This is a genomic window from Nocardia sp. NPDC005746, assembly GCF_040630785.1.
Taxonomy (GTDB): Bacteria; Actinomycetota; Actinomycetes; order Mycobacteriales; family Mycobacteriaceae; genus Nocardia.
The window spans coordinates 229,856-287,526 of the sequence record NZ_JBEXYE010000004.1; the positions used below are offsets into that span (position 1 = coordinate 229,856).

A 57,671-nucleotide genomic window follows, 5' to 3' on the forward strand; every position below is an offset into this window, starting at 1 on the left:
CCCACATCGGCCGCGGTTCCGCCGCCGGCACCTGCGCCAGCCACAGCAGATCCCGCCGCATCGACGGCCGGACGAACGGGCAAACCGGCCCGTCACGGCCCAGTTCGTCACTGGGTTGGGTCAGCATGGAATCCGCCCAGGACCGGAACGCCGCCACCGTCGGCCGGGCGGCCGGGCAGGTTGATCCGATGTCCCCCAAAGGGACCCACTGTAGCCCCGAGCGGGGGCCTATAACACGCTCGCTCATGACTCACCTCGGCTGATCGAGCTTCGGCAGGAGAAGGCGCCGTTGCCCACATACTCAAATAGTGGCCCGGTCTTGGACCGTTAACATGAGTAGCGGGTTACCCAATTTCTCTATGACACTCCGAATTTCGCCGACGAGAAAATAAAGAAAAGACCGGTCAGGCATTGACCGGTCTTTTCAGTGGGACTGGGCTCAGGCGCCGATGAGGCGCGCGGCCAGGTAGCCCTCCACCTGATCCAGGGCCACCCGCTCCTGGGCCATCGAGTCGCGTTCACGCACCGTGACGGCGTGGTCCTCGAGCGTGTCGAAGTCGACCGTGATGCAGAACGGGGTGCCGATCTCGTCCTGGCGACGGTAGCGGCGGCCGATGGCGCCGGCATCGTCGAAGTCCACGTTCCAGTTCCGGCGCAGCTGCGCGGCCAGGTCCTTGGCCTTCGGCGACAGATCCGCGTTGCGCGACAGGGGCAGCACCGCCGCCTTGACAGGAGCGAGCCGCGGATCCAGGCGCAGCGTGGTGCGATCCTCCACGCCGCCCTTGGCGGTCGGCACCTGCTCCACGTGGTACGCGTCGACCAGGAACGCCATCAGCGAACGGGTCAGACCGGCCGCGGGCTCGATGACGAACGGGGTGTAGCGCTCACCGGTCTGCTGGTCGAAGTAGACCAGCTCCTTGCCCGAGTGCTCCGAGTGCGTCTTCAGGTCGAAGTCGGTGCGGTTGGCGACACCCTCGAGCTCGCCCCACTCGCTGCCCGCGAAGCGGAAGCGGTACTCGATGTCCACCGTGCGGGTGGAGTAGTGGGACAGCTTCTCCTTCGGGTGCTCGTACAGCCGCAGGTTCTCCGGGTCGATACCGAGGTCGGTGTACCAGGCCATGCGGGTGTCGATCCAGTACTGATGCCACTGCTCGTCCTCGCCCGGCTTGACGAAGAACTCCATCTCCATCTGCTCGAACTCGCGGGTGCGGAAGATGAAGTTGCCCGGGGTGATCTCGTTGCGGAACGACTTGCCGATCTGCGCGATGCCGAACGGCGGCTTCTTGCGCGCGGTGGTGGCGACATTGTCGTAGTTGACGAAGATGCCCTGCGCGGTCTCCGGACGCAGGTAGTGCATGCCCTCTTCGGACTCGACCGGGCCCAGGTAGGTCTTCAGCATCATGTTGAAGTCCTTGGGCTCGGTCCACTTGCCCACGGTGCCGCAATCCGGGCACACGATGAGCTCCATGGACACCGAGTCCGGGTCGTCGAGCTTGTTCTTCTCGGCGTACGCCTCCTGCAGGTGGTCCTGCCGGTGCCGCTTGTGGCAGTTGAGGCACTCCACCAGCGGGTCGTTGAACACCGCGACGTGACCGGAGGCCACCCACACCTGACGCGGCAGGATGATCGACGAGTCCAGACCGACCACGTCGTCGCGGCTGGTCACCATGGACCGCCACCACTGCCGCTTGATGTTCTCCTTGAGCTCCACGCCCAGCGGACCGTAATCCCAGGCCGACCTCGTTCCGCCGTAGATCTCACCGCTCGGGTACACGAGACCCCGACGCTTGGCGAGATTGGCGACGGTGTCCACCTTCGACTTGGGTGCCACTGAACAGTTCTCCATCCGTGTCCGGAAGATTGCAAAGGATTAGGTCCAGACTATCTGCCGTGAGCAACCGACTTTGCACCCACTGCCCCCACAAGCAGGGGATGCAGCCCTGATCACAACGGGCCATATTGGAACGAGGACACCGGTCGGCACACGGGGGTGCGCGATCCACAACAGCACAGGGGTGGGGCCATGCGAACGTATGGGAGCAAGTACACGGTGGCACTCGCGATCGTGGCGGTGACGCTGCTCGGCGGCGCCGTTCTGCTCAATCGTCTCCAGGCCCGCCCGACGGAGGATCCGAGTTCGACGATCGCCACGACCGCGCCGGTGGACCTGGGCCACCCGTTCGCCAACACCCCGACCGCCTCCTGGCCCGAAGGCGCGGCCGGAATCCAGCCGCCCGTCGCCGCGCCGGCCGGGCGCTACTCGGCCGCGACCGTGACCGCGGCCACCGATCGCGTCAAACAGCTGATCGTCGCCGCCCGGCTCGACCCGCACGTGCTCGAAACCCAGGACGCCGAACCGGTGCTGACATTGCTGGCCACGCACCAGGTCGAGGACATCCGGCCGAAACTGAAGTCCGGGAACGCGGCCGACACCTGGTGGCTGACCGAGAAGCTGGCGCCCGGGTATCGGCTGCTGCCGGTCTCGCCGCGGGTCGAAGGGACCATGACGGTGGGGCTGAACGACAAGGGCGAGTTGGCGATTCGCACCGATTACTCGGTGGCGTACGCGTTCACGCCGCCGGACCGCACCGGGTACGGGGCATTCGACATCGTCGCGATGGTGCGGCGGGTGGTCGAGTACGACTGGGTCGAGGACCCGGCCTACGACGGCGGATCGCAGGGGATGTGGATCGGCAACGTCCAGGGCTTCGCGTATCCGGTCAACTGCTTCCTGGGGAAGAAGGGCTATCTGGCCCCCAACTACGGCAATCCGCCGTCGTTCGGCGGCGCGCGGGACAAGCATCGGCCCGAGTACTACTTCGATCGGTCGATGCCGATGCCTCAGGACGGCAACTGCTGAGGCGACGCGCCGACTTCATGTTTGACATGCGTACCCGTGCATATAAGAATGGCATCGGTTTCCAATAAGGAGTTGGTTCGATGACCACGGACAGCGGCGCGCCCCTGCGGCGCTCGCACGTCGCGACCGAGGCTCCGGCCGCGATCCCCCACGACGAGTATCCGTACCGGTCGCCGCAGCCGCCGGTGGTGCCGTCACGCACCATTCTCGACTCCGCCGGGGAACTGCTGCGCGCCCTCGCGGCGCCGGTGCGCATCGCCATCGTGCTGCAACTGCGGGAGTCGCCGCGCTGTGTGCACGAGCTCGTCGATACCCTCGGAGTGACCCAGCCGCTGATCAGTCAGCACCTGCGGATCCTGAAGTCCGCGGGGGTGGTGCGCGGTGAGCGCACCGGGCGCGAGGTCATCTACGAACTGGTCGACGAGCATCTCGCGCACATCGTCATCGACGCGGTCGCGCACGCCGAGGAAGGGTGACCCGTGGGAACAACCGAGAAGACGGTCGGGGTTCGCAGCACCCGCCAGCGCAGCGCCATCTCCGCGCTGCTGGCCGACATCGACGAATTCCGCTCCGCGCAGGAACTGCACGACGAACTCCGCAAACGCGGTGAGGGCATCGGCCTGACCACGGTCTACCGAACCCTGCAATCCCTCGCCGACGCCGGCATGGTCGACGTGCTGCGCACCGACACCGGCGAATCGGTGTACCGGCAGTGCTCGAGCGGACACCACCACCACCTGGTCTGCCGCCGCTGCGGCCGCACCGTCGAGGTGGAGGGACCGACCGTGGAGGCATGGGCCGACTCCATCGCCGCCGAGCACGGATTCACCGATATCAGCCACACCATGGAAATCTTCGGCACCTGCCGCGAATGCTGCGCCGCGAAGGGCTGACCAGCCGGAATCCCGCCTGGCCCACGCAAATTCGCAATGGATGGGACAAGGCTGACATGGCATTGTCAGCTTGTTGAGAACGGATATTCGTTTTAATTTGGTCGCATGCCCAGAGTCAGCGATGCACACCTGGAACGCCGCAGACAACAGATTCTCGACGCCGCACAGACCTGCTTCGCCCGCAAAGGCCTGCACGCCACCACCATGCAGGACGTCTTCGCCGAATCCGGGCTCTCCGCCGGAGCGGTCTACCGCTACTTCAAATCCAAGAACGACATCATCGAGCCCCTCGCCACCGAAGCCACCGTCGACCTGCGCGCCACCCTCGGCGAAGCCGTCTACAGCGACCCGCTACCCACGCCGCCCGCGCTGATCCGGCTGATGAGCGAGGACATCGTCAAGCTCAGCGCCCCCGGCGGGCCCGTGCGGGTCATCCCCCAGGCCTGGGCGCTGGCCCTCACCGACGCCAATATCGCCGATTACGTGCGCACCGATATTCTCGGCTTCCGCCGCCTGTGGTTCGACTACGCCAACCGCATGCGTGACGCGGGCTGGTTCCCCCCGGACGCCGACACCGACGCCATCGCCAAGATCTTCCTCGGGCTGCTGCCCGGGATCATCCTGCAGCACCTCATTCTCGGCGACGCCGATCCCGACACCTTCGCGCGCGGCATCACCGAGATCCTGCCCGGCTATCGCGACGCCGCCGGGGAACCCGAAACCGCCCGGGCCTGAACCGATCCCGGGCGGCGAGCCCCGTCAGGGCAGCAGGCCCTGGCGGGCGCGACCCGCACCGGAGAGCGTCAACAGCAGCAGGGTGGCCAGCGGCTCGTCCTCCAGCCCGGCGGCCGGGAAGGTGTAGCGCAGGATTACGTCGGCCAGCTTGTCGCGCGACACCACCGTCAGCGTGCCGAACTGGAGCGCGGCATTGCGCTCGGCGACCCGCTTGTGCAGCTGCGGCTTCACCGGGCGGTCCCAGGCCAGAATGCACATGAGCGCCAGCACATCCAGGCCCGGCGACAGGTTCACCCCGCGCAGCGAGCACAGCGCGCCCTCGTATTCGAAACCGAGGGCGCCCTCCTCCTCGCGAACTTCCACGCCGTAACGCAGCAGCAGGGCGCGGGCGCGGTCCTGCAGCGCCTCGGCGGGAGTGAGCTGATCGGTCACTTCACACCTCCGAAACGGCGGTCGCGCTTGGCGTACTCCAGGCAGGCTTCCCAGAGATTACGGCGGTCGAAATCGGGGAAAAGCGTTTCCTGGAACACGAATTCGGCGTACGCGGCCTGCCAGATCAGGAAGTTGGAGCTGCGCAGCTCACCCGACGGGCGCAGGAACAGGTCCACGTCCGGCATATCGGGCTCGTCGAGGTACTGGGCGACGGTGGCCTCGGTGACCTTCTCCGGATCCAGCTCCCCCGCGGCCACCCGGCGCGCGATTTCCCGTGCGGCGTCGGCGATCTCGGCGCGGCCGCCGTAATTGACGCACATGGTCAGGGTCATCACCGTATTGTCCTTGGTGAGCTCCTGCGCGACTTCCAATTCCTTGATCACGCTGCGCCACAGGCGCGGTCGCCGCCCGGCCCACCGCACCCGCACACCCATCTCGTGCATCTCGTCGCGGCGGCGGCGGATCACATCGCGGTTGAAGCCCATCAGGAAGCGGACCTCGTCCGGGCTGCGCCGCCAGTTCTCGGTGGAGAACGCGTACGCCGACAGCCACTTCACGCCCATCTCGATGCAGCCCTCGACGGTGTCCATGAGCACCGCCTCGCCGCGTTCGTGTCCCGCGGTGCGCGGCAGCCCGCGCTCCTGCGCCCACCGCCCGTTCCCGTCCATCACCAGCGCCACATGCCTGGGCACGAACTCCGCCGGAATCGCCGGCGGCTTCGCCCCCGACGGATGCGGCGACGGCGGCCGCACAACACGCTGCTCAGTCGATGACTTCCGGTTCCCGATCACGCCCCCATCCTGCCCGACGCGCCAGAGCGCCGGACGCCGCCCACTGGATTCACACCGGACCTCCACACCACCGACACTCGTTCCGCGAATTCCGGCACCGGACCGGCGGGTGTTCGGCCGGTCAGCCGATGGCGGCTTCGGTGCGGTCGACGGCCTCGTGGGGGCGGGTGCGCTCGATGAGCGGGAGGGTGCGGAGCTGGCGCTCCAGATGCCATTGCAGGTGGGCGGCGATGAGACCGCTGGCCTGGCGGCGCATGGCGTCGGTGACGGCGTCGACGCCGGACCAGTCGCCGCGCTCGAGGGCGCTCATGTGGTCGAGGACGCCGAGCATCGGGGTGGCCGCGCCGGGCGGGCGGCAGTGCACGCAGACCGCGCCGCCGGCGGCCACGTGGAAGGCCCGGTGCGGGCCGGGGGTGGCGCAGCGGGCGCAGTCGTCGAGCGCGGGGGCCCAGCCCGCGAAACCCATGGCGCGCAACAGGAACGCGTCGAGGATCAGTTCGTGCGGGCGGTGGCCCAGGGCGATGGCGCGCAGGGCGCCCGCGGTGAGGGTGTGCAGGCGGGCGGCGGGTGCGCCCTCCTCGCCCGCGAGGCGTTCGGCGGTTTCGAGGACCGCGCACGCGGTGGTGTAGCGGCCGTAGTCGGCGACGATGTCGGCGGCGAAGGTCTCGACCGTGTGCACCTGGGTGACGGTGTCGAGATTGCGGCCGGGATGGAGCTGGATGTCGACGTAGGCGAACGGTTCCAGGCGGGCGCCGAACTTGGAGCGCGTGCGCCGCACACCCCGGGCTACCGCGCGCACCAGACCGTGCTGGCGGGTCAGGAGCGTGACGATACGGTCCGCCTCGCCCAGCTTGTGCTGGCGCAACACCACCGCATGATCCCGATACAACCGCACCGCACCAGTCTCGCACGCGGGACCGACCGGGCGGTGACGAGTCGCGGCGTGTATCGCGGCGGGGCGCGGTTAGAAGTTCGTTGGCCCGCGATTGGCGACTGAAACCAGGCTGAAACCCGCAAGGCAGAGCATTCGGACGCACCCATCGGAGGACTCCATGACGCGCCAGACTCCCGCCGCCGGATCTCGCTGGGCGGCCGTGCCGTCCGCGCCCCGATCGCTGCGCGCCACCCGGCGGATGGTCGCGGCGACCCATATCTGTACTGCCGTCCGGCCCTGGAGGGGTGGGCCGGACGGCAGTGCGCCCTCGACCGATCGGCGCGGGGATCGGTAAGGCCGGAGGTCGTCTTTCACAACCGCCACCTGTTGGACGTGTGACCAAAGTCGCGCTATGTTACTCCCGAGTACAAACGAGACGGGATTCACATGACTTTGGCGTCTGTCGGCGAACTGGGCCTGACGGAACTCGCGGCGGCCCTGGCGGCGGGCACGATCACATCGGTCGAGGCGACCACGGCCGTACTGGATCGCATCGAGGCCAGCCAGGGGGCATTGAACGCCTTCCGGATCGTGCGCCGGGCCGAGGCCCTCGCCGAGGCCGCCGAGGCGGACCGGCAACTCGCCGCCGGACAACGGGAACCGCTGCTCGGGGTGCCGCTCGCCATCAAGGACGACACCGACCTGACCGGCACGCCAACGGCTTTCGGCTGCGGCGGCGACTTCCCCGCCGCGACCGTGGACGCCGAAGCGGTGCGCCGATTGCGCGCGGCGGGCGCGGTGATCGTCGGCAAGACCAATACCTGTGAGCTCGGCCAGCTGCCGTTCACCAGCGGAGACGCCTTCGGCCACACCACGAATCCGTGGAGCGCGGACCACACCCCCGGCGGTTCGTCGGGTGGTTCCGCGGCGGCGGTCGCGGCCGGATTGGTCCCCGCCGCACTGGGTTCCGACGGCGCCGGCTCGGTGCGGATCCCCGCCGCCTGGAACAACCTGTTCGGCATCAAGCCCCAGCGCGGTCGCATCTCGACCTGGCCACTGCCCGAAGCCTTCCACGGGCTCACCGTGAACGGTCCGCTCGCCCGCACCGTCGCCGACGCCGCGCTGCTGCTCGACGCCACCGCCGGACCGCATCCCGGCGACCTGCACACCCCGCCCGCGCTGCGCGTCTCCGACGCGGTCGGCCGGGATCCGGGCCGCCTGCGCATCGCGCTCTCGCTGCGAATCCCGTTCACCGCCACCAAGACCGCGCTCGATCGCGAGGTCGAGGCCCGCGTGCGCGCCACCGCCGCGACCCTGCGCCGACTCGGCCACCAGGTCACCGTCGCCGACGTGCACTACGGCGTGCTGATGGGCGCGACCTTCCTGCCACGGTCCATGGTCGGCATCCGCGAAGCCCTCGACCGGCTGCCCGGCGCGCAGGTCGACCCGCGCACCCACCACAACGCCACCGTCGGCCGCCTGCTGTCCCCGCTGCTGTTCGCCGCCCGCGCGGCGGAACCGTTGCTGCGCAAGCAGACCGGCCGCATCTTCGACGACTTCGACCTGGTGCTGGCCCCCACCACGGCCACCCCGCCCCCGGGTGTCCGCGAGATCGACGGCATCGGCTCCTGGGCCACCGACGAACTCATCACCGCCGCCTGCCCCTACACCTGGCCGTGGAACGTGCTGGGCTGGCCGGCGGTGAACATCCCCTCCGGTTTCACCGCGGACGGGCTCCCGGTCGGCTCCCAGCTGATGGGCCCCGCCCACTCCGAGGAACTACTGGTTTCGGTCGCGGCCCAACTGGAATCGGAACTCCAGTGGTACAAGGCCCGCCCGACCCCGTGGTGGCCGCAGTCCTAGAAACGACGAATGGCACACCGGAGAGGGAACATTCCCTCGATGGTGTGCCATTCGCATGACGCGGGTCAGAAGCCGAGCTTGCCCAGCTGCTTCGGGTCGCGCTGCCAGTCCTTGGCCACCTTCACGTGCAGGTGCAGGTAGATGCGGGTGCCGAGGATGTGTTCGATCTGCTTGCGGGCGTTGGTGCCGACCTCCTTGAGGCGGGCGCCGCCCTTGCCGATGATGATGGCCTTCTGGCTGGGGCGCTCCACGTACAGCAGGGCGTGCACATCGAGCATGCCCTCGGCGGAGCGACGGCCGTCGGTCTCGGTGTCGTCGTTCTCCTCGCGTTCGAGGACCTCCTCGATGACCACCGCGAGCGAGTGCGGAAGCTCGTCGCGCACGCCCTCCAGCGCGGCCTCGCGAATGAGCTCGGCCATCAGGACTTCCTCGGGCTCGTCGGTGAGCTCGCCGTCCGGGTAGAAGGCCGGGCCCTCGGGCATCTGCGAGGCGATGACGTCGATGAGCACCTCGACCTGCTCACCCTTGACCGCGGACACCGGAACCACCTCGGCCTCGGGACCCAGCAGCTGGGAGACCGCCATCAACTGGTGCGCGACCTGGTCGCGGCTCACCTTGTCGATCTTGGTGACCACGCCCAGCAGGGTGGTCTTGGGCGCCATGGTCTTGATCTGCTCGACGATCCAGCGGTCGCCGGGACCGATCTTCTCGTCCGCCGGAATGCAGACCGCGATCACGTCGACTTCCGAATACGTATCGCGCACCAGGTCGTTGAGCCGCTGCCCGAGCAGGGTGCGCGGCCGGTGCAGACCGGGGGTGTCCACCAGGATCAGCTGCGCGTGGTCGCGGTGCACGATGCCACGGATGGTGTGCCGGGTGGTCTGCGGCCGCGAGGAGGTGATGGCGATCTTCTGCCCCACCATGGCATTGGTCAGCGTGGACTTGCCGGTGTTCGGCCGCCCCACGAAACATACGAAACCGGAACGGAATTCACCGTCGGTGCCGCCCTGGCCGCTCATTCGAAGACCTCCGATTCACTGTCCAGATCGAAGCCCGCCGGGACCTCGCGCGATCCCGCGATATTGTCCGCGGGCCGCCTCGCCGCGATGGGATTCTCGACGCCGTAGTCGTCGTCCCCTTCGAGCACGTCGAATACCGCGCCCTTCACGTCGCTGAAAATGATGCGGGCGGAAGACGACACCTCACGCACGGCCGCCACGCCCGGATCCGACAGCTTGCCCGCCACCACCACGGCCGCCTCGAAACCGGTCGCGCCACTGGAGATCGCGGCCGCCACCGCGGCCTGCAACGCGGTCAGCGGGAGCGCTGTCAGCTCCACCGTCCCGGCCGCATAGGTGCGGCCGTCGGTGTCGCGCACCGCCGCGCCGCCACGGCCGCCGGTGCGGCCCATCGCGCCGCGGGCGAGCACCCGCAGCTTGCCGTCCTCGGCGTCGAGTTCAATCATCGGCGTTCATCTCGGTCATCGGCCTCTCCATCGTCGTGTGCGCCGCCCGGTTCCTGTTCCGCCGGTTCGGTTCTCGTCTTCTCCTGGGCCCTGCGCACCACCACCGTGTGGATCCGCATGCGGCCGCGCGCGTCGGCCCCGCCCTCCCCCTTCAATTGCAGGCCCTGGACGACAGCCTTGGAGCCGGGCAGCGGGACACGGCCCAGGGCGTGCGCGAGCAGGCCGCCGACGGTGTCGACGTCCTCCTCCTCGATCTCGATGTCGAACAGCTCGCCCAGGTCGTCGACGGGCAGCCGGGCCGAGACCCGGAACTTGCCGGCGCCGATCTGCTCGATCGGCGCGATCTCGTCCTTGTCGTACTCGTCGGCGATCTCGCCCACGATCTCCTCGAGAATGTCCTCGATGGTGACCAGACCCGCGATGCCGCCGTACTCGTCGACCAGCACCGCCATGTGGTTGCGGCGACGCTGCATCTCGTCGAGCAGCGCGTCGAGTGGCTTGGAGTCGGGGATGAAGACGGCGGGCCGCATGACCTGGCGCACCTTCACCTTCCGGCTCCGATCCGCGTACGGGACAAGGTCTTTCAGGTAGACGACGCCCAGAATGTCGTCGACGTTCTCCCCGATCACCGGAATCCGCGAATGCCCCGACCGCACCGCCAGCGACATGGCCTGCGCCGCGGTCTTGTCCGCCTCGATCCACACCATCTCGGTGCGCGGCACCATGACCTCGCGCGCCGGGGTGGAGTCGAGTTCGAACACCGACTGGATCATGCGCGCCTCGTCGGCGTCCACCACGCCGCGCTCGCCGGCCAGATCCACCACTTCGCGCAGTTCGATCTCGGAGGCGAAGGGGCCGTTGCGGAATCCCTTACCGGGGGTGATCGCATTACCGATCAGGATGAGCAGGCGGCTGATCGGGCCGAGCAGCGAGCCGATGGCCTGCAACGGCAGCGACGCGCCCAGCGCCAGCGAGTAGGCGTGCTGACGGCCCAGCGTGCGCGGGCCGACACCGATCACCACATAGTCGACCAGCACCATGACCGCCGCGGTGATCAGCAGGGCGGGCGCCTCGCCCAGCCAGTCCAGGAGCACGGCCGCCAGCAACACCGTTGCCGTGATCTCGCACGTAAGGCGCAGCAGCACCATGAGATTCACATAGCGCGGCCGATCCGCGATGATGCGCGCCAGCCGCGCCGCCCCGGTCCGCTCCGCGCGCACCAGATCCTCCACGCGCGCGGGCGAAATGGTGTTCAGCGCCGAGTCCAGCGCCGCGAACACCCCGCCGGCCGGGACCAGGACGATCGCCAGCAGCAGCAGAACGAATGAATTCACGCCGGGCCCAGCGGATCACCGGTGGTGTCGGTGAATCCGGTCTTGCCCAGCAGCCGCTGGTCGCGCTCGGCGAGCTCGGCGCGGCGCATCTCCTGGCGCACGTTCTCGTACCAGCCCTCCAGCAGGGAGGCCTGCAACGCGAACATCTCCTTCTCCTCCTCCGGCTCGGCGTGGTCGTAGCCGAGGAGGTGCAGGACGCCGTGCACGGTCAGCAGCGCCAGCTCGTGATCCATGGAGTGCCCGGCCTTCTCGGCCTGCTGGGCCGCGAACTCCGGGCAGAGCACGATGTCGCCGAGCATGGAGGGGCCGGGCTCGGCGGCATCGGGCCGCCCGCCCGGCTCCAGCTCGTCCATGGGGAACGACATGACGTCGGTCGGACCCGGTAGGTCCATCCAGCGCATGTGCAGATCCGCCATGGTGTCGAGATCGACCAGCACCATCGACAGCTCGGCCGCCGGATGGACGTCCATCTGACCGATGACGAACCGCGCGACGCTGACCAGTTCTTCTTCGGATACCTCGATACCCGATTCGTTGGCGATCTCGATACTCACCCGATCAGCGTAGTGGTCGAGTTCAGTGCCGGTCTCCCCGGCTCGCGGCACGTCGCTGCGCCCGATTGCCCGGATAGTGCACCGCCGCCGGCGGGCGCGTGTCCGACTCGTAGCGGTCGTAGGCGTCCACGATCGCCCCGACCAGGCGGTGACGGACCACATCGGCGCTGGTGAGCTCGGCGATGTGGATGTCCTCGATGCCGTGCAGGATCTCGGTGGCCGCGCGCAGACCCGATCGCGCGTTGTTCGGCAGGTCGACCTGGGTGATGTCACCGGTCACCACGATCTTGGAACCGAAGCCCAGACGGGTGAGGAACATCTTCATCTGCTCGGCCGTCGTGTTCTGCGCCTCGTCCAGAATGATGAACGAGTCGTTGAGCGTGCGACCGCGCATGTAGGCCAGCGGCGCGACCTCGATGACCCCGGCCTGCATGAGCTTCGGGATCGCCTCGGGATCCATCATGTCGTGCAGGGCGTCGTAGAGCGGGCGTAGGTACGGGTCGATCTTCTCGTTGAGCGTGCCCGGCAGGAAGCCCAGCCGCTCGCCCGCCTCGACCGCGGGCCGGGTCAGGATGATGCGGTTGACCTGCTTGGTCTGCAACGCCTGCACGGCCTTGGCCATGGCGAGGTAGGTCTTGCCGGTACCGGCCGGGCCGACGCCGAACACGATGGTGTGCGCGTCGATGGCGTCGACGTAGCGCTTCTGGTTCAGCGTCTTGGGCCGGATGGTCCTGCCGCGCCGGGACAGGATGTCCAGGCTGAGCACCTCGGCCGGGGAGTCCGAGGAACCCTCGGTGAGCATGGAGTAGGTGTGCCGCACCGCCTCGGGCGTGACCACCCGGTTGCGTGCGGTCAACGCGACGAGCTGGGCCACCACGCGCTCGGCCAGCGCCACATCGGCCGGTTTGCCGGTCAGAGTGACGGAGTTGCCGCGGACGTGGATGTCGGCATCGAGGAGGCGCTCGAGTTCACGCAGGTTCTCATCAGCCGAACCCAGGAATCCGAACACCGACTCCGGTGCCAATTCGATGCTCGAACGAACGGTCCGCCCCGCCGGTCCGGAACCGTCGACACCGCCGATGCGGGCAGTGGTTGTGCTCTGATCGCCGATTTCGCCTGGTGTTCTCAAAAGTGGCTATGGCCTGCTTTCCGGTCTCGAAGCCGTCGTCGTTGACAGAAGTTTACCGCCGCCCACCGACACCGCCCAGTGAATAAGCGGCTACCAGCAGGCATAACGGCCCGCTGACACGCAACTGCCGCTGGGCCGAATCCATTCCGTGGCGAACCCTCCGGGATCGATCCGCCGATACGCGGCCAGGACTACCAGCGCGGGGTGAGAGCGCCCAGCGCGCCGAGAGCGACGGCCGCGGCGGTGGAGGTGCGCAGCACCGTGGGGCCGAGCAGGACGATGTCGGCTCCAGCGTCGGCGAGGGCCTTCAGCTCGGAGTCGTCCAGGCCGCCCTCGGGGCCGACGATGAGGATGATCTCGGGCACCCCAGCGAAAGACATTTCAGTCAAACGGGATTCACCGGACTCGTGCAGGGCGGCCACCAGCGCGCCCTGGGCCTTGGCCGAGCGCACCAGCTCCAGCAGCTCCTTGGTGCCGTGCAGCTCCGCCACATCCGGGATGTAGGCGCGCCGCGACTGGCGGGCGGCCTGCTTGGCGGCGGCGCGCCACTTCTCGACGCCCTTGCGGGCCTTGGACTCCCAGTTGGAGACGCAGCGCAGCGCCTGCCACGGGACGATGGCGTCGGCGCCCGCCTCGGTCATCAGCTCGACCGCCAGTTCCGAACGGTCGGACTTGGGCAGCGCCTGGACCACCGTCACCTGCGGGGTCCAGGGCGCGGCCTCGCGCTTGGACAGGACCTTCAGCTCGAGGCGATCCTTCTGGGCCGCAACCACTTCCGAATCGGCGAGGATCCCGTGCCCGTCGGACAGCGTGATCGGCTCCCCCACCCGGATGCGGCGCACCGTGGCCGCGTGGCGGCCCTCGGGGCCGTCCAGCACCGCGGTCGCACCCGGTTCGGGGATCTCGTCGAGATAGAAGACGGTGGCGGCCAAGGGATCAGCGTCCGCTGAAGGAGGCGCGCAGACGGGCGAACAGGCCCGAGTTGTGCTCGGACTGCGCCGACAGCACCTCGGTGTGCTCGTTGGCCCGCATGCCCTTGTACTTGAGCAGCAGGTCCGACTGCTTGGCGTCGAGCTTGGTCGGCACCACGATGTCGAGGTGCGCGATCAGGTCGCCGCGAGAGTTGGCGCGCAGCTTCGGCATTCCGTGGCCGCGCAGCACCGACGCCTCGCCGGGCTGGGTGCCCGCCGGGATGGTCAGCTCGACCGGGCCGTCGAGGATGGTGTCGATGACGACCGTGGTGCCCAGCGCCGCGTCCACCATGGGAACCCGGATGGTGCAATGCAGGTCGTCGCCGTCCCGCACGAAGGTGTCGTGCGGCTGCTCCACGATCTCCACGTACAGGTCGCCGGCGGGACCGCCGCCCGGGCCGACCTCGCCCTGGGCCGCGAGACGCACCCGCATGCCATTGGCCACACCGGCCGGGATCGGCGCGGCGATCTCACGGCGCGAACGCACGCGGCCGTCGCCGCCGCACTTGCGGCAGGGGTCCGGAATCGTCTCGCCCGCGCCCCGGCAGGTGGGGCAGGGCCGCGAGGTCATGACCTGGCCGAGGAAGGACCGCTGCACGGTCTGCACCTCACCCGCGCCGCCACAGGTCTCACAGCGCACCGGCTTGGAGTTGCCGTTGGTGCCCGAACCCTGGCACAGGTCGCAGAGGATGGCGGTGTCGACGGTCAGGTGCTTGGTGACGCCGACCGCGCACTCCTGCAGCGAAAGCCGGGTCCGCAGCAGCGAATCCGCGCCCGGCTGCACCCGGCCGCGCGGCTTGCGGGTGCCGCCGGAGGCGTTCATGCCGCCGAAGAACGCCTCGAAGACGTCGCCGAGGCCGCCGAAGCCCGCGCCCGAGAAGCCGCCGCCCATGCCGCCGCCGGATTCCATCGGGTCGCCGCCGAGGTCGACGATGCGACGCTTCTCCGGGTCCGACAGCACCTCGTAGGCCGTGGAGACCTCGCGGAACTTCTCCTGGGCCTCCGGCTCCGGATTCACGTCGGGATGCAGTTCGCGGGCCAGCTTCCGGTAGGCGCGCTTGATCTCCTGGTCGGTCGCACCCCGTGCGACTCCGAGCAGTGCGTAATAGTCCCGTGCCACGTGCGTCTCTTAGTCCTGTTTCGTCTCGTGCTTGCTCACCGTTCGGCGAGCACCTCACCGATGTACCGGGCGACGGCCGCCACCGAGGCAATGGTCCCCGGATAGTCCATGCGGGTCGGCCCCAGCACCCCCATACCTCCGAGCACCGTACCGGTCAGCCCGTAACCGGTGGACACCACGGCCGTCCCGCGCATCTGCTCGACCTTGGTCTCCTCACCGATCTGCACCGTCACGGTACCCGGCTGCTGCGCCGCGGCCAGCAGCTTCAACACGATCACCTGCTCCTCGAGCGCCTCCAGAACGGTGCGCAGGGAACCCGGGAAACCGTTGCCGGGGAAGTCGGAGGCATTGCGGGTGAGGTTGGCGGTGCCGCCCAGCACGAGGCGTTCCTCCGCGTGCTCGACGAGCGTCTCGACCAGCACGGTGGACACCCGGACCAGCACGTCGCGCAGCTTGGCCGGGGAGTGCTCGGGCAGTTCGGCCACCGCCGCGGAGGCCGCGGCCAGGCGCTTGCCCTCCATCGCCTTGCCGAGCATGCCGCGCAGCGCGGCCAGATCCTCGTCGCTGATCAGATTGCCCAGATCGACCAGACGCTGATCGACCCGGCCGGTGTCGGTGATCACCACCAGCAGCAGTCGCGCCGGATTGAGCGCGACCACCTCGATGTGCCGCACGGTCGACGCCGACACCGTCGGGTACTGGACCATGGCGACCTGCCGGGTCAGCTGCGCGAGCAGCCGGACCCCGCGGCGCAGCACATCGTCGAGATCGACGCCGCTCTCCAGGAATTCCATGATGGCCCGGCGTTCCGGGCCGGACAGCGGCTTCACCTCGGAGATGTGATCGACGAACTGCCGGTAGCCCTTGTCGGTCGGGATGCGGCCGGACGAGGTGTGCGGCTGGGCGATGTAGCCCTCGGCCTCGAGCACCGCCATGTCGTTGCGGACGGTCGCGCTGGACACGCCGAGGTTGTGGCGCTCTACCAGGGTCTTGGACCCGATCGGCTCCTTGGTCGCGATGTAGTCCGCGACGATGGCCCGCAGGACCTCGAGCCGTCGCTGCTCAGTGCTCGACATGGTGGCCCCACCTCCTCGCTCGCCTCGGGTACGCCTGGCGCGTCCCCGAGCCTTCCGCGGCGGGACACTGGGCACCGGCCATACGGAATTCCCGGATTATCCACTCCAGGATAGTGGGCGTCGCGCAGCTCGCCCTATGACCGCCCGCACGCTCACCGCCCGGCGGCGGCCTCCACCATCGCCGCCACGTCGGCCGGGTGCGAGACCAGCCCGGCGTGCGAGGCGTCGATCGAGGAGACATGGGCGTTCATGCGTTTGGCCATATCCCATTGGGAGGCGAGCGGAATCACCCGGTCGGCGGTGGACACCAGGTACCAGCTCGGCGTCGAGGCCCACGACGGCGCGCCCGAGGCCTCGAGGTTGGCGGACAGGGCGAGCGAATGCTGGCGAGCGGCCATGTCGGCGGCGATCACCGGATCGACGTCCTGGGCGAAGACCTCGGGGAAGCGGGCCGGGTCGACGTAGGCGTCCAGGTTTCTGCCCGCGATGCCCTGCGCGTCGTCGACGGTCTTCAGTCGCAGCGCGAGGGTGAGCTGCGAGCCCGGGTACTGGATCGGATTCAGTTCCAGCAGTGCGGCTTCGCCCTGCACGGGCGCGAAGGCGGAGATGTAGACCAGTGATTCGACCTTGGCGTCGTGGACATTGCTGATCACGGTGCCGCCGTAGGAGTGTCCGACCAGCACGATCGGACCGGTGATGCCGTCGAGGGTGCGCTGGATCGCGGCCGCGTCGTACGCGGGACCGCGCAGCGGGTTGTCCGGCGTCACGACGGGGTAGCCGTCCGCGCGCAGTCGCGCGGCGACGCCGTCCCAGCTGGAGGCGTCGGCGAAGGCGCCGTGCACCAGCACGACCGTCGGCAGGTCCGCGGCGGCGGCCGACCCGGCGGCGAGTGGGCCGGCGGCGAGCGCCACGGCCGCGGCGGCGCTGAACGTCGCGCGAGTGAGGCGTCGGGCACGGAAGCTGTTCGGGACGGGTCGCATCAGTGGCTTCACCATGAGATGTCCTCGGGCCGAAGGTGTCGATCCTGACCGGTGCTGCGCAATCTCCGGTGAACAATTTAGTCCCGACCAGGCGGTTTCACTCGCGGTTGGCCGAATCCGTTCGGCTCAGGTCAGCAGGGTCCGCACGACGCCGTCGGCGAGCAGGCGGCCGCGGTCGGTGAGGATCAGCCGGTCGCCGGCCCGCTCGGCCAGACCGTCCGCGATCACGCGCTCGGCGGCGGCCCGGCCGTCCGCGTCGAGATCGGCCAGTGGCAGGCCGGTGCGCAGCCGCACGGTCAGCATGACGCGCTCGGTGTAGCGCTCCTCGTCGGTGAGCGACTCCCAGCCCGCCGCGGGCAACGCACCCGTGGTGACCCGATCCGCGTAGCGCGCAGGGTGTTTCACGTTCCACCAGCGGGTGCCGCCGACGTGGCTGTGCGCGCCCGGGCCCGCGCCGAGCCAGTCGCCGCCGTCCCAGTAGCCGAGGTTGTGGCGGCAGCGGCCCGCCTCGGAGGCGGCCCAGTTGGAGACCTCGTACCAGTGCAGGCCCGCCGCGGCCAGCCGGGTGTCGATGCGTTCGTAGCGGGCGGCCAGCACGTCGTCGTCGGGGGCGGGCAGTTCGCCGCGGCGAACGCGGCGGGCCAGCGCGGTGCCGTCCTCCACGATCAGCGAGTAGGCCGAGACGTGGTCGACGCCCGCGGACAGCACGGCGTCGAGGCTGGCGTCCAGATCGGCGTCGGATTCGCCGGGGGTGCCGTAGATGAGGTCCAGGTTGACGTGGTCGAAGCCCGCCGCGCGGGCCTCCCGCGCGGCCGCCACCGCCCGGCCCGGCGTGTGGGTGCGGTCCAGGATCTTCAGCACGTGCTGGGCCGCCGACTGCATGCCCAGCGAGATCCGGGTGTACCCGGCCGCGCGGAGCCGCTCGAAGAACTCCGGCGAGGTGGATTCCGGATTGGACTCGGTGGTCACCTCCGCGCCGGGGGCGAGGGTGAAGTTGTCGCGGATCGCGTCGAGCACCCCGGCCAGGCCGTCACCACCGAGCAGCGACGGCGTGCCGCCGCCCACGAAGACCGTCTCGACCGCGGGCGTCGCCGAGGGCAGCGCGTCGAATTCCCTTGCCGCCGTGGCCAGCTCGCCGCGCAGCGCCTCGAACCAGGACTGCGGCGAGGACGAGGAGCCCAGCTCCCCCGCCGTGTAGGTGTTGAAGTCACAGTATCCGCAGCGGGTGGCGCAGAACGGCACGTGGATGTAGATCCCGAACGGCCCGCCCCCGAAGTCGCGCAGCACCGGCGCGTCGGCGTCCTGCGCGGAGGCCGTGCCGGTAATCGGAGGGGGAGCAGTCGAGGTCACCCATTCAGTGTGACCGGTTGCCCGAATCACAGCGCACCCGGTGGCCACCGCGTCCCGGGACGCGGCAATAGCCCGAAGGCCGCGACCGGACCGGCGGCAACGCGGGATCGGACCAGGTCGCGGGTAGCCCGGGCCAGGGCCGGTCGTGGGGCCTCCGATGCTGGGGCGCGCCTGCGCGGACCGCTGCCGCTCCACCCGGCGCACCTCGGTGAATCCGGGTACATTCCAAAAGATTTCGGCGGGCCGGGTGCGAGCTGGTCCGGGTGCGGACGGGAACGAGCCGATGATCGAGGTGCCGCGGCACGAGATCGACGCCAAGTCGATCAGGGAAGTGGACGAGGGGTCGGTGGCCCCGGTGGTCTACCGGGCCCGGCGGCCGGTGCGGCCGGACGGGCCGAACTTCTCGCGGTCCATGGACGGGGTGCTGCTGGCCACCATGCTGCTGCCGGATCCGGCGGCGCTGCGGTCGCGGACCTGGTATTTCGCCCATTCGACCGAGCAGACGGTGACCCGGCGGTTCCGGGCGGACGGGATCGAATCCGGCTTCGACCGGCACGACAAGGTGGCGGGCTGGCGGGCGGCGTTCTGGTGGACGCTCATCGCCCGCGACGCCGAGGCCATGGCCGAGCTGGTCGACTACCCGATCGACCGGCTGCGCGAGTTCGGCGACGACGCCTTCGACGACTTCCAGTACGAGTGGGTGCGGCTGCTCCAGACGGCGTGGCGGTACGGTCCGAAGAGCGTCTACGAGGCGGCCTGGGCGCTGGACACCACCAGCCGCGTGGGCGCGCAGGGCGTCACCGACCTGCTGTTCCGCCCGGCCGTGGAGGTGTTCATCCGGCTGGCCGACGGTGATTCCGAGGGCTTCGACCGCGAGCTGACCCACGCGCTGCGACGACATCGGGCGTTCTTCGACAACGACGTGTGGCGCAACGATCCCGAGGGCGTGTTCTCGCTGCCGCTGCTGGGTCTGGCCTGCTGGGCCCGGGACCTGGGGTATCGGACGACCGTCCGCTCGGAGTACCTACCGGCCGGATTCATCGATCGGCCGGATTGGATGTTCTCCCCGGAACTGGGTGACGAGCTGGCCCGCCTCGCCGCCGCGAAGGCCCGCCTGACCGAGGCCGACGCCGATCGCGCGTCCTAGAATCGCACCGAATCGCCGAGGAACTCACACCGAATCGTTCAGGTCAACCGTCCAAGTGGTTTGCTCGGCGTTGATCTATGATGCCCGTCACAAATCGGACAATCTATCCAGGGGATTTCCCGGAAAACTGCGGAAAATTCGATCCGGCAGTCGGAACGACCCTTCTGACGTGGCACAATAAGCCACATGACTGGACTTGGAGTACGACTCGTGGCGCGTCGCCATGTCGACTTCAAGCGTGTCTGCAGCGCGAGCTGTCTGTCCGGAAGCCTCCGGTAGATCGGCTCCCATTCTCCCGGAATCCGGCGTCGGCCTGACGCCGTATAGAGCCGGTTCTCTGATATCGGAGGCGTGAGCCAGCCCCTCCCGCCTGCCCGCAAGACCTTCAGGAGCGACCCCCATGACGTCGAGCACCGACGCCACCAGTTCCGATACGCCGCAGACTGTGCCCGATTCGGCACAACCCGTCCGGCGTGAGCGCACGGCCCGTCCGGTGAAGCGCAAGTCGGAGGGCCAGTGGGCGCTCGGCTACCGCGAGCCGCTCAACGCCAACGAGCAGTCCAAGAAGGACGACAACCCGCTCAACGTGCGCGCCCGCATCGAGAACATCTACTCGAAGCAGGGTTTCGACTCGATCGACAAGAGCGATCTGCGCGGCCGCATGCGCTGGTGGGGTCTCTATACCCAGCGCGAGCAGGGCTACGACGGCACCTACACCGGCGACGAGAACATCGACCTGCTCGAGGCCCGCTACTTCATGATGCGGGTGCGGTGCGACGCGGGCGCGCTGAACCTCGCCCAGCTGCGCACCCTCGCGGGCATCTCCACCGAGTTCGGCCGCGACACCGCCGACCTGTCCGACCGCGAGAACGTCCAGTACCACTGGATCGAGATCGAGAACGTGCCGGAGATCTGGCGTCGCCTCGAAGCGGTCGGCCTGCAGACCACCGAGGCGTGCGGCGACTGCCCGCGTGTCGTGCTGGGCTCTCCGCTGGCCGGTGAGTCGCTCACCGAGATCCTCGACCCGACCCCGGCCATCGACGAGATCGTCAAGCGCTACATCGGCAAGAAGGAATACTCCAACCTGCCGCGCAAGTTCAAGACCGCCATCTCCGGCCAGCAGGACGTGGTGCACGAGATCAACGACGTCGCCTTCGTCGGCGTCGTTCACCCCGAGCACGGGCCCGGCCTGGACCTGTGGGTCGGCGGCGGCCTGTCCACCAACCCGATGCTGGCCCAGCGCCTCGGCGCGTGGGTGCCGCTCGACGAGGTTCCCGACGTGTGGGAAGCGGTCGTCTCGCTGTTCCGCGACTACGGCTACCGCCGCCTGCGCACCAAGGCCCGCCTCAAGTTCCTGGTCAAGGACTGGGGTGTGGAGAAGTTCCGTCAGGTGCTCGAGGACGAGTACCTGAAGCGCAAGCTGATCGACGGCCCCGCGCCGGTGCAGCCGGAGCGCCCGATCGACCACATCGGTGTGCAGAAGCTGCGCAACGGCCTCAACGCCATCGGCTTCTCCCCTATCGCCGGTCGCGTGTCGGGCACCATCCTGACCCAGGTCGCCGACGCCGTCGAGGCGGTCGGTTCGGATCGGGTGCGCTTCACCCCCTATCAGAAGCTCATCGTCCTCGACGTCCCCGAAGACAAGGTCGAGCAGCTGATCGACGCGCTGGAACCGCTGGGCCTGCACGGCCGTCCGTCCATCTGGCGGCGGAACCTGCTGGCGTGCAGTGGCATCGAGTTCTGCAAGCTGTCGTTCACCGAGACCCGCAAGCGCTCGCAGGTGCTCGCGCCGGAGCTGGAGCAGCGGCTCGCGGACATCAACGCGCAGCTCGACGTGCCGATCACGATCAATATCAACGGCTGCCCCAATTCCTGCGGCCGGTCCCAGATCGCCGACATCGGCTTCAAGGGCCAGCTCGTCGACGACGGCGACGGGAATCAGATCGAGGGCTTCCAGGTTCACCTCGGAGGCAGCCTGGGACTCGACTCCGGCTTCGGCCGGAAGTTGCGCCAGCACAAGGTCACCAGCGAGGAACTGGGCGACTACATCGAGCGCGTGGTGCGCAACTTCGTCAAGAACCGTGACGAGGGTGAGCGTTTCGCGGTGTGGGCTGTCCGCGCCGATGAGGCAGACCTGCGGTAGTTGGGAGAGACATCAATGACCACAACGAAACTCGCCGAGTCCGAGCTGCGCGCCCTCGTCGAGAAGGGCAATGCCGAGCTGGGTCCGAACGCGACCGCGCAGGAACTGCTGCAGTGGACCGAGGACACCTTCGGCGCCAACTACATCGTCGCGTCGAACATGCAGGACGCCGTCCTGGTGCAGCTCGCCTCGCAGGTCCGCTCCGGCGTGGACGTGCTGTTCCTCGACACCGGCTACCACTTCGCCGAGACCATCGGCACCCGTGACGCGGTCGAGCTGGTCTACGGCGTGAACATCGTGAACGTGCAGCCGGAAACCACTGTCGCCGAACAGGATCAGCTCCTCGGCAAGGACCTGTTCGCGCGTGACGCCGCCGAATGCTGCCGCCTGCGCAAGGTGGTCCCCCTGAAGAAGTCCCTCGTCGGATACAACGCCTGGGTGACCGGCATCCGTCGAGTGGAGGCGCCGACTCGCGCCAACGCACCCCTCATCTCCTACGACGAGGGCTTCGGCCTGGTGAAGATCAATCCGATCGCCGCCTGGTCCGATGACGAGATGGCGGCCTACATCGAGGCCAACGGCATTCTCGTCAATCCCCTTGTGGAAGAGGGCTATCCCTCCATCGGTTGCGCTCCGTGCACGCGGAAGCCGGAACCGGGATCCGACGCGCGATCCGGCCGCTGGGCCGGGCTCGCCAAGACCGAATGCGGGTTGCACGCCTCATGACCACACTCGAGACCGAATTCGACACCCTGGCCGCGCTCGAATCCGAGTCCATCCACATCTTCCGTGAGGTGGCAGGCGAATTCGAGCGGCCGGTGATCCTCTTCTCCGGCGGCAAGGACTCCACCGTCCTGTTGCACCTGGCGATCAAGGCCTTCTGGCCGGCGCCGCTGCCGTTCGCGCTGCTGCACGTGGACACCGGGCACAACCTGCCCGAAGTCCTCGCGTTCCGCGACAAGGTGGTCGAGAAGTACGGCCTGCGACTGCATGTCGCCTCGGTCGAGGACTACCTCGCCGACGGCCGCCTGACCGAGCGCCCCGACGGCATCCGCAACCCGTTGCAGACCGTCCCGCTGCTGGACGCCATCAACGAGAACCGCTTCGACGCGGTGTTCGGCGGCGGCCGCCGCGACGAGGAGCGTTCGCGCGCCAAGGAGCGCATCTTCTCGCTGCGCGACGCCTTCGGCCGCTGGGACCCCAAGCGTCAGCGTCCCGAGCTGTGGAACCTGTACAACGGCCGCCACGCTCCGGGCGAGCACGTGCGCGTGTTCCCCATCTCCAACTGGACCGAGCTCGACATCTGGCGCTACATCGCCCGCGAGGACGTGGAGCTGGCCAGCATCTACTACGCCCACGAGCGCCCGGTGTACCAGCGTGACGGCATGTGGATGACCCCCGGCGTGTGGGGCGGCCCGGCCGAGGGTGAGGAGCTGCTGGTCAAGTCGGTGCGCTACCGCACCGTCGGCGACGGATCCACCACCGGCGCCATCATTTCCGACGCCGCCGACAATGACGCGATCCTCGCCGAGGTCGCCGCGTCCCGGCTCACCGAACGTGGCGCGACCCGAGGCGACGACCGTGTCTCCGAGGCCGCCATGGAAGACCGCAAGCGAGAGGGTTACTTCTGATGTCCGACCTGTTGAGACTGGCCACCGCCGGATCGGTCGACGACGGCAAGTCCACCCTGGTCGGCCGGCTGCTGTACGACACGAAGTCCGTGCTCGCGGACCAGATCGACGCTGTCACCCGCGCGTCGGTCGACAAGGGTCTGTCGACTCCGGACCTGTCGCTGCTGGTGGACGGTCTGCGCGCCGAGCGCGAGCAGGGCATCACCATCGACGTGGCCTACCGCTACTTCGCCACGCCCCAGCGGTCTTTCGTGCTCGCCGACACCCCGGGCCACGTCCAGTACACCCGCAACACCGTGTCGGGCGCGTCGACGGCGCAGCTGGTGATCCTGCTGGTCGACGCCCGCAAGGGTGTCATCGAGCAGACCCGCCGCCACGCCGCCGTCATGGCGCTGCTGGGCGTGCCGAAGCTGGTGCTGGCCGTCAACAAGATCGACCTGGTGGACGACCCGGCCGGCGTCTTCGAGAAGATCACCTCCGAATTCGGTGAGCTGACCGCCAAACTCGGCTGGGCTCCCGAGGATATCCAGGAGATCCCGGTCTCGGCGCTGCACGGCGACAATGTCGCCTCGCGCTCGGAGAACACCCCGTACTACACCGGTCCCTCGCTCATCGAGCACCTGGAGTCGGTGCCGGTGGACGCGGACGTGCACGGCCGCCACGAGATCGGGCTGCGCTTCCCGGTGCAGTACGTGATCCGGCCCCGCACCGCCGAATACCCCGACTACCGCGGCTACGCGGGTCAGGTCGCGGCGGGCCTGGTGTCCAAGGGCGACGAGGTCGTGGTGCTGCCCTCCGGCACCCGCACCACCGTCGAGCGCATCGACACCCCCAATGGTGAACTCGCCTCGGCGCAGCCGGGCCGCAGCGTCACCCTGGTGCTGGCCGACGACGTGGACGTCTCGCGCGGTGACGTGATCGCCGCCGCCCAGGGCGCTCCCGAGCCGATCGACGCCTTCGACGCCACCGTCTGCTGGCTCGGCGACAAGCCGCTGCGCCCGGGCGCGCGCCTGCTGCTCAAGCACGGCACCCGCACTACCCAGGCCATCGTCGGCGCGCTCATCGAGCGGTTCGACGAGCAGCACCTGGCCGCCGACCCCAACCCGGAGTCGCTGTCGCTCAACGACATCGGCCGCATCTCGGTGCGCGTGGCCGACCCGATCGTGGCCGACGACTACAGCGTCAACCGCCACACCGGCTCGTTCCTGCTGATCGATCCCGCGGGCGGCAACACCCTGGCCGCGGGCCTGGTCGGCGACGCGCTGACCGCGGTCGAAGTCGGAGCCTGACATGAATCCGCCCGGCAACGGCGCAGTTCCGGCCGTCTCGCCGGGCGGTTCGGCCCCGCACAACGCCCTCGGCCCGGCCCCGGACACCGCACCCGGTTCGGCGCTCCACACCGTGCCCGGCGCGCCCAGGCACACAGCGGATGGTCCGGCACCGCGCATCGTGACCGATTCGGCGCTCGGCACCATGGTGACCGTGCGCGGCGGGGCGGCGTCGCCCTTCCGCGTCGAGCACGCGCCCGCGCTGATCGCGGTGGCGCACGGCAGCCGTGACCCTCGCTCGGCCGCGACCATGCGGGACGTGGTGGCGCGGATCGCGGCGCAGCGGCCGGATCTCGATGTGCGGCTGGCGTTCCTGGATCTGAGCACGCCGTCGGTGGATCAGGTCATCGATGCCGTTGCGGCCGATGGGCATGCGCACGCCGTGGTGGTGCCGTTGCTGCTGGGCAACGCGTTTCACGCGCGGGTGGATCTGCCCGGCCTGCTGGACGCCGCGCGCGACCGGCATCCGCAGCTGCGGCTGACCCAGGCCGAGGTGCTGGGGCCCGATCCGCATCTGATCATCGCCCTGCGCGATCGCATCGTGGCGGCCATGGCCGCGGGCACCGACTTCCGGCCCGCCGCCGTCAGCGAGGCCTCGACCGGGCGGCTGCGCCGCACGGCCGGTCCGCGCTGGGGCATCGCCGTCGCCGCCGTCGGCTCGACCTCCGCGATCGCCAACACCCGTACCGGTGACGTGGCGCGACTGCTCACCGCCATGACCGGCTGGGACACCGAAATCTGTTTCGCCACCACACAACCCACGGTCGACAAGGCTTTCGCCCGCCTGCGGTCACGCGGCGCCGAACGCATCCTGGTCGCCCCCTGGTTCCTGGCCCCGGGCCTGCTCACCGACCGCCTGCGCGAGGCGCTGCCGCTGGTCCGGCACGCCGAGACGATCGGCGCGCACCCGCTACTGGCCGAAGTGGCATTGGACCGCTACGCCACCGCCGCGCTCCCGCTCGAACTCACCGCCTGACCGAATCCCGAAGCCCCCGACCGTCAGTCGAGGGCGACGCGGTCCCACGTGTCTCCGCCGTCGCGGGTCAAGTACAGGATGTCCATACCGTCCGGCGCCTCCCCGACGTAGCTCAGGCGGGCATAACCGGTGGCGGGCGTGAAGAACTCGCCTTGTGCGGGGGCCCCGCTGACCGACATCCCCTTCGGCGCCGGCGGGTTCAGCGTTTGCGCCCACGTGCGGCCACCGTCGTGGGAGGTGCGCAGAGCGGTCGGAGCGCCGGGTTCGCCGGTCGGCACCGCGACGACCAGATCCCCGGTGGTGCCCGCCCCGATCAGCGTGGCGTACTTGCCCCGAGGTGCTAGCGCCCCGAGATCGGTGAAGGTGTCACCGGCATCGGTGGACACGTACAGGTGATGCTCCCCTTGCCGCGAGTCCACCTCACCCGTGGGGTCACACGAGATCGCCAGTTCAGTGGCCGAGATCGCGGCCAGTTCCGGCCTGTTGACGCTGACGCACGGCAACGGGAATGACGACCATCTGCCGTCGACCACCCGAGCCCCCACCCATTTCGACGCGCCGCGCGCGGGCGTACTGACCACCCCCGCGAACCAGCTCGTCGATCCGGCCTGCACCACAGTGAAATCCACGGTGATCGACGAATCCCGGCCGCGTCCCTCCACGACCGGGAAGCGCGGTGTCGCGGTGAAATCGTCCGCGCCGACCGGGCTGCTGACCATCCGGGCCTCGCCGGTGCGCCCGTCGAAGGCCACCACCCGCACGGTGCCGTCGGCGATCACCGCTCGCACACCGAATGCGGGAAGTTCGACGTCCCCGGGCAGCCGCACTCGCGACCAATGGCTTCCCCCGTCGTGTGACCACCACAGTTCCAGCTCCTGGGCTCCGTACGTGTCGGGCCACCGCAGGGCGAACCAGTTACGAGCATCGGCGATTCCGAACCACTCGTAGTCGAATGCCGGCGCCGTCACCGGTTCCCAGTTCCGGCCGCCATCCACCGTGTGGAAGAGCCTGTCGCACTTGGTGCCGCAGTAGCCCTGCGCACCTCTCAGCCAGCCCTCGGCATCGGAGACGAAGGTGACCGCTCCCGGTTCGAAAGGGGGCCCGACCAGTGCTTCGGAGATCTCGTCGCGCACCGTGTCGCATGCCACGGGAACAGCCAGCGACACTCCGAGCACAGCGCACGCCAGCACCTTGCCCCACGACTTCACTCGAAGCTGCGCTCTGCTCAACGGGTTTGGTTTCCGGGTTCGGGGAACGGCAGGTACGGGATGAGGGAGTGGGCGAGGTTGGTGATGGTGAGCGATTGCAGCCAGACTCGGCCGGGACCGGTGAGGGCGGCGAGGAACAGGCCGTCGCCGCCGAAGAGGACATTGCGGATGCCCTTCATCATGGTGATGTCGAAATCGACCGAGGCGTCGAACAATCCGACGTGGCCGGGGTGGACGCGCAGGGTCTCGCCCGGGGCCAGGTCGTAGGTGATGACCTCGCCGGAGAGCTCCACCCAGGCGTAGCCCTCGCCGCTGAGCCGCTGCAGGGTGAAGCCGCTGCCGCCGAAGATGCCCGCGCCCAGGCGCCGCTGGAAGCTCAGGGCCACCCGGACATCGCCCGCGGCGCAGAGGAATCCGTGCCGGTGGACCAGGTATTCGCGGTCCTTTCCGATCCGCACGGGCAGGATCTGGCCGGGGAGTTTCGCCGCGAAGGACACGCTGCCCGACCGGCGGTGCGCGGTGTACTCGGTCATGAACAGGCCCGCCCCGGCCATGGCCCGGCGGACCGCGCCGAAGACGCCGCCGGCCGCGGCCCGGGTGGAGGTGTTGAGGCGGATGCTCTCGGTCATCCACGACAGCTGGCCCGCTTCGGCGACGAGGCTGTCGCCGGGGTCGAGGGCGACCTCGAGCACCGGCATGACCGTCCCCCGGATTCTGGCGTCCATCAGGCTTCCCCTCCTGTGCGCACAACTCACCCCAGTGTGCCCGACGTCGACCGTGGCGTGATCGTCGTGGACTTGCCACCACACCGATGGGATCAGTAAATTAGGATTTCCTTACCTAATAGAAGGCTCGACATGCTCCAGATCAGCGGCACCCGGCAGCACACCGGGACAGCGGGCATCCCGCAAGACTCCTGGGGCATCACGGCCGCGTACGCGCTGCTGGCCACCGGCGCGCTGACCGCCGCCCTCTGGATCGCCGCCCACGTCACCGCGAGCCCGGCCGTCCACCACGGCGGCGTGTTCGTCCACCTCGCCTCGCTGGTGGTGGGATTCGGCGGCGTCCTCACCGCCGACTCGTTCGTACTGCGTTGGGCCGCGGGCCGTCTCGACCTCGCGTCGGCGCTGCGCGCGGTGAGCCGTCTGCACGTCCCCATCTGGCTGGGCCTGGCCGGACTGGTGGCCAGCGGCTGCGTGCTGGAACCCGACCTCTCGTCCACGATGACCCGCACCAAGCTGGCGCTGGTCCTGGCGCTGACGCTCAATGGAATTCAGGCCTACTCGCTCAATCGCAGACTCACCGCGCGCGGCGATGCTCCCTTGACCGCGCGGCTGCTGGCGTGGGGCGCGGCCACCGGGATGGCGTCGCAGGTCTGCTGGTGGGGCGCGACCGCCATCGGCTTCCTCAACGCCCGGCGCTGATCCCCCGCCCGATACGCTGGGCGAATGATCAAGGCTGCGGTATTCGATGTGGGCGAGACGCTGATCGACGAGACGCGCATCTGGTGCCGCTGGGCCGACCGGCTCGGCGTGCCCCGCTTCGCGTTCCTCGGCGTCATCGGCGGTATGGCGGCCACCGGACGTCCCCTCACCGACGCCTTCGCCCTGTTTCGGCCCGACCTCGACCTGGATGCCGAGCAAGTGGCCTGGGCCGCCGAGGAACCCGCGAGCCTGCGCAACAACTTCGACGCCGACGACCTCTACCCCGACGTGCACCGCGCGCTGCGCGAACTGCAGCGGCGCGGGATCACCGTGATCATCGCGGGAAACCAGCCGCCGCAGGCGAAGTCGGCTCTCGAGCGCATGGACCTGCCGGTGGACGCGGTCTACACCTCGGCCGAGTGGGAGCTGGAGAAGCCGGACCCCGAGTTCTTCGCCAAGGTCGCGGAGGTGGCGGGGGTCGAGCCCGGCGAGATCTGCTACGTCGGCGACCGCGTCGACAACGATGTGCTGCCGGTGCTGGCGGCGGGCATGCGGCCGGTGCTGATCCGGCGCGGGCCGTGGGGCTATCTGACCGCGGAGCTGCCGGACGCGGCCCGGGCGACGGTCATCGACAGCCTCGACGAGCTGCCCGATCTGCTCGCGCCCGCCTGAATTCCCAATACATGACGCATCAAGCGTGACGGCTGTTTTCCGCCAGCGACTGGTCTCCGCGCGGCGTTGACTATGACATGTCAACGAAATCCGCTCTACCGCAAGGAGACACAGTCATGACCCGGTTCGAATCCAAGGTCGTCCTGATCACCGGTGCCACCTCGGGAGTCGGTGCGGCCGTGGCCCGGCGGATCGCCGCCGAGGGCGGGGCCGTCGTGCTCGGCGCACGCGGCAAGGAAGCCGGCGACCGCATGGCCGAGGAAATCCGCGCCGCCGGCGGACGGGCGCTGTTCGTGCCCACCGACGTCACCGTCGACGCCGACGTGGAACGGCTCACCGCCGCGGCGATCACCGAATTCGGCCGCCTGGACGGGGCTTTCAACAACGCGGGCGCGGTCAACGCCTTCGGCCCGGTGCAGGACATCGACGCGGCGGGCTGGCGCGCCGACCTCGAACTGAACCTGACCGCCGTCTATCACGGCCTGCGCCACCAGGTTCCGGCGCTCGCGGCCACCGGCGGGGGCGCGATCCTCAACAACGCCTCCAACCTGGGTGTGGTCGGGATGGCGCAGGTCGCGCCGTATGTGGCCGCCAAACACGGGGTGGTGGGCCTGACCCGCGCCGTCGCCCTGGAAGCAGCGGACCGGTCCATCCGGGTCAATGCCCTGGTCTCGGGCGCGGTCGACACCCCCGCCTTCCGGAATTCCATGGGCGCCACCCCCGAAGGCGAGGCCGCCATCGCCGCCCTGCACCCGCTCGGACGCATCGCCCGCCCCGACGAGATCGCCGCCTTCTGCGCCTATCTCCTCAGCGACGAGGCGTCGTTCATCACCGGCGCGGCTCTCGCCGTCGACGGCGGCTTCACCGCCCGCTGACCTGCCGCGCACATGCGACAGGCCCACCACCGCGTCCGGGCACTGGAACGCGTGGTGGGCCGGTCACTCTGGTGTCAGGGCCGCGAAGCCCGCAGATCCCCGCCCCCTGACACCGGTCCACGCGAGGGATTCCCCTCACTCGACGGGACGAGGCGGGGCGGGCCGGTCGGTCCCGCCCCCGCCTGCGTCACCATGGGAAGCCGGCGGATGGTGGGACGCCACCGCCCGATCTCCCCCGCCACCCGCACCGGCGCGCGGGACAACGCGCCTGGTGAGAGCCAGACCGAAAGCCAACGCCGCCAACGACGCCGAACCGGCGGGCCGCGCCGGACCCCGCGGCCCCGAGGCCCGCGATCGATCCGACGCCCGCGCCGAGCCCCGCCCGAGCGGGCGGAAAGCGCACTGCCGCAAGGGGTCAGCGTTTGCCACCGCCACCACCCTTGCCGCCTCCACCGGCCCCACCGCCGCCGCCCATACCGCCACCAGCTCCGCCGCCCATACCGCCACCGTGGCTGCCGCCGGTCGAAGAACCGCGCGTGCCACCCTTGGACGAGCCGCCGCCCTGGGAACCGCCACCGGTCGCGCCACCCTGGGAATCGCCACCCGTCGCGCCGCCCTCGGAGCCGCCGGGAGATGCTGTGCCGCCGCCGGTTCCAGCGCCACCATTGGCCCCGCCGGGCTTCGAACCGCCCTGGTTGGAACCGCCAGGGTTCGAGCCGCCCGCATTGGAGCCACCGGGGTTGGAACCGCCCACGTTCGAGCCACCGGGGTTGGAACCACCCGGGTTGGAACCGCCGGGGTTCGAGCCGCCAGGGTTGGAACCGCCAGGATTCGAGCCACCGGGGTTCGAGCCGCCGGGGTTGGAACCGCCGGGGTTCGAGCCACCGGGATTTGTGCCTCCACCGTTGGAGCCGGGTGAGGCACCGCCGGCGTTCGCGCCGGCGGAGTCGCCGGTCGCGCCGCCCCCTGCCGAGGCACCGCCGCCGGATGTCGTACCACCCGTGGTGGTTCCGTCGGTTCCGCCGGGCGTCGAGGTGCCGGGGCTACCGGTGCCGCCACCGGGGCCGCCTGTGGCACCGCCGGGAGTCGTGCCGCCGGGCTGGCCCGAACCCGGCTGGCCCGCACCGGGATGGCTCGTGCCGGGCTGGCCGCTGCCGGGTTGACCTGCGCCGGGCTGGGTTCCGCCGGGTTGTGTCGTGCCCGGCTGAGTCGTACCCGGCTGGCCGGTGCCCGGCTGCGTCGTCCCGGGCTGAGTCGTCCCGGGCTGGCCGGTACCGGGCTGGCCGGTACCGGGCTGGGTTGCGCCGGGAAGGGTGCCGGGGATCCTGACTTTGGGGGTCTGGCCGACGTAGCCGCCGATGGTCCAGCCCGCGAGGACGGGGTTCTGGAACGGGAGCGGGTTGGTGAACTGGGCCGGGTTCGCGTAGGTGACAGCGGGATTGGCCAGGGTCAGGGCGCGGGTCTCGCAGTGGCTGCCGCCGCCGGTGGTGTCGACGGGGCGGCCGTTGTACCAGGTGGAGGTGACCGTCGGGGCCTGCGGCGCGTAGCTGCGCACGGCGGCGACGGTGGCAACGGCGTGAGAGCGGGTGCCCGCGGGGGCGGCGGCTTCGTCGAGGACCCTGACGTCCCCGCCGCCGAGGGCCGAGGTGCCGGCGGGCGGGTCGGTGGGTTCGGGGGCAGCCTGCATTCCGGGCGGCCCGGCGACGGGTCCGCCGAGCACGGTGGCGGCGGACATGGCGAGCGCGGAAGCGACTGCGGCGCCGGAGATCACGGCGGCGCGAGGGGCGTAGCGCCCGATGGCAGAACCGGTATCGACGCTGCGAAAGGCGGCGATGGCCGCGCCGACGGCGGCGGTGTGCGCGGGATCGGGCGACATGACGACCGGGCGGCCCAGATCGGACAGCACGCGCGCCACCTCGGGGGGCCGCGCCGCGCCGCCGATCAGCAGCACCCGGTCGATCTCCTCCATGTGCAGCCCGGCCCGGTGCACGACGGATCGGACCAGGCGTAGCGAATTGCGAATGTGCCAGCTGCGCAGCCGGTTCGTGTCGGAGGCGGGCACCACGGCCGAGACGGGCTCGGTCGCGCCGGGCGCGATGCTGCGCGCGTACTTGGCCAGCAGTGCGCCCAGCGGCCGCCCGCCGAAGTCGTACGACCGTTCGGCGCGGCCGAGGATGCCGCGCTCCTCCACCTCGGATTCGGTGCGCACCACGGCCAGATCGAGGCTGTTGCCGCCGAGGTCGTAGACCAGGGTGATCCCGTTCTCGGAGAGGCCGTATTCCTCGTCGAGCCATTCGACGGCGGCGACCGGTTCGGGCATCAGGGTGACGTCCGCCGCGCCGGACCAGTCCAGCGCCCGCCGGATGCGGGTGACGAGTTTGTCCGAATAGCAAGCGGGATACGTGGTTACGGCGGGCGCTTCGGGCGCATGGGATTCGATCAGCCCGTTCACCACCGCCGCGATGAGGTCCGCGGGCGACCAGATGCGGCCCCCGATGACCACCGGGTCGGGATCGGCCGTGAGGTCGGCGAAGTCGGTGACCACCGGCGCGAACCGGGGAACCCCCCCGATCTGCGGGCCGCCGGCGCTGTCGAAGGTGACAGCGGTCCGACGAACCCGCACGGCGGGTCGGTTCCTTTCACCGGCCGTGGTGGCCCATACAGAGTTCACTGTGCCGATGCTCATGCCAAAGCCAACTGTCATTGCTATCCCGTCAACGCACCGAGACCACGGCCCATCAGGCGTACCAACCATGTGGTCGCGGTCGTTTTCCAAACAGCGCGTTCAGGTTAGCTCGCGTTTGCGGGCATTGAATATCGAATCGGGAGCGAAGATTTCTCGCCCAGTAGCGAAGTTGGCGAATCTACTGGTCAGGAAACTGCCGCAGCAAGATCGAATCCAACTACCTCGCAAAGGCAACCGAACAGTCTTCGGTGATGGCTACACCGCAGCGAACATTAAATTCATACCGACCGGTAGGCGAGTAGTGTCCGAAAAACAAAACCGCATCGTCGGTATGGAAGGGCGGATTACCGATCACTGGTCGGTAGCTGAACCCGAATACCCCACGCAGGCCGCCGTGCCGTCCGTGATGCACGACGAGATCTCCTCTACTACCGGAGATGTCGCCGCAAGCAAACGCGGTATTACAACTCGCACAACACCATCGGTACAGCGGCTCGATGGCGTCGGCCGGCGTTCGCACAGACCCCCGAGATTCGCGGCCGCGGCGACGCCGGATACGTTGCCCGGCACAAAAAGTCGCGGCGGACCGCCCGGCGGGCCGGACATGACGAAGGCCGCCGCACGCACAGGGGTTGCGTGCGGCGGCCTTCCAAGGGACGACGCCGACAGGGGTGGGGTCAGCGACGCACCATCAGGGGCAGCTTGCGCCGGGGCCGGTTGACCGCGCCACCACGGATGGCGTGCGGCTGCCGCTCACCGACGAGCCGGTCGAAATCGCCCGCGCCGCGGGCGGGCCGGGGCAGCCGCCCGGCATTGAAGTCGTCCACCAGCTGGCGCACCGTCTGCTGCGCGCAGGACTTGTTGGTCCCGATGAATCCGGTCGGGCCGCGCTTGATCCAGCCGGTCACGTACGCGCCGGACACCACCGCGCCGCCGGACTCCTCGAGCACCCGTCCGTCCAGGTTCGGGATGATCCCGGCCCGCTCGTCGAACGGCACGCCCGGCAGCGCCACACCGCGGTAACCCACCGAGGTCAGCACCAGTCCGGCGTCGAGGGTCTCGACATCCTCGGTCGGAACCGCGTGCACCGCACCGTTGTCGCCGGTGACGAGCTCGTTGCGCACCACCTCGACCCCGGTCACCCGGTCCACGCCCGCGATGGTCACCGGCGCCGACAGGTACCGGAAAACGATCCGCTTGCGTCCGCCCACCGGCCGATCGGCCAAGCCGTGCAACAGCTTCAGCTTGTGCTCGACCTTCTGCGACATGCCCTCGACGATCGGCGGCAGCTCGCCCTCCACCACGATGTCGACATCGGCGCCCAGCAGGCCCACGAATTCCGGCACGGTGAAGGCGGATTCGGCCGGCCCGCGCCGCCCGAGGATCACGACCTCTTCGATATTGCTGCGCCGCAGCGTGTTCAGCGCCCGCTGCGACACATCGGTGCCGGCCAGCAGTTCCGGATCGGTGGTCAGGATGCGCGCCACATCCAGCGCCACATTGCCGTTGCCCACGATCACCGCGCGCCGCGCCGACAGGTCGAAGAACCGGCCCGCCTGGTCGGGGTGGCCGTTGTACCAGGCCACGAAGTCGGTGGCGGAGGTGCTGCCGGGCAGCCCCTCGCCCGGGATCCCGAGCTTGCGGTCCGAGGACGCGCCGACGGCGTAGATCACCGCGTGGTGGTGCGCCAGCAGTTCCTCGTGCGAAACGTGCTCGCCCACATTCACGTTCAGGTACGAGCCGAAGCCGGGCTGCGCGGAGATCACATCGAACAGCTCGCCGACCTGGCGGGTCTTGGTGTGGTCGGGCGCGACGCCGAAGCGGGCCAGACCGTAGGGCGTGGTCACCTTGTCGAACACGGTCACCGACACGCCGGGCTGGGTGAGCAGCTCGTCGGCGGCGTACATGGCCGAGGGTCCGGAGCCGATGACGGCCACCCGCAACGGTTCCCGACCGGGCTTGACCTCGGCCGCGGGAATCGGCATGGCCAGCAGCGGCCGCGGCCGTTCCTGCCGGTAGAAGTCGGCGTTGATCTCGATGAACGGCAGCTGCTCCGCGGTCAGCTTCTTCGACGAGGTGATGGCGTCCACCGGGCAGGCGGTCGCGCACGCCCCGCAGTCCACACAGGCCTGGGGGTCGACGTAGAGCATTTCCGCGGTCAGGAAGTCCGGCTCGTCGGGAGTCGGATGGATGCAGTTGACCGGGCAGGCGTAGACGCACGAGGCGTCGCTGCAACAGGATTGAGTGACAACGTACGGCACTGTACGTCCCCTTCCTACGCGACCTTGCCGGAGCGAATGGGCTCCGAGCGGTAGCGCGACGCCGGGCCGGAGATGCCGAGCAGCTTCCAGACCCGCTTGGAGATCGGGTTCATCAGACCGATCTCGTCGGCGAGGGCCCGCACATCGATGAAGTAGTCGGCGAAGACCTGCTTGGCCTCCTTGGAGCCGTAGAACAGCTCCTTGCGGACCTTCTCGGGGATGTCGAACTCCTGGAAGAACTTCTTCGGCGGGGTCGCGATGGACCGGCCCAGGATAAACATGATGACGGGCATGGCGATCGAGAGGATGAAGCGCTCGGCCGCGTTGCGCTCCGGCACGTGGTGCTTGAGGAACTCGTGCGCGAAGGAGATGTGGCGGGCTTCCTCGGCGACGTGGATGCTCATCACGCCGCGCATGATCGGGTGCACTTCCTCGCCCGAGCGCAGGATCTGCTTCTGGATGTGGTCGATCGGCTCCTCGCCGGCGAGCACCGCCATGAAGAACAGGTTCGGGAAGGCGACCGCGACGGGCACGCCGAGCAGGCGCAGCTGGCGGACGAGCGGGCCCATGCCCGGGACGTCCACGCCGATGCGGTTCACCATCTCCTGGAACATCAGGGTGTGGTTGAGTTCCTCGGCCATCTCGTGGGTGCAGTAGCGGAATTCCGCGTCACCGTTGGGCAGCGAGAAGGTGTGGTTGACCATGCCGCTGATCAGGATGGACTCGAACTGCAGGCCGACCTTGGCGATATTGGCCTGGCGGTACTTGCCGACCGCGATCTGCTGCTCCACCGTCAGCGACTGGTACCAGTCGTGGCGGCCCAGCGGGTCCGCGGACTCCGGCAGGATCCAGCGCTCGGGGCGGGCGTTGGAATCGAAGTCCGGGTTGTCCCAGTCGATGTCCTCGTAGGGGTCGAAGTGCTTGTTCACCGACCCTTCCGAGAGCAGCAGCAGCTTGTCGGCGTACTCCTGAGCTTCGGCAACCACGGGGTCGTCAAGGGGGGTCGTGGTCGGAGACATCGTCGTCACCTCTCCAGTCAGTGGCGTTATGTGTACCCAATAGTTACACCAAACCGGAGAGGCGTCAACAACGGTTCGCAAGATGCTTGCACGAGTTAGCACGCCTGCACACGCGGTACGCGGGCGAACTCACGAGTAGCAGGACAAATGATCACTTCAGAGCGCCGCGGACCCCGTCAGAGCGCGGCCACCCGGGTGACACGCCGGAAGAGACCGGTCAGCGGATGATGACGATGACGTGCCGACTCCTGGGCCAGCAAACCCTGGCGGGCAGCGATGGCCGCGCCGTCGGCGACGGTCCGTTCCGGGTCGGAGGACACGACCACGGGACGGGCCAGCTCCTCGGCCAGCACCTGAGCCACCTCGGGCGGCCGCGCGGCACCGCCGACCACCAGGATCCGATCCACGTCGGCCATGGTGACGTCCGCGATCCGGAGGCACTTGTAGACCAGGGCGAGCGATCGGCGAATGTGGTCGGCGCGCAGTTCCCCGGAGTCCGCGTCCGACAGCCCGCGCGGCACCACCGGCGAGCCCGCGGTGCGCCGCAGTGTGCGCGCCACCACGTCACCGAAGGCCCGGCCGCCGTAATCGGCCGAGTGCAGCGGCATGCCGACGATCGGGTTGCGGGGCGCGCCCATACCGACGCGCAGCAGCGTGACGTCCAGCCCCGCCCCGCCGAGGTCGTAGACCAGCGCCAATCCCGGTGTGAGCGGCCCGCGTTCGGCGGCCAGCCAGGACGCGGCCGCGATCGGCTCGGCCACCAGGGTGGCCCGGTCGAGGCCCACGCCGTCCAGGGCGGTGCGCAGATCGGCGATCAGATGAGCGGAGTAACCGGCCGGATGGGTCACCGCGATACCAGTCTGCCCGTGGTCGAGCGCCCCGGCCGGGGGTTTGCCCAGCACCTCCGCGAGCACGCTGTAGGCCACGGTGGCCACCAGATCCGCGGCCGAGAGCGCCCGGTGCCCGACCCGCGCCATCGGCGCGCCGCGCTGGCCGAGATCGGCGAAATCGGTGATGACGCGGCCGTGGCGGGGAATGCGACCGACGCGGGCGGTCCCGGAACTGTCGAAGGTGAGGGTGGTGCGCCAAGTGGCCGGAGGAATGCCTCGACGGCCGGGCGGCAGCTTTCCGGTTCGATCGGCCGCCGTGGAGCAGACCGTGTTGACCGTGCCGATACTCAACCCCACACCGAACGCCATCATCCACCTCGATCGACGAGTCCATCGGGCCGAGCGTTCGCACGGCCGTCGAACTCGACCCGAATTCATGCAACTCCTGCGCCGGATGCTTGCCAACCACCGGACACGCGATTGTCCGCACGTGCGCCGCAGAGCGTCGACAACCGTGTTGTCCAGGCGGGCGATCACGAAAACCCGCCGCGCACATTCCGATCGCGAGATGTTCGCCCGAACTCACCCATTCGCCGGAAACGCGACGGCCGAGGCCACCCGGTACGCCCGGTCTCCGTACCCACGAGAATCGCCCCCGCACCGGAGAATCCGGAGCGAGGGCGATTCCGTCGATCTGTTCGACTACTTGGTGGTCGAGCCGAACAGCGTATTGCTGAGCACCGAGACCACGCTGTAGGCCAGGTTGATCAGGTCCGCACCCAGACCCGAGTCACCGGTGAGCATCGTGGCCAGCGGGCCGAACAACTTCGCGGCCATCTGCACCAGCGAGCCCACGCCCCCCGCGCCCAGACTGCCGGACTTGGAGTTCTTGTCGGTACCGGGAGCCTGCGCGCCCGGGGTCGACTGGGTCCCGAGGCCGCCCGGCGCCGCCGAATTCCCCTGACCGCCAGGGGTGCTCGGCGATTGCCGCACGGGTGCGCGGAGATCCGCGATCGCCCGCACCGCCGGGGTGGCGGGCTTGGTCTGCGCGGCCGGCGGCTGAGTTCCGTTCTGCGGCTGGGTGGTTCCCGGCTGCGGCACGGTCCGCTGCTGGATGCCCGGCTGCGGCGGAGTCTGCGCGTGCTGCCAGTTGTTCAGGAACTGATCGGCGAGCTGCTGGAAGACCTGGAGCCCTTCTTCGAGCACCGCCGCACCCGGCTGCTGCGCCGGATTCTGTTGCGCCTGACCGGTACCGGGCGCGCCGGGGTTCTGCGCCGGGAGCGCCGGAGTCTGCCCGGGCTGGGCCTGACTCGTCCCCGGCTGAACCTGACTCGTCCCAGGCTGGGCCTGACTCGTCCCCGGCTGAACCTGACTCGTCCCAGGCTGGGCCTGACTCGTCCCAGGCTGGGCCTGACTCGTCCCGGGCTGAGACTGACTCGTCCCGGGCTGGGCCGGAGCCGCCGGAGCCGCCGGAGCAGTCGGAGTCGGCGAGTGCGGAGCCTTCGCCGGAATGACAACCGCCGGAACCTGCGGCACTACCGCCGCGGGAGCGTGCGGTGCAACGGCTTCGGGAGTCGGCTCCGGGGCCGCTGCCGGGGCCTGCGGAGCCACGGCCTCGGGCACGACGGCCGAAGCCTGCGGGACAGTGGCCTCGGGAACCGGAACCGCGGCCTGCGGGGCCAGCGACGCCTCGGGAGCCGGACCCTGCGCCGGAAGCTGTTGCGCCGACTGGGTTCCCGGCTCGGCAGCCTTCTCCGCCGGCTTGTCGGTGGCTGCGGGCACCGGCACGCCGAGCAGGTAGGACGCGATCCCGGTGGTGATGGTGACCGCGTGCTTGAGCTGTCCCTCCGGGGTTTCCAGCTGCTGGGCGTCCTCGGCGTTGGCGCCGTTGCCCATTTCGAGGAAGACGTCCGGCACCAGGGTCAGCGCGGGACCCGCCACGTCGGAACGGGTTTGGAGTCCCTCGGCGGCGCCGTTGTAGGTGGCGGCCTGGTACCCGCTTTGCAGGTAGGTGTCGCGCATGGCCTTGCTGGCGGCCAGGCCCGCACCGGACTGCACCTCGTTGACCTTGGCGTCGGGGACCGGCAGCTGCGGCACGATGAGGTGGAAGCCCTTGCCGTCGGCGGGCCCGCTGTCGGCGTGGATGCTGACGGCGACGTCCGCGCCGGAGGCGTTGGCGGCCTTGGCCCGTTCGTCGATGCAGCCGCCCCAGCCGGTGTCGTCCGGGCGGCTCATGACCACGTGCGCGCCCAGGCCCTCGAGCGAGGTGCGGACCAGCTGCGCGACGTTCCAGGTGATGGTGTGCTCGGCGATGCCGTGCAGGGTGGTCATGCCGGAGGTCTGGCACGCCTTGGTGCCGCCGCGACCGTCACTGACCTGTTTGTCGGTGTCCTGACTGTGATTGGGCCCCTGATGGCCCGGGTCCAGGAAGATGGTCTTTCCGGCCAGCTTCTGGGGTAGTTCGGGTAGCGCCGGCGCGGCCAGCGCGGCGACCGGAACGATCCCGGCCACGGTGGTGATGGCCGCCGCGGTGACGACCGTGCAAATTCCGGACTTGGTGATGCTTCGTTTCATAAGCGGCGGCGCTCGGGCGGAGCGCCCCTCCCTTCCCACTAGTAACACCAGACCCAGCAGCTCACTCTTGCAACACCAGTTACTACCTGGCAAGCATCGTGACGGAACCGTTACCAGTGGTCAAACGACCGAAATGCCCGGATCCGGAGCACTACCGGGCGCAATGGCAAACGACCACAGCGCCAACTATCCCCCACCCCGCGTGTCCCGCCCGGACGACGCGCCTGAGCGGCTCGACGCAAGCCCTCGGCGTCGAACCGCACGGACGAAAATGGCTGGTCAGGCCGAGACGATCTGGTCCCCGTCGACCCGAATGGCGCGGGCGTCCAGCGCCCGCGGCGCGGGCCCGCTCGCGACCGATCCGTCCAGATTGAAGGTACTGCCGTGGCACGGGCATCGGATCAGGCCGCCGGATACCGAATTCACGTTGCAGCCCAGGTGTGTACAGACGGACGAGAAGCCCAGGAACGACCCCGCGGACGGCTGGGTGATGACGGTGCCACCGGTGATCAGACCCCCGCCGACCGGCACGTCGGAGGTATTGGCCAATACGTCCAGTTTCTTCGCGGGTCTCGAATCCGGCCCGCCCGGCTCTGCTTTGGGCGCCGCGGACGCGGGCCCGTCGGATGTGGTGCCGCAGCCCACCACGGCGAGCGCGGTGGCGGCGACGGCGGTGGTGGCCAGCGCGGTGCGCCGGTCGAGGCGGAATCCGCCGGGGCCGGCGGTGGTGTCGGTCATCGGAAACTCCTCGCTCGGGGCCGGACCGATGCGATTCGGCCACTGCTTGTTCGACGTATGGGAAGGGTCGGTTGGTTCACCCGATTACGCGCTCAGCGGTACTCGCCGCAGCGACCGCAGCGCGTAGTGCACGCGAGTTTTCACGGTGCCGACCGGAATGCCCAGATCAGCGGCCACATCCTGGTAGGCGCGGTCGCGCAGGATGACCTGGACGACGGCGTCGCGCTGCGGAGCGGGCAGCTGCGCGAGCAGCTCGGCGACCAGCAGGCCGTCGGTCAGGTCCTCGGTGAAGTCGGGCCGGGCGCATCTGTTCTCGGCCTGTTCGCCGATCTCGTCCCAGCAGGTGTCGCCGGGGCGCGCGGCCCGGAAGCGGGCGATGTCGATAAGCACATTGCGTTCGATGGTGAGCAGCCAGGTGCGCACGCTGCCCCGGTCGGGGTCATAGCTCGCGCAGGCCCGCCACGCCCGCAGCAGGGTTTCCTGCACGGCGTGCTCGGCCAGACCCGGATCGCCTAGGCGACTCATGGCCCGCCAGTGCAGCAGACCGCGATCGGCGGCGAGGACGGCCGCGAGCCCGGAGTCGGTACACAGCCGGGCACAGTGTCCAGCGCATCCGGTCATGACCGGGCGAACTCTTCCCATGACTGAATATCGCGCTGGAGGCCGAAAGAGCATCGCATCTTTGTGAATTCCCAGGAATCGCCCGATTTCCCGAAAACAGACCGGAATTTCTGATAAACCCCTCCCCGGGAGACGCGGGGATCGCCCGACACCGTACGACGGGAACCGTGCGGTGCAGTGAACTGCTCAGGGAGGAACATCGTGCGTGCAGGCGCGCTCGTAGCGACGGGAGCATTCGCTTCCGCGCTGACAATGGCGGCGTCGGGAATTGCGGCGGCCGAACCGGCCACCGATATCACCGTCGACGGCACCTATTTGGTCAATGTGGATATCAAGCCGGGCACCTATATCGGCGACGGGACGATGGATCCGGCCCCCGCGGGCTGCTTCTGGCGGCGGCTGTGGAAGGTCCAGACCCCCGAGGACTACGCGGACCCCAACTTCTACATCATCGCCAGCGACTTCACCCGGCTGCGGTCGATCACGGTGGAGATCAAGGCGACCGACGTGGCCTTCTCGACGCAGAACTGCGGGGCCTGGCACCTGGCGCCCGCACGGCCCGACACCGGATCGTTCGGATAGTCGGCCCACGCTGGTGCGGGGTATCGGCTCGTCCCGGTACCCGGCACGGGCGTGGCCGGATCACTAGGGTGAGCGCATGACCAGGCAGAGGATTCTCATCACCGGCGCGAGCTCCGGACTCGGCGCGGGGATGGCCCGCGAGTTCGCGAGCCGCGGGCGCGATCTGGCGCTGTGCGCCCGGCGGGTCTCGAATCTGGAGGCGCTGCGCGCGGAGCTGCTGGGCGCGCACCCGGGCATCACGGTCGCGGTGCGCGGCCTGGACGTGGACGACCACGCGGCCGTCCCGAAGGTGTTCGAGGAGTTGCGCGAGGAGCTCGGCGGGCTGGACCGGATCATCGTCAATGCCGGGATCGGCAAGGGCGCGCGTCTGGGCACCGGCCGCGCCGACGCCAATCTGGCCACCGCCACCACGAACTTCGTGAGCGCCCTGGCCCAGGCCGAGGCCGCGATGGGCATCTTCCGCCACGAGAACACCGGTCACCTGGTGCTCATCTCATCGATGAGCGCGGTGCGCGGGCTGCCCGGCAAGAAGGCGGCCTACGCGGCCAGCAAGGCGGGCGTGACCGCGCTGGGCGAGGGGCTGGCCATCGAGCTGCGCGGCACCCCGATCAAGGTCACCACGGTGCAGCCGGGATTCATCGCCACCGACATGTCCGCCAAGGCCGGGGACGCGAAACTGGTTGTGCCGCTGGAGAAGGGCGTGCATTCGATGGTCGCCGCCATCGAGCGCGAGACCGTGCGCGCCTCGGTCCCCGAATGGCCGTGGCGGGTGCTGGGTGCGGTGATGCCGATGCTGCCGCGCGCGATCATGGCCCGGATGGGCTGACGCCGGGTTCGTGGCCGGGAATGCCGATCGAAGGTCGCGACCCGGCCGCTAGCATCGCGGCCATGGCGACATTCACCACCTGGGACGGGCTCGAACTCAGCTACCGCGTATGGGAGGGCGAGGGCGTCCCGGTGGTGTTGCAGCACGGCATCGTGGCCGACACCAATGCCAACTGGATGAGCATGGGCGTGGTCGCGGCGCTGGAACAGGCGGGCCACCACGTGATCTCGCTGGACGCGCGCGGGCACGGGCGCTCGGACAAGCCGCACGACCCGGCCCGCTACTCGTGGCAGGCCATGGCAGACGACATGCGCGCGCTGTTCGACCACCTGGGCCTGGATCGGGTCGCAGTGGTCGGCTACTCGATGGGCGGGATCATCTCGCTGCTGGTGGCGAGCGCCGACGAGCGGGTGCGGCGGCTCGCGATCGGCGGTATCGGGTCGGGCGTGGTGGATTGCGGCGGCATCGACCGGCGGGTGATCGCGGCGCAGGACATCGTGTCCGCCATGTCCGGCGACGCCACGGCGGTCACGGGGCTGCCGAGCATGTTCCGCCGGCTGGCCGACGCGCTGGGCGCGGACCGCGAGGCCATCGCCGCCGTGGCGACCGCCCTGCACGAGGCCCCGATCGAATCCCTCACCGGCATCACCGTTCCGGCCCTGGTGCTGGCGGGCGACGCCGACCCGCTGGCCGCCGAACCCGAACGCCTGGCCGCCGCGCTTCCCCACGCGGAGTGCGTGGTGGTCGAGGGCGACCACCTCGCCGCCGTCGCCGACCCGGCGTTCTCGAAGGCCCTGGTCGACTTCCTGAGCTGAGAACGGCTGTGGCTTTCAGGGGCATCCCTGAAAGCCACAGAGTTGGTCCTGAAAGCCACAGAGTTGGTCCTGAAAGCCACAGAGTCGATCAGTACTGCTTCCGGTGCGGCACGAACTCCAGGGAGAGCAGTGCCAACGCCGCGATCAGCACCTCACGCCACCGGATCAGCACGTACCGCTGATCGCCGAAAGCGTTGAACTTGCGCAGGAATCGGTACAGCGATTCCAGCCGGATCAGCGGATCGCCCAGGCGCACCGCGAGATACACCGCCTGCATGGTCCGCGACCGGTGCTTGTCGGCGAAGATCTCCGGAAACGCCGCGAACGCCAGCGAGATTCGCTTGATCCCATGTTCGCGCGCGTAATCCGCCAGGTCCACGATCATGCGTTCGTCGAGTCCGTTGGGTGCGTCGCGCCGCCGCCACGGCACGTCCAGGCTGAGTTCTTGGCCGTTGCCGGAGGTCCCGTAACGCTGGAACCCGACCACCTGACCGTCGGCGTCGCGGGCCATCACCACCAGCATGCCCGGGTGCCGTCCGTCGAGCAGGTGGTCGAGGATCATGGAGAAGCCGCGGGTCTGCCGCCCGGTCCCCCATTCGTCGACGATGGACAGCAGGGTTTCGCGCTGCGGTTCGGTGAGCGCGACCTCGGGCAGGATCTCGGTGGTGACGCCGTAGTTCCTGGTGCGGCTCACGGCCTGGCGCAGATTGCGGAACTTGCGGCCCACCAGGTCGAAACGGTCGACGTCGATGACCACGTCGCGGCCCACGGAGATGGCGTGCAGCCCGCGGTGGTCGACGGCCCGCCGCTGCCACAGCTCGCTGACCTCGGGACTCGCCCCGAGCACCGCGATGCGCCAGCCGTGGCTGCCCGCGAACAGCGAGAACTCGGTGAGCAGATCCGGGAACCGCGCGGGGTCGCCGAGCGGGTCGCCGGAGACGACGGCGATGCCGAGCCGGGCCCGGTAGGCCAGCGCCGCGGAGCCCCCGTCGTCGAAGAAGTAGGTCTTGGACGAGTGCAGCGCGAACGGCGCGAGCGGATCCCGCGCGCTGCGCCGAACCAGTTCGGCCACCCGGGGTAGCTGTTCGGGTTGCGGCTTGCTGCCCTGTGGCAGCACCAGGATCGCGCCGCTGACCGAGAGGAACGCGAATCCGACCCCGGGATGCTCGGTGCGGTAGGCGAAGTTGGAGACGACCAGGGTCATGGCCGCGCCGGTGAGGTGGGGCAGCGTGATGGGCCGCCGCAGGTAGAGTCCGCGCGCCACGAACAGCCCGGCGACCGAGACAGCGATGAACCAGCCGTGGTCGTCGCCTTCGTGGGAGGCGCGTTCGGCGGCCCAGACCAGGATGACGCTGCCCAGGACCAGAGCGCCCATCAACCCGACCCGGGTGCTGGGCCCGGCGACGAAGGTGGTTTCCCGGTATGCGGTCAGCGTCGGATTCGGTACGCGTTCCTCACGCATCTGGACCCCTTTTCTCCCGCGTCTCCCACTCGACACTATGTGTGAGAGACGGTTCGAGGCATCGGGTTATTCCGGCCAGCCCAGCCGCGGCGTGGTGAGCACTGGATCTGTGATGCCATTGTGGCAGGCCAAACCGACAGAGTCCCAGCCCGCGAGACTCGATCCGGACTCATATGCGGATTGGAAGAAGTCCAGCGCGGTGGCGACGGGGTCGGCCGTGGCGCGGACGTCGTCGTAGGACAGGTAGGCGCTGTGCCCGGAACCGGACGCCACCCAGCGGGCCTGTTCGGGTCGCAGTGGTTTGTCGCTGAGCCCGGTGGGTTCGGGCGCGGTGTAGGAGTAGAAGGTGGGGGCCGGGACCTTGTCGTCGCCGAACCAGAATCCGGCGCTGATCACCTCGCGGGAGTAGGCCTCGCGGGTGACCAGGTCGACGGTGTCGGGCATGGGGATCTTGCGGTCGGAGAAGCGCTGCACGGCCAGATCGAAGGTGTGCCAGAAGATCTGGACGGGGCTGATCTTGCCGGAGTAGGTGGCGCTGAACTGTTCCAGGATGCGTCCGACCTGGCTCTGCACGTGGAAGGCGCGTTGCGCGGCGGCGGGGTTGTAGGTGTGGTGTTGCTCGTCCTCGTCGAAGGGCCGCCCGTGGTCGGGCAGGTCGAAGGGGGTCGGGTGAGCGAGCGCCACCTCGACGCCGAGGTTGCGCAGCGCGTTCATGGTCTCGATATAGAAACTGGCCACCGATTGCCCCGTGAGCGGCACCTCCTCCTCGGTGCCGCGGTCGTTGCAGACCCGCAGCACGTGGTCGAAGAAGTCGAACGAGCAGGTGAAGACGGGGCCCTCGGTGGCGCTACCGAGCGGCACGGTGGTCCAGCCGCGCGCGGTGAGCCGGTAGGTCATGTGCCACCAGTGGTTGCGTCTGATCCCCTTGGCCAGGGCCACTTTGCCGACGATCTGGGCGTAGCGGTGCAGGGTTTCCTTGGTGGGCCGCCATGAGTCGAGCGGGATGGCGGGAAGTATGTCCTGAGCCATCCGCTCATGCTACTCAGCTATCAGTGCGTTACCGCCCGTCGCCGGTGTGCCCGGCGAGCAGTTCGGCGAACGGCCGGACCGCGCCGACGCCATTGCCGGAGTTGCGGTGCCGGACCGGTTCGTCCTGCAGGAAGCCCTGCACCGCGGTGGGTGCGGCGACGATCTGCTGGGCGAGTTCGGACGCCGCCCGGTGTACGCGCTCGGTGAGTCCGGTGGAGCCGAAGTCCTCGGTCGCGGCGAACACGCCGGTGGGGACGACCACGGCCCGCAGGTAGGTGAACAGCGGCCGCAGCGCGTGATCGAGCACCAGCGAATGCCGGGCGGTGCCCGCGGTGGCGGCGATCAGCACGGGCATGCCGTTGAGCGAGTCGGTGTCCAGGACGTCGATGAACATCTTGAACAGCCCGCTGTAGCTGGCCGTGAACACCGGGGTCACCGCGATGATCCCGTCGGCGTCGGAGACTCGCTGCCGGGCCGCGGCCACGGCGGGCGTGGGCAGCCCGCCGGTGGTCAGGGTGGTGGCGAGATCGCCTGCCAGTTCCCGCAGTTCGATCACCTCGACGTCGAGGCTCTCCCCGCGCCCGCCCACCGCCGCGGAGACCGCGGCGGCGAGCTGGTCGGCGAGCAGCCGGGTGGAGGAGGGCTGCGAGAGCCCGGCGGTCAGGACTACCAATGTGCGACTCATGCTCGGCCTCAGTTCTTTTCGGCGAGCACGCGCTCGCGGGTGGGCTCGACCAGGTGGTGCGGGGCGTCGGGGCCGGCGGCGACCAGCGACGCGTGGGTGGGCGGATCGCTGGGCACGCCGGCGGGGCGGCGGGCCTCGAACTCCTTGCGCAGCACCGGGACCACCTCCTTGCCGAGGATCTCGATCTGCTGCAGCACCATGTCCAGCGGCAGGCCGGCGTGGTCCATCAGGAACAGCTGGCGCTGGTAGTCGCCGACATTGTCGGCGAAGCCCAGGGTGCGTTCGATGACCTGTTCCGGGGTGCCGACGGTGAGCGGGGTCAGTTCGGTGAAGTCCTCCAGCGACGGGCCGTGTCCGTAGACGGGGGCGTTGTCGAAGTAGGGCCGGAAGATCTTCTTGGCCTCGGCCTCGGTCTCGGCCATGAACACCTGGCCGCCGAGTCCGACGATGGCCTGTTCGGCCGCGCCGTGCCCGTAGTGCTCGAAGCGGCGGCGGTACAGGGTCACCATCTGCTTGGTGTGCTGCATGTCCCAGAAGATGTTGTTGTGGAAGAAGCCGTCACCGTAATAGGCGGCCTGCTCGGCGATCTCGGGCGAGCGGATGGAGCCGTGCCACACGAACGGCGGGGTGCCGTCCAGCGGGGCGGGGGTGGAGGTGTAGCCCTGCAGCGGGGTGCGGAACTTGCCTTCCCAGTCCACGCGCTGTTCACGCCACAGGCGGCGCAGCAGGTGGTAGTTCTCGATGGCGAGCGGCAGTCCGTCGCGGATGTCCTTGCCGAACCACGGGTAGACGGGTCCGGTGTTGCCGCGGCCCATCATGAGGTCGACGCGGCCGCTGGCCAGGTGCTGCAGCATGGCGAAGTCCTCCGCGATCTTCACCGGATCGTTGGTGGTGATCAGGGTGGTGGCGGTGGACAGCACCAGCTTGTCGGTCTTGGCGGCGACATAGCCGAGCATGGTGGTCGGCGAGGAGGGGACGAAGGGCGGGTTGTGGTGCTCGCCGGTGGCGAACACGTCCAGTCCGACCTCCTCCGCCTTGAGGGCGATGGAGACCATGGCCTGGATGCGCTCGGCCTCGCTGGGCGTCCGGCCGGTGGTGGGGTCCATCGTCACGTCGCCGACGCTGAAAATTCCGAACTGCACAGGTCCTCCTCGGGTCGCGTCCACATTTGGTGGATATGGCAACCACTTGAACATAGCGGGTCGGGAGGGTATTCCTGAGCGGGACAGGGGCGTGATTCGCGCCACTGCCGCCAATGCGCCACCACGCCCGCCACGGGTCCCGAATTCCGGCGGCACCTGCTTCGTTCCGGAGCCGAGGACTGACCAGTACCCGCAATCCACTTGCGGGTACAGCGAAACACTCAGTAGTGCAAGATCTTTCGAAGTATCCTGAACATTCCCCGCGCAACGCCGGAGATCTCGAGCATGGACAGGGGGTAGATCCAATGGCGGACAACTCCGTCGGTGCGGCATACGCTGTCGTCGTCACCGCGGTCGCCGATCCGATGCAGGTGGAGGGCCTGGAATGGGATCGTGCGGTGGAATTCCTGCCCAGTATCGATTCGCACATCCTGAAGTCGTGGGTGCGAGATCAGGAGGCCGGGCCCGACCCGCGCCGCGGCGTGGTCATCCCCGGCCCACAGCGCCGCGTCGGCCAGCGACATCCCTATCGGGAGGTGTGCGTCCCCTCGGCCGAATACCAGCTCTTCAGCGCCGCGGTCCGCAGCAACCGCCGCCGCGCCACCGCCTGCGCCGAGGAGGAAGGCCGCCGGCGAACCCGCGTCCTGTCCGCCGCCAACTGCGGCTGACCACACCGCTACCGGCGCACGCCACCGGACCGCTCGGGGGGTCGAGCGAATATCCGAGCCGATCGCGCCGGCGTGCCACACTCGCGGAGTGCGCATCGCCATCCTGGGCCCGCTGGACGTAGCGGACGACACCCGGTCCGTCCCCGTCCCGGGAACCCGCCTGCGCGCCCTGCTGATTCGCCTCGCCCTGGAGCCAGGCCGCCCGGTGAGCGTCCGCACCCTGATCGACGACCTGTGGCCCGAAGCAGCCCCCAAGCGCCCCGAACACGCACTGCAGGAGCTGGTTTCCCGGCTCCGCCGCACCCTGCCCGCCGATGTCCCGCTCCGCGCGGCCGCGGGCGGCTACCTCCTCGACATCGCCGCCCCAGCCGTCGACGCACACCGCTTCGAGCGCCTGGTCCGCGGCGGCATTCTGCGCCTCGACCGCGGCGACCGGGTCGCCATTCCCCAACTGCGCGAAGCCCTCTCCCTGTGGCGCGGCCCCGCCCTCATCGACGTATCGGCCCTGCCGTTCGCCGCCGCGGCCGCTGCCCACCTCGACGAACTCCACCTGATCGCCACCGAATCAGCGGTGGCCGCCGAACTCGCCATCCGCCCCGGCGATCCGCTCCTCATCACCGAACTGACCGGGCTCCTCACCGCCCACCCCCTCCGCGAACGCCCCCGCCTCCTCCACATGCAGGCTCTCCACGCCGCCAGCCGCACACCTGAAGCCCTGACTTCGTACGACCACTACCGGACCCTGCTCGCCACCGAACTCGGCATGGACCCCAGCCCCGAGCTTGCGGACCTGCATCTGAAGCTCCTCCGCGGTGAGCGACCGACCCACACCGCAGCGGGGAAGTCCGAGGGCTTCGAGCAGCGGCTGAGGCAATCGACACCGGCGTATCGCGATTCGGCGATCGGCCCGACCGCCGCCGCGAGTCCGGCTGCACGGCTCCGGGTTCCGCTGACGAGCTTCATCGGGCGTGAACACGACCTGACCGAGGTGGTGCAGCGGGTCGGAGATTCGCGGCTGGTCACGTTGGTGGGGCCGGGCGGCGCGGGGAAGACGCGACTGGCGGTGGCGGTCGCAGGAGAACTGAGCGGGCACGTCGTGGGCCGCAAGGGTGGGCCGGTTCCGGGCGAGCCGGACCGAGAGGCGGAAGGCACCGCGAGCGGCCCGGTCGAAGGCGCTGCGGCCGGGCGGTTCGCGGGTGGTGTCGGGTTGGCGGAATTGGCGGCGGTGAGCGATTCCTCGGATCTGCCGCACGCTGTGGCGGGGGCGCTCGGGGTGGCGTTGTCGCGGACGGCGGAGCGTTCCGGGGGTGATCCGGTGGGGCTGCTGGCAGAGGGGTTGCCGACTGCGCCGATGCTGCTGGTCCTGGATAACTGCGAGCATCTCGTCGACGGGGTGGCCAGCTTCGTGGCGGACTTGCTCGGGCGGGTGCCGGCGCTACGGATCCTCGCGACGAGTCGTCAGCCGCTGGGGATCGGTGGGGAAACGCTGTGGGAGACCGCGCCGTTGGCGGTGCCGCCGGCCGATTCGGATGATGTCGCGAACTTTCCGTCGGTTCGGCTGTTCCTGGACCGCGCGACGGCGGTCCGCGCTGAACTGACGCCGACGGAGGGTGTGCTCGAGACGGTCGCCGAGATCTGCCGTCATCTGGACGGGTTGCCGCTGGCGTTGGAGCTCGCGGCCGCGAAGCTGCGGGCGATGCCACTGCCGGTGCTTCGTGACCGGCTGGACGATCGATTCACCGTGCTGGCGGGCGGCAGCCGCACCGCGCTCCCCCGCCACCGCACGCTGCGGGCTGTATTGGATTGGGATTGGGAGCTTCTCATCGAAAAGGAGCGCACCGCCCTCGCCCGCCTGTCGGTCTTTCCCGCGCCCTTCACCCCGCCCGCCGCCGAGGGGCTCGGCGTGGCGACGTCCGAAATCGAAGCGCTGCTGGACAAATCACTGGTGCAGCTCGTCGACGTCCTGATCGCCGACCCTGCCCTGCCCACGCCGCAACCGCGCTATCGAATGCTCGAGTCGGTCCGCGCCTACGGTCGCGAGCACCTCACGGCCCGAGGCGAACTGGACTCGACCAGATCCGCCCACGCCGCCTACCACCTGGCTCTCGCCGAAGCCGCCCACCCGCACCTGCGCGGCCACACCCAACTCCCCTGGCTCCGGCTCCTCGACGCCCACCGCGATCACCTGATCGCCGCCCTGCGCTTCGCCCAGGAGTCGGCGGACGCCGACACCGCGGCCCGTCTGGGCTCAGCCCTCGGCATGTATTGGGCCCTCCACGCCAATCACACGGACGCGGTCCGGCTCCTGCGCCCGATCCTCGAACTCCCGACCACCCACCCTCATCCCCCACTGGCCGCCGCGTTCGCCCTGCATTCCATGCTCGCCGCCCAGGCCACCGAACTCACCGCGGCCGCCGACCACATCCGCCGCTGGACGGGGGTCACCTTCGCGCCATCCACTACCACCACGCCGACTCCTGGCAGCCCAGCCGAGTCCGCGCCGGGTCAGAGCGAACCCGGCCCTGCCGCACCCGGTCAGAGTTCGGCCGGACCGGCGCGGAACTCGACCGAATCAACTCGGAGCGCGACCGGACCAGCTCGGAACTCGACCGAATCGATCTGGCGAGTGCCCGAATCGACGTGGAGCGCGACGGAATCGGCTTCGGGTTCGGCCGATTCGGTGACAGCGGACGGGGCAGCGGAATTGGCCTGGGCGCTGGTGGAGTTGGCAGCCGAACGAGTCGACGTGGGGCTTGGGGTGGTGGAGCCGTGGCTGGGACATCCCGATGCTTGGACTCGGGGGATGTTCTGGTTGGTGCGGTCGTTCCTGCACGCGAACGAGTCCGGGGTGGCGCGGCTGGACGCGGATCTGCGGATGGCGGCGGCGTGTTTCGAGGAAGCCGGGGAGCGGTGGGGCTGGTCCACCGCATTGACGTATCTGGCGTTCGCGCGGGCCGCGCTCGGGGATTTCGGCGGGGCCGAGGCGGCGATGGCGTCGGCGTTGGTCGCGGCGGAGGAGCTGGGCAGACCGGTCGCGCTGCGGGTGTGGCTGGTGATGATCCGCTTGCATTCGGGCGAGGTGGATGCGGCCCGGACCGACCTGAGCGCACTGGCCGAGGAGACCTTGTCGGCCGGCGATACCGTCATGACCCGGCTGCTCGCGGCGGATGTCGCTCGGTTCGATGGGGATCTGGCCGAGTCGGCGCGTTGTTTGCGGCGAGTGGAGTCCGATCTCGGGCGAGCTGTGTGCGAGGACCGTTCGTACCGTGCGATGTTCGGGCTGCGTATGGGCTTGCTCCGCGCCGCCGAGGGCAGTGCCGCCGCGGCCGCCACCCATTGTTCGGACGCGTGGGCGAACGCCGTGGCCGTCCGCGACCTACCCTTGGCCGCCGAGGTGGCCGTCGGCGTCGCACGGGCGTGCCTGGCCGCAGGGGCCGCCTCGGCGTCGGCCGAGGCATTGGGCGCCGGGCACGCGTTGCGTGGCGCTCCGGATGCCCGCCATCCCGATATCGAGGCGCTCCGAACGGAATTGGCGGCCGTTCTCGGCAGCGATCACGCGACTGCCGTTTACGAACGGGCCCGGGTTCTCCCGCGCGACGCGGCACTCATGGCGGTCGAAGCCAGCCTTCGGACGGTGAGTGGCGGCAACTCGGACAACCGGGGTTGATCAGCAGCACGATCGAGCAGCCAGGCTCGTGAGGAACACGACAGACGTGGGTCATCCCTTCGGACAGGCCAGACGCGCCACGACCAGCCTGGGTTGTCGGCGCGTGAGTGTCGAGTGAATGCGTGTGAGCGCGGTGTGAACTCACTGTGAGCGCCGCCCCGCACTGTGGGCCCCATGCGAAACGACGCCGATCTGCACGAGTTCCTCACGACCTATCCCCACGACATGGCGTTCAGCGCCGACGACCCGTCCACCGTGGTCGACCGCTGGTTCACCCCGGACATCGACTACCGCAACGACGGCCTGCACCTGGACCGTCAGTCCTTGATCGCCCACGCCCGCCCGGCTCGCAAGAACGCCGAATCCGTCCGGGTCCGCGTCCATCGAGCCTTGCTGTCCGGTGACAGCATCGCGGCCCACTACACAATGTTCGCGACCCTCCGGACGACCGGTCCGACCGCCACCGAAGTGTGCATGATCGGCCGCCTGTCCCCCGACGGCCGCATCGAGCGGATCGATCAGCTCACCCGCTCCGTGCCGGTGGAGGGCGAATAGCCGTGAAGTCACTGCTATCTGCGCCGACCCTGCGACGAATAGCCTTGGCCGCCATCGTCTTCTGGGTGGCCGCGCTCGTCGCCACCGGTGGTCTGGCGGGCAAGCTCGGCGGGGCGGAGAAGAACGACGCCACCACCTGGCTGCCGAAGAGTGCGGAGTCGACGAAGGTTTCCGAGCTGACCGGGAAGTTCATCGGGTCCGATGTGTACCCGGCGGTGGTCGTCTACGAGCGAGGCGACGCGGTGTCGAACTCCACCGCGCGGGCGCGAGCCGAGTCGGACGCTCACCGGTTCGCGACGCTGCCACAGGTGCATGGTCCAGTCCCGGAGCCCGTGGAGTCGGAGGACGGGAAGGCGATCCAAGTCGTCGTCCCGATCTCGGTGGGCGTCAAGGGGGTCACAGATGCCCTGCCGACGGTGCGGTCGATCCGCGACATCGTCTCCGATGCGGGGATGAGCGTGCACGTCACCGGGCCCGCGGGTTACGGCGCCGATTCGGCGGACGCGTTCTCCGCGGTGAACTCGACACTGTTGTACGTGACGATCGCGATCGTCATGGCGATCTTGCTGGTCACCTACCGCAGTCCGGTGCTGTGGCTGCTGCCGCTGATCTGCGTGGGTGTGGCCCTGACGGTCGCACAGGGGCTGATCTACCTCTTGGCGGCGCACGCGGGCCTGACGGTCAACAGTGACACGGAGTTCCTGCTGACCGTCCTGGTCTTCGGCGCGGGCACGGACTACGCGCTGCTGCTCACGGCGCGCTATCGAGAGGAATTGCGGCGCACGGAGAATCGTCACATGGCCATGGCCACGGCCATCCGGCGCGCCGGACCCGCGATCGCCGCGAGTGCGATCACCGTCGCCCTGAGCCTGTTGTGTCTGGTGGTGGCCGACCTGAACTCGACGAAGAGCCTGGGCCCGGTGATGGCGATGGGCGTCCTGGTCAGCTTCGCGGTGCTCACCACCTTGTACCCAGCCCTGCTCGTGCTGTGCGGCCGTTGGATATTCTGGCCCGCCGCACCGCGTTTCGGCGATCCCGAACCGGCAGGAAGCCGCCGAGGGAATCGCCTCGAACGCTTGATCACCTCCCGTCCACGCAGGGTCTGGCAGGTCACCGCGGTGACACTGGCGTTCCTGTCCCTGGGGTTGTTCGGATTGCACGCGTCCGGACTGCGGGCGCAGGACACCTTCCGAAACCGCCCCGACGCCGTGGTCGGCGAGCAGGTTCTGCTCGAGCATTTCCCGGGCGGATCCGGCGACCCGGTGCAGATAATCGGACCGGCTTCGGACGCGGATCGCCTGCGGGACTTGGCCTCGGGGGTTCCCGGTGTGGTGTCGGTATCGACTCCCGTACGCGCGGACGGTCTCGCCTACCTGGAGGTGACGACCGCCGATGTCACCGGAAGCGATGCGGCGTTCGCAACCGTCGAACGTCTCCGCTCGGTGGTGCATTCACTGCCCGACGCGATGGTTGGAGGCAGCAGCGCCGTCGCGCTCGATACTCAGAAAGCCGCCCGCCACGACCGCAATATGGTTGTGCCACTGGTGTTGTCCGTCGTCTTGGTAATCATGGCGCTACTGCTTCGAGCCTTGGTCGCCCCCGCGGTGGTTCTGGCCACTGTCGTCCTGTCGCTGGCGGCGGCTCTCGGCGTCAGTGCGTTGGTGTTCGACATGGTGCTCGGCTTCGCGGGCGCAGACCCGTCGTTCCCGCTGTGGGCCTTCGTGTTTCTGATCAGCCTGGGGATCGACTACAGCATCTTCCTGATGGCCAGGATCCGGGAGGAGACCGCAAACCATGACACCGCTACGGCAACAGTGATCGCGGTGCGTACCACCAGTGGAACGATCACCGCGGCGGGTGTCGTGCTGGCGGGGACATTCGCGGCATTGCTCACGCTGCCTTTGGTTTTCGCGGCGGAGATCGGGTTCGCGGTGGCGTTTGGAGTGCTGCTCGATACCTTCGTGGTGCGGACCGTGCTTGTACCAGCGCTCGCGATCGATCTGGGTGAGCGCATGTGGTGGCCACGACGCACCCGACTCGATTCCCGAGAAGGAGGCGCAATTCCTGATCCGATTGTGACGCAAACTATTTAATGCGTTCAATCTGAAAAGGAATAGAATAATTTACATTTCGTGATCGATCGATGATCGAGCGGGCGTAAAATGGAGGCATGGATTCGAATGGGGTGACTCTCGACGACTGCGGTATCGCCGAACTGGCGGCCGCGGTCTCGACCCTGACCGAATCCGTGCAGAGCGGGAAGATGACCGACTTCTCCGACGAGGATGTCGTGTCGTTGATGCGGCAGCTCGAAACCTGCAAGCGTCAACTCGCCGCCCTCGATACCCGCCTGATCATCGAAGCCGGAGAACGGTCGCTGCACTCACGTAGCGGCGCGGGGAAGATGGTGCCGTTCCTGCGCCACACCCTCGGACTCTCCCGCTACGACGCATCCGTGCGGGTGAAGATCACCCACCACTGCGGGGAATTCGTCCAGCAGACCGGGCACGTCGCGCCGCCGGTACTTCCGGTGACGGCCGAGGCATTCGCAACCGGGGAGATCTCGCGTGATCACGTGCGCCACATCCTGGATGTGATGAACCATCTCCCTCTTGATGTTCCGGACGAGGCGCGGGCGGAGGCCGAGCAGATCCTTGTCGACTACTCGCGTAATGGGTGGCCGGATGATCTGTTGAAGATCGGGCGCGACATCCTCGCGCGCCTGGATCCCGATGGGAAGGTTGTTTCCGACGCGGACCGTCGTCGCCGTCGCGGGATCACGTTGTGCCGCCCGGGCGTGGATGGCATGACACGCATCGAAGGATGGATCACCCCCGAACTGCGGGCATGCCTGGATGCGGTGTTCGCCAAGCTCGCGCGGCCGGGAATGTGCAATGTCGAAGACCCGGAAAGCCCTTCGGCCACGGGTGGGTTCATCGCCGACAGCATCCTCGATGCTGCCGCGCGTCGGGATCGTCGTGATGCCGGGCAGCGGACCCATGACGCGTTGCTGGCGTTGGTGCAGCCGGGTGTGAACATGCGGACGCTCGGCATGCACCGTGGCCTGCCGGTCGAGGTCGTGCTGACCATGAGCCTGACCGACCTGGAGAACGGGACCGGGGTTGCGACCACCGCGTCGGGCACCCAGATCTCGATCAACGAGGCCCTGAAGATGGCCGAAGGAACCCGCCCGGTGATCGCGGTCCTCGATGGCGACGGGATGCCGCTCTACCTGCGGCGCTCCCGCCGTACCGCGAACCGCGCCCAACGATTGGCGCTTCTGGCTCGGGATAAGGGTTGTACTCGCCCGGGTTGTGAACAACCCGCCAACATGTGCGCCGCCCACCACGTCAATGATTGGGCCAAGGGCGGGCCCACCGACATCACCAACCTGACGTTGGCGTGCGATCACTGCCACGCGTTGATCAACGACGGCCCTGATGGCTGGAAAACCGTTGTGATGGGTAAAGATTCGCCCTACCCCGGCCGGACGGGGTGGATTGCACCGAAGAGTCTTGATCCCACCGGCACCCCACGCGTGAACGATCGTCATCACGTGGGGCAGGCGATCGCCGCTGCCATCGATTCCAGCTGCCGAACGTGGCGCTCACGGGCAGCGTGACACCCACGCTCGCCGCACTCGCCGTGACCCGGTCTCGCTCCAGCAGCAGCGCATCCGGCAACACCCGGAGCATGTGCGCCATCCCCCGCGCATGCTCCCGATGCAATAGCGCGGCTGCTCGTCTGCTGACGTGCGCAAAGCAACGCAGAGTGTGGTCACCCTCGTCTGTCCTGCCACACTGGGGCTGACGCCGGGCTGGGATCCGCTACCCGCCGACCCCAGCCCACCGACTGCACGCATCACCTTCCAGAGACCAACCGCTCCGGCGTCTTGTTCTCTTCGGCGCTTCGTTCTTTTGTCTCTTCTTCTCTTCTCCAGGCGTCCTTATCTTTTGGTCTCTTTTATCTTTGGTCGCTCATATCTTTTGGTCTTCTGTTCTCAGATCTCGACCATCTGATAGTCGGCCACATGGCTGCCGAGGTACCGCAGGTGGTCGGTGGAGTCCCCCAGCGTGTGTTCGATGGCGTTCAACCGCGCGGTGTAGTGCCCAACCGGATACTCGTCGGTCATACCGATCCCGCCGTGCATTTGAATCGCTTCCTGCCCGATGTGTTTGGCGGACCGACCGATTCGCAACTTGGCACGGGAGACAACCATCGGATCGACAACCCCGTCGGCCAGCGACATGGACGCGTACATGCTCATCCCCCGCGCCAGCTCCAGCGACACATACATGTCGGCGGCGCGCTGGGTCAGCGTCTGGAAGGTACGCAGCGGCACACCGAACTGCTTGCGGGTCTTCAGGTACTCGGCCGTCAGCCGCAGCGACTCTTCCATCGCCCCGATCGCTTCGGCACACGACGCGGCCTGGGCGGCGGCGATGGCGGCACCGATGACGTCGGAGGCATCGGCCACGTCGGCGAGCGGTTCCGCGGCAGCTCCGTCGAATTCGATGTCCGCACCGTGCCGCCCGTCGTGCGTCGTGTACGGCCGCAGGCGCACACCCGGATCGGCGGGCTTGACCAGGAACAGCCCCACGCCGTCCTCGTGGGCAGCACTGACGATCAGCACGTCCGCCTGGTCACCGTGAGAAACGGGGTGCTTGCGGCCGGTGATGCGCCACCGGTCGCCATCGGGAACGGCCCGAGTGCCGGTGTCGGTGGCAGGCCAGCGCAGACCTGGCTCACCATGGGCGAAAGCGAGTTTCAGCTGTCCTTCGGCGACGCGAGGCAGCAGATCCTTGCGCTGGACGTCGCTGCCGGCGGCCGAGATGAGCGCACCGGGCAGCAGCGCGCAGTCGAGGATCGGTTCGGTGGCCAAGGCGCGCCCGATCTCGGTCATGACCAGCATGGCTTCGATGGGTCCGGCGCCCATGCCGCCGTCTGCCTCATCGAAGGTCAGTCCGAGCAGCCCGATGTCGGCGAAGGTGGCCCATCGTTCGGTGTCGCGGCCGCGGGCGAGCAGGTCCCGCACGGTGTCGCGCAGCATTTCCTGTTCGGGGGTGAGATCGAAATCCATGGTGCTGCCTCACAGTCCGAGGATCGTCGAGGCGATGATGCCGCGCTGCACCTCGTTGGATCCTCCGTAGATCGATGTCTTGCGATAGTTCAGGTAGGTGGCCGTGCTGCGGCGCGCCCAGTCGGCGTTCGACTCGTCCTCGCGGGCAATCGAATCCGGGCCGGCGATGTCGACCAGGAGTTCGGTGACGGCCTGCTGGAGCTCGGTGCCGCGCAGTTTGAGGATCGACGACACCGGGTTGGGCTTGCCGTCGTCGGATCCGGCGGCGACCCGTAGTTGCACGAGCTCCAGTGCCAGCAGCTCGTTTTCGAGTTCGGCGAGGCGGGTCGCGAACAGCGGATCGTCGAGCAGGGTGCGGTCGCCGAGGCGGGTCTGCTTGGCGTGTTCCTTGGCGAGCCACAGCCGTACCTTGGTCTGGCCGACGGCGGCGATGCCGGTGCGTTCGTTGCCGAGCAGGAATTTGGCGTAGGTCCAGCCCTGATTCTCCGCGCCGACGAGCTGGTCGGCGGGCACCCGGACGTTCTCCAGGAATACCTCGTTGACCTCGTGGCCGCCGTCGATGAGCTTGATCGGCCGCACGGTCACGCCCGGGGTGTCGAG

Annotated in this window: 51 protein-coding genes and 1 pseudogene (2 of these 52 running past the window's edge); 22 read left to right on the forward strand and 30 right to left on the reverse strand. The window is 69.0% G+C overall.

The features are described 5' to 3' along the window. Both ABZ412_RS09855 and ABZ412_RS09860 read right to left on the reverse strand, forming a co-directional pair. Positions 1 to 199, reverse strand: partial view of a DUF6875 domain-containing protein gene (locus tag ABZ412_RS09855; protein ID WP_357278582.1) — the start only. 464 nt of this gene lie to the left of the window's left edge; 199 of the gene's 663 nt are visible here — the first part of the coding sequence; the start codon lies at positions 197 to 199; its stop codon lies beyond the left edge, outside the window. 240 nt (positions 200 to 439) lie between these two features. Next, positions 440 to 1,831 carry a glycine--tRNA ligase gene (locus tag ABZ412_RS09860; RefSeq protein ID WP_357278584.1) on the reverse strand — a complete coding sequence of 464 codons (1,392 nt, stop codon included), beginning with the start codon at positions 1,829 to 1,831 and terminating at the stop codon, positions 440 to 442. Positions 1,832 to 2,023: 192 nt separating this feature from the next. Between ABZ412_RS09860 and ABZ412_RS09865 the strand changes: the two genes are divergently transcribed. The 4 genes from ABZ412_RS09865 (at position 2,024) to ABZ412_RS09880 (ending at position 4,488) form a co-directional block, all read left to right on the forward strand. After that, complete coding sequence (locus ABZ412_RS09865) at positions 2,024 to 2,860, forward strand: hypothetical protein (protein ID WP_357278586.1); 837 nt, start codon at positions 2,024 to 2,026, stop codon at positions 2,858 to 2,860. 80 nt (positions 2,861 to 2,940) lie between these two features. After that, positions 2,941 to 3,336, forward strand: a complete 396-nt coding sequence (locus ABZ412_RS09870) for a metalloregulator ArsR/SmtB family transcription factor (protein WP_213560109.1) — start codon at positions 2,941 to 2,943, stop codon at positions 3,334 to 3,336. 3 nt (positions 3,337 to 3,339) lie between these two features. Continuing rightward, positions 3,340 to 3,753: a Fur family transcriptional regulator gene (locus ABZ412_RS09875; protein WP_357278588.1), complete on the forward strand. Its 414-nt coding sequence runs from the start codon at positions 3,340 to 3,342 to the stop codon at positions 3,751 to 3,753. A gap of 105 nt (positions 3,754 to 3,858) precedes the next feature. Beyond that, a complete protein-coding gene (locus ABZ412_RS09880) occupies positions 3,859 to 4,488 on the forward strand; it encodes a TetR/AcrR family transcriptional regulator (protein ID WP_357278590.1) in 630 nt (209 codons plus the stop codon). Between the two features lie 24 nt (positions 4,489 to 4,512). Here ABZ412_RS09880 and ABZ412_RS09885 read toward each other — a convergent pair whose 3' ends face one another. The 3 genes from ABZ412_RS09885 to recO form a co-directional block, all read right to left on the reverse strand. Beyond that, a complete protein-coding gene (locus tag ABZ412_RS09885) occupies positions 4,513 to 4,890 on the reverse strand; it encodes a hypothetical protein (protein ID WP_357087305.1) in 378 nt (125 codons plus the stop codon). 26 nt (positions 4,891 to 4,916) lie between these two features. Continuing rightward, the gene (locus ABZ412_RS09890; RefSeq protein WP_357278592.1) at positions 4,917 to 5,711 is read right to left on the reverse strand and encodes an isoprenyl transferase; all 795 of its coding nucleotides are present in this window, start codon (positions 5,709 to 5,711) and stop codon (positions 4,917 to 4,919) included. A 121-nt stretch (positions 5,712 to 5,832) separates the two neighbouring features. Then, the gene (recO, locus tag ABZ412_RS09895) at positions 5,833 to 6,606 is read right to left on the reverse strand and encodes a DNA repair protein RecO (protein ID WP_357278594.1); all 774 of its coding nucleotides are present in this window, start codon (positions 6,604 to 6,606) and stop codon (positions 5,833 to 5,835) included. A 426-nt stretch (positions 6,607 to 7,032) separates the two neighbouring features. Between recO and ABZ412_RS09900 the strand changes: the two genes are divergently transcribed. Then, positions 7,033 to 8,448 carry an amidase gene (locus tag ABZ412_RS09900; RefSeq protein ID WP_357278596.1) on the forward strand — a complete coding sequence of 472 codons (1,416 nt, stop codon included), beginning with the start codon at positions 7,033 to 7,035 and terminating at the stop codon, positions 8,446 to 8,448. Between the two features lie 65 nt (positions 8,449 to 8,513). Here ABZ412_RS09900 and era read toward each other — a convergent pair whose 3' ends face one another. The 10 genes and pseudogenes from era to hemW all read right to left on the reverse strand — a co-directional run bounded on the left by era (position 8,514) and on the right by hemW (position 18,364). Further along, on the reverse strand, positions 8,514 to 9,467 hold the full coding sequence (gene era, locus ABZ412_RS09905) for a GTPase Era (RefSeq protein WP_357278598.1): 954 nt from the start codon (positions 9,465 to 9,467) through the stop codon (positions 8,514 to 8,516). Positions 9,468 to 9,595: 128 nt separating this feature from the next. Continuing rightward, positions 9,596 to 9,913: pseudogene (locus ABZ412_RS09910) on the reverse strand (cytidine deaminase); the annotation flags it as partial. Further along, positions 9,910 to 11,247 carry a hemolysin family protein gene (locus ABZ412_RS09915; RefSeq protein WP_357278600.1) on the reverse strand — a complete coding sequence of 446 codons (1,338 nt, stop codon included), beginning with the start codon at positions 11,245 to 11,247 and terminating at the stop codon, positions 9,910 to 9,912. The gene ABZ412_RS09915 and the pseudogene ABZ412_RS09910, both read right to left, overlap by 4 nt. After that, complete coding sequence (ybeY, locus tag ABZ412_RS09920) at positions 11,244 to 11,801, reverse strand: rRNA maturation RNase YbeY (protein WP_357004316.1); 558 nt, start codon at positions 11,799 to 11,801, stop codon at positions 11,244 to 11,246. Before ybeY ends, ABZ412_RS09915 begins: the two co-directional genes overlap by 4 nt. Before the next feature lie 22 nt (positions 11,802 to 11,823). Beyond that, positions 11,824 to 12,882 carry a PhoH family protein gene (locus ABZ412_RS09925; protein WP_357279025.1) on the reverse strand — a complete coding sequence of 353 codons (1,059 nt, stop codon included), beginning with the start codon at positions 12,880 to 12,882 and terminating at the stop codon, positions 11,824 to 11,826. Positions 12,883 to 13,121: 239 nt separating this feature from the next. Beyond that, complete coding sequence (locus tag ABZ412_RS09930) at positions 13,122 to 13,862, reverse strand: 16S rRNA (uracil(1498)-N(3))-methyltransferase (RefSeq protein WP_357278602.1); 741 nt, start codon at positions 13,860 to 13,862, stop codon at positions 13,122 to 13,124. A 4-nt stretch (positions 13,863 to 13,866) separates the two neighbouring features. After that, positions 13,867 to 15,021 carry a molecular chaperone DnaJ gene (gene dnaJ, locus ABZ412_RS09935; protein ID WP_357278604.1) on the reverse strand — a complete coding sequence of 385 codons (1,155 nt, stop codon included), beginning with the start codon at positions 15,019 to 15,021 and terminating at the stop codon, positions 13,867 to 13,869. 35 nt (positions 15,022 to 15,056) lie between these two features. Then, a complete protein-coding gene (gene hrcA, locus ABZ412_RS09940; protein WP_357278606.1) occupies positions 15,057 to 16,097 on the reverse strand; it encodes a heat-inducible transcriptional repressor HrcA in 1,041 nt (346 codons plus the stop codon). A gap of 152 nt (positions 16,098 to 16,249) precedes the next feature. Next, positions 16,250 to 17,092 (reverse strand): alpha/beta hydrolase, encoded by an 843-nt coding sequence (locus ABZ412_RS09945; protein WP_357278608.1) that lies wholly within the window; start codon positions 17,090 to 17,092, stop codon positions 16,250 to 16,252. Positions 17,093 to 17,203: 111 nt separating this feature from the next. Next, entirely contained in the window at positions 17,204 to 18,364 is a 1,161-nt protein-coding gene (gene hemW, locus ABZ412_RS09950; protein ID WP_357279027.1) for a radical SAM family heme chaperone HemW, read from the reverse strand. Positions 18,365 to 18,710: 346 nt separating this feature from the next. On the opposite strand from hemW, the gene ABZ412_RS09955 reads away from it, so the two are divergent. The 6 genes from ABZ412_RS09955 to ABZ412_RS09980 all read left to right on the forward strand — a co-directional run bounded on the left by ABZ412_RS09955 (position 18,711) and on the right by ABZ412_RS09980 (position 25,652). After that, complete coding sequence (locus ABZ412_RS09955) at positions 18,711 to 19,574, forward strand: immunity 49 family protein (protein ID WP_357278610.1); 864 nt, start codon at positions 18,711 to 18,713, stop codon at positions 19,572 to 19,574. Positions 19,575 to 19,974: 400 nt separating this feature from the next. Next, positions 19,975 to 21,717: a nitrite/sulfite reductase gene (locus ABZ412_RS09960; RefSeq protein ID WP_357278612.1), complete on the forward strand. Its 1,743-nt coding sequence runs from the start codon at positions 19,975 to 19,977 to the stop codon at positions 21,715 to 21,717. Positions 21,718 to 21,732: 15 nt separating this feature from the next. Next, positions 21,733 to 22,443, forward strand: a complete 711-nt coding sequence (locus ABZ412_RS09965; protein WP_357278614.1) for a phosphoadenylyl-sulfate reductase — start codon at positions 21,733 to 21,735, stop codon at positions 22,441 to 22,443. Continuing rightward, positions 22,422 to 23,348, forward strand: a complete 927-nt coding sequence (gene cysD, locus ABZ412_RS09970) for a sulfate adenylyltransferase subunit CysD (protein ID WP_357278616.1) — start codon at positions 22,422 to 22,424, stop codon at positions 23,346 to 23,348. Before ABZ412_RS09965 ends, cysD begins: the two co-directional genes overlap by 22 nt. Next, on the forward strand, positions 23,348 to 24,637 hold the full coding sequence (locus tag ABZ412_RS09975) for a GTP-binding protein (RefSeq protein ID WP_357278618.1): 1,290 nt from the start codon (positions 23,348 to 23,350) through the stop codon (positions 24,635 to 24,637). Before cysD ends, ABZ412_RS09975 begins: the two co-directional genes overlap by 1 nt. 184 nt (positions 24,638 to 24,821) lie before the next feature. Further along, positions 24,822 to 25,652 (forward strand): sirohydrochlorin chelatase, encoded by an 831-nt coding sequence (locus ABZ412_RS09980; protein WP_357279030.1) that lies wholly within the window; start codon positions 24,822 to 24,824, stop codon positions 25,650 to 25,652. Positions 25,653 to 25,675: 23 nt separating this feature from the next. Here ABZ412_RS09980 and ABZ412_RS09985 read toward each other — a convergent pair whose 3' ends face one another. Next, positions 25,676 to 26,881 (reverse strand): hypothetical protein, encoded by a 1,206-nt coding sequence (locus ABZ412_RS09985; protein ID WP_357278620.1) that lies wholly within the window; start codon positions 26,879 to 26,881, stop codon positions 25,676 to 25,678. After that, positions 26,878 to 27,585, reverse strand: coding sequence for a TIGR00266 family protein (locus ABZ412_RS09990; protein ID WP_357278622.1), 708 nt, complete (start codon positions 27,583 to 27,585; stop codon positions 26,878 to 26,880). Before ABZ412_RS09990 ends, ABZ412_RS09985 begins: the two co-directional genes overlap by 4 nt. 132 nt (positions 27,586 to 27,717) lie before the next feature. Here ABZ412_RS09990 and ABZ412_RS09995 point away from each other — a divergent pair, with 132 nt between their 5' ends. From ABZ412_RS09995 to ABZ412_RS10005, 3 genes are all read left to right on the forward strand, one after another. Then, positions 27,718 to 28,284 carry a hypothetical protein gene (locus tag ABZ412_RS09995; protein WP_357278624.1) on the forward strand — a complete coding sequence of 189 codons (567 nt, stop codon included), beginning with the start codon at positions 27,718 to 27,720 and terminating at the stop codon, positions 28,282 to 28,284. Between the two features lie 24 nt (positions 28,285 to 28,308). Continuing rightward, the gene (locus ABZ412_RS10000) at positions 28,309 to 28,956 is read left to right on the forward strand and encodes an HAD family hydrolase (RefSeq protein ID WP_357278626.1); all 648 of its coding nucleotides are present in this window, start codon (positions 28,309 to 28,311) and stop codon (positions 28,954 to 28,956) included. Positions 28,957 to 29,072: 116 nt separating this feature from the next. Next, the gene (locus ABZ412_RS10005; RefSeq protein ID WP_357278628.1) at positions 29,073 to 29,831 is read left to right on the forward strand and encodes a glucose 1-dehydrogenase; all 759 of its coding nucleotides are present in this window, start codon (positions 29,073 to 29,075) and stop codon (positions 29,829 to 29,831) included. Between the two features lie 415 nt (positions 29,832 to 30,246). Here the strand turns inward: ABZ412_RS10005 and ABZ412_RS10010 are convergent, their stop codons facing one another. The 7 genes from ABZ412_RS10010 to ABZ412_RS10040 all read right to left on the reverse strand — a co-directional run bounded on the left by ABZ412_RS10010 (position 30,247) and on the right by ABZ412_RS10040 (position 40,560). Continuing rightward, positions 30,247 to 32,454 (reverse strand): Hsp70 family protein, encoded by a 2,208-nt coding sequence (locus ABZ412_RS10010; RefSeq protein ID WP_357278630.1) that lies wholly within the window; start codon positions 32,452 to 32,454, stop codon positions 30,247 to 30,249. Positions 32,455 to 33,194: 740 nt separating this feature from the next. Then, positions 33,195 to 34,778, reverse strand: a complete 1,584-nt coding sequence (locus ABZ412_RS10015; protein WP_357278632.1) for an FAD-dependent oxidoreductase — start codon at positions 34,776 to 34,778, stop codon at positions 33,195 to 33,197. A gap of 14 nt (positions 34,779 to 34,792) precedes the next feature. Further along, positions 34,793 to 35,797, reverse strand: coding sequence for a diiron oxygenase (locus ABZ412_RS10020; protein WP_357278634.1), 1,005 nt, complete (start codon positions 35,795 to 35,797; stop codon positions 34,793 to 34,795). Positions 35,798 to 35,973: 176 nt separating this feature from the next. After that, positions 35,974 to 36,996, reverse strand: a complete 1,023-nt coding sequence (locus ABZ412_RS10025; RefSeq protein ID WP_357278636.1) for an Hsp70 family protein — start codon at positions 36,994 to 36,996, stop codon at positions 35,974 to 35,976. 333 nt (positions 36,997 to 37,329) lie between these two features. Beyond that, the gene (locus tag ABZ412_RS10030) at positions 37,330 to 39,201 is read right to left on the reverse strand and encodes an N-acetylmuramoyl-L-alanine amidase (protein WP_357278638.1); all 1,872 of its coding nucleotides are present in this window, start codon (positions 39,199 to 39,201) and stop codon (positions 37,330 to 37,332) included. Between the two features lie 279 nt (positions 39,202 to 39,480). Continuing rightward, positions 39,481 to 39,939, reverse strand: a complete 459-nt coding sequence (locus ABZ412_RS10035; protein ID WP_357278640.1) for a Rieske (2Fe-2S) protein — start codon at positions 39,937 to 39,939, stop codon at positions 39,481 to 39,483. 84 nt (positions 39,940 to 40,023) lie between these two features. Continuing rightward, a complete protein-coding gene (locus ABZ412_RS10040; protein WP_357278642.1) occupies positions 40,024 to 40,560 on the reverse strand; it encodes a sigma-70 family RNA polymerase sigma factor in 537 nt (178 codons plus the stop codon). Between the two features lie 201 nt (positions 40,561 to 40,761). Here ABZ412_RS10040 and ABZ412_RS10045 point away from each other — a divergent pair, with 201 nt between their 5' ends. From ABZ412_RS10045 to ABZ412_RS10055, 3 genes are all read left to right on the forward strand, one after another. Continuing rightward, the gene (locus ABZ412_RS10045) at positions 40,762 to 41,142 is read left to right on the forward strand and encodes a hypothetical protein (RefSeq protein ID WP_357278644.1); all 381 of its coding nucleotides are present in this window, start codon (positions 40,762 to 40,764) and stop codon (positions 41,140 to 41,142) included. Between the two features lie 76 nt (positions 41,143 to 41,218). Beyond that, the gene (locus tag ABZ412_RS10050) at positions 41,219 to 41,968 is read left to right on the forward strand and encodes an SDR family oxidoreductase (RefSeq protein ID WP_357278646.1); all 750 of its coding nucleotides are present in this window, start codon (positions 41,219 to 41,221) and stop codon (positions 41,966 to 41,968) included. A gap of 62 nt (positions 41,969 to 42,030) precedes the next feature. Then, the gene (locus tag ABZ412_RS10055) at positions 42,031 to 42,783 is read left to right on the forward strand and encodes an alpha/beta hydrolase (RefSeq protein ID WP_357278648.1); all 753 of its coding nucleotides are present in this window, start codon (positions 42,031 to 42,033) and stop codon (positions 42,781 to 42,783) included. An 88-nt stretch (positions 42,784 to 42,871) separates the two neighbouring features. Here the strand turns inward: ABZ412_RS10055 and ABZ412_RS10060 are convergent, their stop codons facing one another. The 4 genes from ABZ412_RS10060 to ABZ412_RS10075 all read right to left on the reverse strand — a co-directional run bounded on the left by ABZ412_RS10060 (position 42,872) and on the right by ABZ412_RS10075 (position 47,101). Then, positions 42,872 to 44,245, reverse strand: coding sequence for a phosphatidylglycerol lysyltransferase domain-containing protein (locus tag ABZ412_RS10060; protein WP_357278650.1), 1,374 nt, complete (start codon positions 44,243 to 44,245; stop codon positions 42,872 to 42,874). A 66-nt stretch (positions 44,246 to 44,311) separates the two neighbouring features. Beyond that, positions 44,312 to 45,274, reverse strand: a complete 963-nt coding sequence (locus tag ABZ412_RS10065; protein WP_357278652.1) for a DUF5996 family protein — start codon at positions 45,272 to 45,274, stop codon at positions 44,312 to 44,314. A 28-nt stretch (positions 45,275 to 45,302) separates the two neighbouring features. Continuing rightward, positions 45,303 to 45,959, reverse strand: a complete 657-nt coding sequence (locus ABZ412_RS10070) for a CE1759 family FMN reductase (RefSeq protein WP_357278654.1) — start codon at positions 45,957 to 45,959, stop codon at positions 45,303 to 45,305. A gap of 8 nt (positions 45,960 to 45,967) precedes the next feature. Then, complete coding sequence (locus ABZ412_RS10075; protein WP_357278656.1) at positions 45,968 to 47,101, reverse strand: LLM class flavin-dependent oxidoreductase; 1,134 nt, start codon at positions 47,099 to 47,101, stop codon at positions 45,968 to 45,970. A 305-nt stretch (positions 47,102 to 47,406) separates the two neighbouring features. Here ABZ412_RS10075 and ABZ412_RS10080 point away from each other — a divergent pair, with 305 nt between their 5' ends. The 5 genes from ABZ412_RS10080 to ABZ412_RS10100 all read left to right on the forward strand — a co-directional run bounded on the left by ABZ412_RS10080 (position 47,407) and on the right by ABZ412_RS10100 (position 55,613). Further along, the gene (locus tag ABZ412_RS10080; protein ID WP_357278658.1) at positions 47,407 to 47,769 is read left to right on the forward strand and encodes a hypothetical protein; all 363 of its coding nucleotides are present in this window, start codon (positions 47,407 to 47,409) and stop codon (positions 47,767 to 47,769) included. A gap of 88 nt (positions 47,770 to 47,857) precedes the next feature. Then, positions 47,858 to 51,436, forward strand: coding sequence for a BTAD domain-containing putative transcriptional regulator (locus ABZ412_RS10085; RefSeq protein ID WP_357278660.1), 3,579 nt, complete (start codon positions 47,858 to 47,860; stop codon positions 51,434 to 51,436). 174 nt (positions 51,437 to 51,610) lie between these two features. After that, complete coding sequence (locus ABZ412_RS10090) at positions 51,611 to 51,991, forward strand: nuclear transport factor 2 family protein (RefSeq protein ID WP_357278662.1); 381 nt, start codon at positions 51,611 to 51,613, stop codon at positions 51,989 to 51,991. A 2-nt stretch (positions 51,992 to 51,993) separates the two neighbouring features. After that, positions 51,994 to 54,084 carry an MMPL family transporter gene (locus tag ABZ412_RS10095; RefSeq protein WP_357278664.1) on the forward strand — a complete coding sequence of 697 codons (2,091 nt, stop codon included), beginning with the start codon at positions 51,994 to 51,996 and terminating at the stop codon, positions 54,082 to 54,084. A 92-nt stretch (positions 54,085 to 54,176) separates the two neighbouring features. Further along, complete coding sequence (locus ABZ412_RS10100; RefSeq protein WP_357278666.1) at positions 54,177 to 55,613, forward strand: DUF222 domain-containing protein; 1,437 nt, start codon at positions 54,177 to 54,179, stop codon at positions 55,611 to 55,613. 378 nt (positions 55,614 to 55,991) lie between these two features. Here ABZ412_RS10100 and ABZ412_RS10105 read toward each other — a convergent pair whose 3' ends face one another. Further along, positions 55,992 to 57,071, reverse strand: a complete 1,080-nt coding sequence (locus tag ABZ412_RS10105) for an acyl-CoA dehydrogenase family protein (RefSeq protein WP_357278668.1) — start codon at positions 57,069 to 57,071, stop codon at positions 55,992 to 55,994. A 9-nt stretch (positions 57,072 to 57,080) separates the two neighbouring features. Further along, positions 57,081 to 57,671: the 3' portion of an acyl-CoA dehydrogenase family protein gene (locus ABZ412_RS10110; RefSeq protein WP_357278670.1), read on the reverse strand. It continues 576 nt past the right edge of the window; only the last 591 of its 1,167 coding nucleotides appear in the window; its start codon lies beyond the right edge, outside the window; it ends in the stop codon at positions 57,081 to 57,083.

Coding starts and splice junctions, on each gene's coding strand:
- ABZ412_RS10055 (WP_357278648.1), top strand. CDS start 42,031: ATGGCGACATTCACCACCTGGGACGGGCTCGAACTCAGCTACCGCGTA.
- ABZ412_RS09870 (WP_213560109.1), top strand. CDS start 2,941: ATGACCACGGACAGCGGCGCGCCCCTGCGGCGCTCGCACGTCGCGACC.
- ABZ412_RS10080 (WP_357278658.1), top strand. CDS start 47,407: ATGGCGGACAACTCCGTCGGTGCGGCATACGCTGTCGTCGTCACCGCG.
- ABZ412_RS10105 (WP_357278668.1), bottom strand. CDS start 57,071: ATGGATTTCGATCTCACCCCCGAACAGGAAATGCTGCGCGACACCGTG.
- ABZ412_RS10020 (WP_357278634.1), bottom strand. CDS start 35,797: ATGTCTCCGACCACGACCCCCCTTGACGACCCCGTGGTTGCCGAAGCT.
- ABZ412_RS10000 (WP_357278626.1), top strand. CDS start 28,309: ATGATCAAGGCTGCGGTATTCGATGTGGGCGAGACGCTGATCGACGAG.
- ABZ412_RS10030 (WP_357278638.1), bottom strand. CDS start 39,201: ATGAAACGAAGCATCACCAAGTCCGGAATTTGCACGGTCGTCACCGCG.
- ABZ412_RS09995 (WP_357278624.1), top strand. CDS start 27,718: ATGCTCCAGATCAGCGGCACCCGGCAGCACACCGGGACAGCGGGCATC.
- ABZ412_RS09865 (WP_357278586.1), top strand. CDS start 2,024: ATGCGAACGTATGGGAGCAAGTACACGGTGGCACTCGCGATCGTGGCG.
- ABZ412_RS09955 (WP_357278610.1), top strand. CDS start 18,711: ATGATCGAGGTGCCGCGGCACGAGATCGACGCCAAGTCGATCAGGGAA.
- ABZ412_RS09900 (WP_357278596.1), top strand. CDS start 7,033: ATGACTTTGGCGTCTGTCGGCGAACTGGGCCTGACGGAACTCGCGGCG.
- cysD (WP_357278616.1), top strand. CDS start 22,422: ATGCGGGTTGCACGCCTCATGACCACACTCGAGACCGAATTCGACACC.
- ABZ412_RS09980 (WP_357279030.1), top strand. CDS start 24,822: ATGGTGACCGTGCGCGGCGGGGCGGCGTCGCCCTTCCGCGTCGAGCAC.
- ABZ412_RS10060 (WP_357278650.1), bottom strand. CDS start 44,245: ATGCGTGAGGAACGCGTACCGAATCCGACGCTGACCGCATACCGGGAA.
- ABZ412_RS10070 (WP_357278654.1), bottom strand. CDS start 45,959: ATGAGTCGCACATTGGTAGTCCTGACCGCCGGGCTCTCGCAGCCCTCC.
- ABZ412_RS10090 (WP_357278662.1), top strand. CDS start 51,611: ATGCGAAACGACGCCGATCTGCACGAGTTCCTCACGACCTATCCCCAC.
- ABZ412_RS10065 (WP_357278652.1), bottom strand. CDS start 45,274: ATGGCTCAGGACATACTTCCCGCCATCCCGCTCGACTCATGGCGGCCC.
- ABZ412_RS10025 (WP_357278636.1), bottom strand. CDS start 36,996: ATGGCGTTCGGTGTGGGGTTGAGTATCGGCACGGTCAACACGGTCTGC.
- ABZ412_RS10040 (WP_357278642.1), bottom strand. CDS start 40,560: ATGACCGGATGCGCTGGACACTGTGCCCGGCTGTGTACCGACTCCGGG.
- ABZ412_RS09945 (WP_357278608.1), bottom strand. CDS start 17,092: ATGGTGAAGCCACTGATGCGACCCGTCCCGAACAGCTTCCGTGCCCGA.
- hrcA (WP_357278606.1), bottom strand. CDS start 16,097: ATGTCGAGCACTGAGCAGCGACGGCTCGAGGTCCTGCGGGCCATCGTC.
- ABZ412_RS10005 (WP_357278628.1), top strand. CDS start 29,073: ATGACCCGGTTCGAATCCAAGGTCGTCCTGATCACCGGTGCCACCTCG.
- ABZ412_RS10035 (WP_357278640.1), bottom strand. CDS start 39,939: ATGACCGACACCACCGCCGGCCCCGGCGGATTCCGCCTCGACCGGCGC.
- era (WP_357278598.1), bottom strand. CDS start 9,467: ATGAGCGGCCAGGGCGGCACCGACGGTGAATTCCGTTCCGGTTTCGTA.
- ABZ412_RS09960 (WP_357278612.1), top strand. CDS start 19,975: ATGACGTCGAGCACCGACGCCACCAGTTCCGATACGCCGCAGACTGTG.
- ABZ412_RS09880 (WP_357278590.1), top strand. CDS start 3,859: ATGCCCAGAGTCAGCGATGCACACCTGGAACGCCGCAGACAACAGATT.
- ABZ412_RS09990 (WP_357278622.1), bottom strand. CDS start 27,585: ATGGACGCCAGAATCCGGGGGACGGTCATGCCGGTGCTCGAGGTCGCC.
- ABZ412_RS10050 (WP_357278646.1), top strand. CDS start 41,219: ATGACCAGGCAGAGGATTCTCATCACCGGCGCGAGCTCCGGACTCGGC.
- ABZ412_RS09965 (WP_357278614.1), top strand. CDS start 21,733: ATGACCACAACGAAACTCGCCGAGTCCGAGCTGCGCGCCCTCGTCGAG.
- ABZ412_RS09975 (WP_357278618.1), top strand. CDS start 23,348: ATGTCCGACCTGTTGAGACTGGCCACCGCCGGATCGGTCGACGACGGC.